This window comes from Acinetobacter sp. YH01010 (genome assembly GCF_013420775.1).
Classification (GTDB): domain Bacteria; phylum Pseudomonadota; class Gammaproteobacteria; order Pseudomonadales; family Moraxellaceae; genus Acinetobacter; species Acinetobacter amyesii.
Window position 1 is genome coordinate 173015 of sequence record NZ_VOYF01000005.1, and the last position, 40650, is coordinate 213664.

The 40650-nt window shown below is 41.7% G+C and carries 39 protein-coding genes and 2 pseudogenes (1 of these 41 running past the window's edge); 8 read left to right on the plus strand and 33 right to left on the minus strand.

The window, feature by feature from the left end; translation table 11 throughout:
* From FTT77_RS06610 to ndhC, 15 genes are all read right to left on the minus strand, one after another.
* Positions 1–236, minus strand: the 5' portion of a protein-coding gene (locus FTT77_RS06610; protein WP_168378567.1) for a cold shock domain-containing protein. The gene continues 58 nt to the left of window position 1, outside the view; 236 of the gene's 294 nt are visible here — the first part of the coding sequence; it begins with the start codon at positions 234–236; its stop codon lies beyond the left edge, outside the window.
* Between the two features lie 85 nt (positions 237–321).
* Positions 322–957 carry a uracil phosphoribosyltransferase gene (gene upp, locus FTT77_RS06615; protein ID WP_078191094.1) on the minus strand — a complete coding sequence of 212 codons (636 nt, stop codon included), beginning with the start codon at positions 955–957 and terminating at the stop codon, positions 322–324.
* 126 nt (positions 958–1083) lie between these two features.
* The gene (gene nuoN / locus FTT77_RS06620; protein WP_078191095.1) at positions 1084–2628 is read right to left on the minus strand and encodes an NADH-quinone oxidoreductase subunit NuoN; all 1545 of its coding nucleotides are present in this window, start codon (positions 2626–2628) and stop codon (positions 1084–1086) included.
* 3 nt (positions 2629–2631) lie between these two features.
* A complete protein-coding gene (nuoM, locus tag FTT77_RS06625; protein WP_180039662.1) occupies positions 2632–4245 on the minus strand; it encodes an NADH-quinone oxidoreductase subunit M in 1614 nt (537 codons plus the stop codon).
* A gap of 1 nt (position 4246) precedes the next feature.
* Entirely contained in the window at positions 4247–6136 is a 1890-nt protein-coding gene (gene nuoL, locus FTT77_RS06630; protein WP_180109093.1) for an NADH-quinone oxidoreductase subunit L, read from the minus strand.
* Positions 6133–6441, minus strand: coding sequence for an NADH-quinone oxidoreductase subunit NuoK (nuoK, locus tag FTT77_RS06635; protein ID WP_067665227.1), 309 nt, complete (start codon positions 6439–6441; stop codon positions 6133–6135). The genes nuoL and nuoK overlap by 4 nt, the downstream gene beginning before the upstream one ends.
* Positions 6441–6959, minus strand: a complete 519-nt coding sequence (gene nuoJ / locus FTT77_RS06640) for an NADH-quinone oxidoreductase subunit J (RefSeq protein ID WP_171262661.1) — start codon at positions 6957–6959, stop codon at positions 6441–6443. The genes nuoK and nuoJ overlap by 1 nt, the downstream gene beginning before the upstream one ends.
* Complete coding sequence (nuoI, locus tag FTT77_RS06645) at positions 6959–7501, minus strand: NADH-quinone oxidoreductase subunit NuoI (RefSeq protein ID WP_078191099.1); 543 nt, start codon at positions 7499–7501, stop codon at positions 6959–6961. The genes nuoJ and nuoI overlap by 1 nt, the downstream gene beginning before the upstream one ends.
* Before the next feature lie 18 nt (positions 7502–7519).
* Positions 7520–8536, minus strand: a complete 1017-nt coding sequence (gene nuoH / locus FTT77_RS06650) for an NADH-quinone oxidoreductase subunit NuoH (protein WP_180109094.1) — start codon at positions 8534–8536, stop codon at positions 7520–7522.
* A gap of 3 nt (positions 8537–8539) precedes the next feature.
* Positions 8540–11218, minus strand: coding sequence for an NADH-quinone oxidoreductase subunit NuoG (gene nuoG / locus FTT77_RS06655; protein WP_180109095.1), 2679 nt, complete (start codon positions 11216–11218; stop codon positions 8540–8542).
* Positions 11219–11229: 11 nt separating this feature from the next.
* Entirely contained in the window at positions 11230–12561 is a 1332-nt protein-coding gene (gene nuoF, locus FTT77_RS06660) for an NADH-quinone oxidoreductase subunit NuoF (protein ID WP_180009321.1), read from the minus strand.
* Positions 12558–13067, minus strand: coding sequence for an NADH-quinone oxidoreductase subunit NuoE (nuoE, locus tag FTT77_RS06665; RefSeq protein WP_078191103.1), 510 nt, complete (start codon positions 13065–13067; stop codon positions 12558–12560). The genes nuoF and nuoE overlap by 4 nt, the downstream gene beginning before the upstream one ends.
* Before the next feature lie 14 nt (positions 13068–13081).
* The gene (gene nuoC / locus FTT77_RS06670; protein WP_078191104.1) at positions 13082–14869 is read right to left on the minus strand and encodes an NADH-quinone oxidoreductase subunit C/D; all 1788 of its coding nucleotides are present in this window, start codon (positions 14867–14869) and stop codon (positions 13082–13084) included.
* A gap of 87 nt (positions 14870–14956) precedes the next feature.
* Positions 14957–15634: an NADH-quinone oxidoreductase subunit B family protein gene (locus FTT77_RS06675; RefSeq protein WP_078191105.1), complete on the minus strand. Its 678-nt coding sequence runs from the start codon at positions 15632–15634 to the stop codon at positions 14957–14959.
* 6 nt (positions 15635–15640) lie between these two features.
* Positions 15641–16189 carry an NADH-quinone oxidoreductase subunit A gene (gene ndhC / locus FTT77_RS06680; protein WP_078191106.1) on the minus strand — a complete coding sequence of 183 codons (549 nt, stop codon included), beginning with the start codon at positions 16187–16189 and terminating at the stop codon, positions 15641–15643.
* Positions 16190–16756: 567 nt separating this feature from the next.
* Here ndhC and FTT77_RS06685 point away from each other — a divergent pair.
* Positions 16757–17113, plus strand: a complete 357-nt coding sequence (locus tag FTT77_RS06685; RefSeq protein WP_180009319.1) for a hypothetical protein — start codon at positions 16757–16759, stop codon at positions 17111–17113.
* 91 nt (positions 17114–17204) lie between these two features.
* Here the strand turns inward: FTT77_RS06685 and bfmS are convergent, their stop codons facing one another.
* Together bfmS and bfmR are read right to left on the minus strand one after the other, a co-directional pair.
* The gene (gene bfmS, locus FTT77_RS06690; protein WP_180009317.1) at positions 17205–18866 is read right to left on the minus strand and encodes a sensor histidine kinase BfmS; all 1662 of its coding nucleotides are present in this window, start codon (positions 18864–18866) and stop codon (positions 17205–17207) included.
* Between the two features lie 44 nt (positions 18867–18910).
* Positions 18911–19627, minus strand: coding sequence for a response regulator transcription factor BfmR (bfmR, locus tag FTT77_RS06695; protein ID WP_067764711.1), 717 nt, complete (start codon positions 19625–19627; stop codon positions 18911–18913).
* Between the two features lie 588 nt (positions 19628–20215).
* On the opposite strand from bfmR, the gene FTT77_RS06700 reads away from it, so the two are divergent.
* From FTT77_RS06700 to FTT77_RS06720, 5 genes are all read left to right on the plus strand, one after another.
* The gene (locus FTT77_RS06700; protein WP_180048967.1) at positions 20216–23047 is read left to right on the plus strand and encodes a ribonucleoside-diphosphate reductase subunit alpha; all 2832 of its coding nucleotides are present in this window, start codon (positions 20216–20218) and stop codon (positions 23045–23047) included.
* Between the two features lie 598 nt (positions 23048–23645).
* Positions 23646–23882, plus strand: a complete 237-nt coding sequence (locus tag FTT77_RS06705; protein ID WP_180025856.1) for a CRISPR-associated protein Cas2 — start codon at positions 23646–23648, stop codon at positions 23880–23882.
* Positions 23883–23998: 116 nt separating this feature from the next.
* The gene (locus FTT77_RS06710; protein ID WP_078191110.1) at positions 23999–25282 is read left to right on the plus strand and encodes a ribonucleotide-diphosphate reductase subunit beta; all 1284 of its coding nucleotides are present in this window, start codon (positions 23999–24001) and stop codon (positions 25280–25282) included.
* A gap of 169 nt (positions 25283–25451) precedes the next feature.
* Positions 25452–26060 (plus strand): DUF805 domain-containing protein, encoded by a 609-nt coding sequence (locus FTT77_RS06715; RefSeq protein WP_168378561.1) that lies wholly within the window; start codon positions 25452–25454, stop codon positions 26058–26060.
* A 64-nt stretch (positions 26061–26124) separates the two neighbouring features.
* Positions 26125–26724, plus strand: coding sequence for a DUF805 domain-containing protein (locus tag FTT77_RS06720; RefSeq protein WP_180109096.1), 600 nt, complete (start codon positions 26125–26127; stop codon positions 26722–26724).
* 40 nt (positions 26725–26764) lie between these two features.
* On the opposite strand, the gene FTT77_RS17390 is transcribed toward FTT77_RS06720, so the two are convergent.
* Positions 26765–27178 (minus strand): TM2 domain-containing protein, encoded by a 414-nt coding sequence (locus FTT77_RS17390; RefSeq protein ID WP_257220987.1) that lies wholly within the window; start codon positions 27176–27178, stop codon positions 26765–26767.
* A 93-nt stretch (positions 27179–27271) separates the two neighbouring features.
* Positions 27272–28441, minus strand: a pseudogene (locus tag FTT77_RS06730) (low temperature requirement protein A).
* A 300-nt stretch (positions 28442–28741) separates the two neighbouring features.
* Here FTT77_RS06730 and FTT77_RS06735 point away from each other — a divergent pair.
* The gene (locus tag FTT77_RS06735) at positions 28742–29191 is read left to right on the plus strand and encodes a hypothetical protein (RefSeq protein ID WP_180004736.1); all 450 of its coding nucleotides are present in this window, start codon (positions 28742–28744) and stop codon (positions 29189–29191) included.
* A gap of 28 nt (positions 29192–29219) precedes the next feature.
* On the opposite strand, the gene FTT77_RS06740 is transcribed toward FTT77_RS06735, so the two are convergent.
* Positions 29220–29891 carry an HAD-IA family hydrolase gene (locus FTT77_RS06740; RefSeq protein ID WP_180009333.1) on the minus strand — a complete coding sequence of 224 codons (672 nt, stop codon included), beginning with the start codon at positions 29889–29891 and terminating at the stop codon, positions 29220–29222.
* Positions 29892–29989: 98 nt separating this feature from the next.
* Between FTT77_RS06740 and FTT77_RS06745 the strand changes: the two genes are divergently transcribed.
* On the plus strand, positions 29990–30757 hold the full coding sequence (locus FTT77_RS06745; protein ID WP_180109097.1) for a hydroxymethylpyrimidine/phosphomethylpyrimidine kinase: 768 nt from the start codon (positions 29990–29992) through the stop codon (positions 30755–30757).
* A 79-nt stretch (positions 30758–30836) separates the two neighbouring features.
* Here FTT77_RS06745 and FTT77_RS06750 read toward each other — a convergent pair whose 3' ends face one another.
* The 13 genes and pseudogenes from FTT77_RS06750 to FTT77_RS06805 all read right to left on the minus strand — a co-directional run.
* Entirely contained in the window at positions 30837–31889 is a 1053-nt protein-coding gene (locus tag FTT77_RS06750; protein ID WP_180073869.1) for a DUF1176 domain-containing protein, read from the minus strand.
* 90 nt (positions 31890–31979) lie between these two features.
* A complete protein-coding gene (locus FTT77_RS17395; RefSeq protein ID WP_373685413.1) occupies positions 31980–32948 on the minus strand; it encodes a GAF domain-containing protein in 969 nt (322 codons plus the stop codon).
* A 12-nt stretch (positions 32949–32960) separates the two neighbouring features.
* On the minus strand, positions 32961–34415 hold the full coding sequence (locus FTT77_RS17400) for an AI-2E family transporter (RefSeq protein WP_257224706.1): 1455 nt from the start codon (positions 34413–34415) through the stop codon (positions 32961–32963).
* Between the two features lie 135 nt (positions 34416–34550).
* The gene (locus tag FTT77_RS06760) at positions 34551–34997 is read right to left on the minus strand and encodes a nuclear transport factor 2 family protein (RefSeq protein WP_218948513.1); all 447 of its coding nucleotides are present in this window, start codon (positions 34995–34997) and stop codon (positions 34551–34553) included.
* Positions 34998–35022: 25 nt separating this feature from the next.
* A complete protein-coding gene (locus FTT77_RS06765; RefSeq protein WP_180004734.1) occupies positions 35023–35706 on the minus strand; it encodes a DUF2939 domain-containing protein in 684 nt (227 codons plus the stop codon).
* Between the two features lie 183 nt (positions 35707–35889).
* Positions 35890–36225 (minus strand): YegP family protein, encoded by a 336-nt coding sequence (locus FTT77_RS06770; RefSeq protein ID WP_180109098.1) that lies wholly within the window; start codon positions 36223–36225, stop codon positions 35890–35892.
* A gap of 265 nt (positions 36226–36490) precedes the next feature.
* Entirely contained in the window at positions 36491–36853 is a 363-nt protein-coding gene (locus tag FTT77_RS06775) for a 5-carboxymethyl-2-hydroxymuconate Delta-isomerase (RefSeq protein ID WP_180009304.1), read from the minus strand.
* A 162-nt stretch (positions 36854–37015) separates the two neighbouring features.
* Positions 37016–37357 (minus strand): zinc ribbon domain-containing protein YjdM, encoded by a 342-nt coding sequence (locus tag FTT77_RS06780; RefSeq protein WP_168378554.1) that lies wholly within the window; start codon positions 37355–37357, stop codon positions 37016–37018.
* A 156-nt stretch (positions 37358–37513) separates the two neighbouring features.
* Positions 37514–37882: a DUF488 domain-containing protein gene (locus tag FTT77_RS06785; protein ID WP_180009302.1), complete on the minus strand. Its 369-nt coding sequence runs from the start codon at positions 37880–37882 to the stop codon at positions 37514–37516.
* A gap of 45 nt (positions 37883–37927) precedes the next feature.
* Positions 37928–38374: an SRPBCC family protein gene (locus FTT77_RS06790; protein WP_078191122.1), complete on the minus strand. Its 447-nt coding sequence runs from the start codon at positions 38372–38374 to the stop codon at positions 37928–37930.
* A 329-nt stretch (positions 38375–38703) separates the two neighbouring features.
* Complete coding sequence (locus FTT77_RS06795; protein WP_168378552.1) at positions 38704–39090, minus strand: ribonuclease E inhibitor RraB; 387 nt, start codon at positions 39088–39090, stop codon at positions 38704–38706.
* 133 nt (positions 39091–39223) lie between these two features.
* A complete protein-coding gene (locus FTT77_RS06800) occupies positions 39224–40159 on the minus strand; it encodes a hypothetical protein (protein WP_180027254.1) in 936 nt (311 codons plus the stop codon).
* Between the two features lie 381 nt (positions 40160–40540).
* Positions 40541–40650: pseudogene (locus tag FTT77_RS06805) on the minus strand (IS5/IS1182 family transposase); the annotation flags it as partial.

Below are 40650 nucleotides of genomic sequence, written 5' to 3' on the forward strand. Positions count from 1 at the left end.
TTAGATTTTTTAGCTTTTGCAGATTTGTCTTCTTCACGCTCAATGTTAATGGCCTTATAACGATCTCCATTTTCCACCACATTAAATTTCACGCGATCATTACGTTTTGGTTCGACACCATCTGCGGGAAAGTCAGAGATATGGAAAAATACATCACCTTCTTCACATGAAAGAAAGCCAAAGCCCTTTTCAGGATTGTACTGCTTCACTTTACCTTTATATTGTTCGGACTTCATAAAGTACCCTATTCCATTTATGCCAATGTCTTTAGTATATAAAAAAGAGGCTATAAAAGCCCCTTTTCTGTTCATGATGCAAAAATTAGTCTTTTTGAACTGAACCGAAAATTTTATCGCCTGCATCGCCAAGACCAGGAACGATATAACCGTTTTCATTTAAACCTTGGTCTACAGATGCTGTGTAAATCGTTACGTCCGGATGAGCTTCATTTACACGTTTAATGCCTTCTGGAGCTGCAACAAGCACCATGACACGAATATCTTTACAACCACTGGCTTTTAGAACGTCAATAGCAGCAACGAGCGATGAACCCGTTGCAAGCATTGGGTCAATAATCATCGCTAAACGGTTTTGTACGTCTGGTACTAATTTTTTGTAGTAAGTACGCGCTTCTAAAGTTTCTTCATCACGCTCTAAACCCAATACAGATACTTTCGCACTTGGAATCAGGTTTAAGAAACCATCCAACATACCAATACCTGCACGTAAAATCGGTACGACTGTTATTTTTTTACCGGCAATACGATCTACAGTTACTTTACCATTCCAACCATCAATTTCATGATCGACCATTGGTAAATCTTTCGTTGCTTCATAAGTCAGAAGCATTGTCACTTCTTGAGCAAGCTCACGGAAGTTTTTAGTACTAATATCTGCACGACGAAGTAAGCCGAGTTTATGTCGAATAAGCGGATGACGGATTTCATGGATAGCCACGGGAGAACACCTAAAAGGTTAAGATAAAATTTCGACCATTATAAAGCTATTTAACAAATGATAAAAATAAAAAAGCCCCCTTTACAGGAGGCTTTTTTGTAATAAGCAAATTAATTACTTAATTCATTAGTTAAAACCACTTTGAATTAAGCTAAAAATGAACTGTTGTAATTCAGGTGAGATTGCAAAGTATGCCACTTGAGAAACTGCAATGATTGGATCTGGATATACACCGATCAACAACACAAGAGCAGCTGCACCAAGCACCATAATACCACCCACTTTTTGACCCCAATGATCGACAGCATCGATACGTGGGTTTTCCGGTGGAGTCATGTACATCACAATCATCACACGTAGGTAGTAGTACAAACCGATACCTGAACCAAGGATCACCATCGCAGCTAAGAACCATGAACCACCAGCAACCGCTGTTTTGATCACAAGGAACTTACCAATAAAGCCAGCTGTTAATGGGATACCTGCAAGAGATAACATCATGACAGTCAGTGTTGCAGTCAACACTGGACGACGCCAGAACAAACCACGGTACTCCGCAAGGCTACCTGCTTCGTCTTTGTTGTTGTAAGGGCTAGACATCAGTGTCACAACACCGAACGCACCAATCGTTGTTAATACATAAGTAATCACATAGACGTTGACGCTGCTGAATGTTGCAAAGCCTTGTACTTGAACAAAGTCAGTATTACGTGCACTGACAATCGCAACAAGTAAGTAACCAAAGTGAGCGATTGAAGAGTATGCAAGGATACGTTTCAAGTTCACTTGACGTACTGCTAGTAAGTTACCCGCAAGGATAGACAATACTGCAATGATGGTCACGATCGTGATGAAGCTGTCAGAAAGGATTAAGCCAGAAGCCAAGAAGTAACGAACGAATAGACCGATCATTGCCACTTTAGCCACAGTCGCTAAGAATGTCGCGATTGGCGCTGGCGCACCTGCATACACGTCTGGTGTCCATTTGTGGAATGGCGCAAGAGACAATTTAAATGCAACAGCAAAAACAATCAGTGCAAGACCAAGGACTACACCCGGTTGGCTGAATGTTGTGAACATTTTGCCTGGTTCAGCAACGAATGCCATTGTACCTGTGTACGCATATACATAAGCCATACCCATCAACAACATCGCAGAAGCAGTTGCTGAAAGCACCAAGTATTTCACACCCGCTTCAAGCGACTGTGAACGTTGGTGTGTATAAGCCAATAGGCCGTATACAGGAATCGACATTAGTTCAAGGCTGATAAAGAAAGACGCATAGTGCGAACTTGCAACCATTAACAATGCACCCGTTACAGAGCACAGCATCAAGATATAAAGTTCTTCACGGTTATCTTTATAGGTTTCGATATACGCATGTGACAATGTGCAGCAAGCAAGTGCTGCAATCAAAATCACGAATTGGTACAACATCGTAAATGGATCTACGATGAACAAATTCATTACGTTTGCAGGTGCATACTGCCCTGCAACGAAAACAAAAATAATATAAAAGGCTGCAAGGTTCAGACCGATAACGGAAGTCGTTGCAACTAAATTGTGGTTACGCTTGATTGCAATTAGCAACATCACGACGATCGCAGTTAAAGCCACGATCATCACAGGAGCTAATGGCATAAGCTCAGAAAATGACATTGTGAAGTCCATGGCTTATTGCATCTCCACATTTTCAGGTTGTACAGCAATCTGCTGCACAACATCAACGACTTCTTGAACTGGGATATAGCTATTTGCAATCCACGCCATGCTTGAATTTGAAATATCAAGGAAAGTTTGTGGGAATAGACCAAGCCATACTAGACCAAGAGCACAGATTAAAAGAATCACAACTTCACGCGCATTTAAGTCTTTCAACGGATTTGCGTAATGCTGTTTTTGTTCTTCGTTTGGTGTACCAAACAACGCTTTGTGGATCAGAATTAAACCGTAAAGACCGGCAAATACTAAGCTTACTGCAGCAAGGATTGTGTACACAGGGAACTTGTCATAAGAACCCATCAAGATCAGGAATTCACCGATGAAGTTACCTAGACCTGGAATACCTACAAGTGCCGCAACAAAGAACATTAAGAAGAATGAAAGGTATTGGAACTGACCACGGATACCGCCCATTAAACGCATGTCACGTGTATGCAGACGTTCGTAAACCTGACCACACATAATGAACAATGCAGCAGAAGATAGACCGTGAGCAAGCATCATAATCATCAAGCCTTGGAATGTCAGGATGTTACCTGCATACAAAGCAAGAAGTACGAAGCCCATGTGCGAAATAGATGTGTACGCAAGCAGACGTTTCATGTCTGTTTGTTGGAATGCACACCATGCACCGTAGAAAATACCGATTAGACCAAGAATGATCGCGATGTCAGCAAACTGAGCAGATGCTACTGGGAAGAATGGTATTACGAAACGTAAAAGACCATATGCCGCAGTTTTAATCAAGATACCTGCAAGGTCGACAGAACCCGCTGTAGGTGCTTGCGCATGTGCATCTGGTAACCAGCCGTGTAATGGGAAAACTGGTAGTTTTACCGCAAAACCAATAAACATACAGATCATGAATGCATACGCAAGTGCTGGAGCTTTTGCCTCAACAGTGTGTGCAACACTCATCAAGAAGTCATAGTTAAAGCTGATTTGACCGTGAAGTTGGAAGCCAACAACCACTAGACCCAAGATACCGATCAACATGATCAGACCCGCAACCTGAGTATAGATAAAGAATTTAGTTGCAGCGTAAACGCGTGACTTACCTTCTGCTCCTTTATGACCCCAAAGTGCGATCAAGAAGTAGATTGGTACCAGCATCATCTCCCAGAAGAAGAAGAAGAGGAACATGTCAATCGCTAAGAATACACCGATCACACCACCTAAAGACCAAAGTAGGTTTAAGTGGAAGAAACCAACGTTCTTTTGAATCTCACCCCATGAACAGCCGACCGCAAGTACACCCAGTAATGCAGTTAAACCCACCATAAGCAGTGAAAGACCATCCACAGCAAGGTGAATGTTAATCCCTAAAGTGGTAATCCACGGTAGGTTAAATTGAGCAGCCCACTGTGGAGCTTGTGTACCCAACTCGTAGTTATAACTACCGCTTTGCCATAAAACGACGGTTAACACCAACGTTAATAGCATACCAATTAAGGCAATATAGCGTGGTAAGTGCTTGTCGAGTTTATCGACAAGCCAGCATACAAAACCTGCAATGAACGGAATAAGGATCAGAGCGGGTAGAATTAAATTGTTTGGAGTTTCCATTTTATTTCCCCACGACCTGAATCACGACCAGGATCAATAGTAATGCAAACGTACCGAATGCCATACTAGATGCGTATTCACGCAATGAACCTGTTTGACGTGAACTTGTAAAGCTATTACCGCCTTTAACAAGTGCAGGCAATACAAGCCATAAGCCGTCAATTGGATCACGACCAAAGATTTTAGCCAGTAGTAAATAAGGCTTAACGAAAACAATGTTGTACAAAGCATCGAAACCAAGTGCATTACGACAGATATTTGCAAGACCCGCGCCCAGTGAAGTTTTCGCGAACGATTTCACTGCACCATAAGCAAAGGCAAATAACACCACACCCACTGCAAGACCTGCAAGTGCAATACCAACAGCTGTATATTCAGCGCTATGCATACCGTGTTCTAGTGCTTCTGGAATATTAAACGCTGGGATTTGTGCAGCATTTAAAATATTCGTTACTGGTGCTTTTAATACATAAGCTAAACCAGTTGAAAGCACTGCAAGAATCGCCAATGGACCCCAGTAAGTAACACCTTTGATTTCATGGTAAGGCGTGTTTTCTTTACCAAAGAATACAACCCAAATAAGACGGAATGTATAAATTGAAGTTAAGAACGCACCTGCTACACCAGTCCAGTACAAGCAGTCATAAACTGCTATTGCTTGACCTTTCACCCATACCGCACCAAGAATCGCATCTTTCGAGAAGAAGCCGATCGTGATGAATGGAATCGCTGCCAATGCACCACCACCAATCGCGAAACAAGCAAACAAGAATTTGTTTTTGTGGAATAGACCACCCATCTTGAAGATGTTTTGTTCGTGATGGTAAGCCAAAATCACTGCACCAGAAGACAAGAATAATAATGCCTTGAAGAATGCGTGAGTCAGCATGTGGAATAGACCAGCTTGGTAAGCTTCAGCACCTACAGCCATAAACATATAACCCAACTGACTCATAGTTGAGTAAGCAAGAATACGTTTGATGTCTGTTTGTACCAATGCAGCAAAGCCTGCAACTAACAATGTCACCGCACCTGTGATTGAGATGAACATCATCACTTCTGGCGCTTGTTCAAACACGCTGAACATACGGCTACATAGGTAAACACCTGCTGTTACCATTGTTGCTGCGTGGATCAATGCAGATACTGGTGTAGGACCAGCCATCGCATCTGCTAACCATGTTTGTAATGGGATCTGAGCAGATTTACCTGCAGCACCCAAGAACAACATCAATGCAGTCCAAATCGCAATTGAAGAACTCTGAACCAAAACTGTTGGCGCAGCAGCTACAACTTCTGCAATGTTTAAAGTGCCGAATTGTTGGTAGATCAAGAACAATGCGATCAGTAAGAATACGTCACCCACACGTGTCACAGTGAATGCTTTAATTGCAGCAAAACCGTTTGCAGGTGTTTGGTAGTAGTAACCAATCAATAGGTATGAACATAGACCTACACCTTCCCAACCGAGGAATAACAACGCTAAGTTGTCACCCAACACTAAAAGCAGCATGCTTGCTACGAATAGGTTGAAGTATGAGAAGAAACGTGCAAAGTCTTCTTCGCCACGCATGTACCATGTTGCAAAGATGTGAATTAAGAAACCCACACCTGTGATCATGCCCATCATCAATAATGATAAGCCATCTAAATGAAGCGTGAAGCCCGGTGCTAAGTTACCTGCACTGAACCAAGTCCAAAGATGCTGAGTTGTTGCAACTGAACCATTATTAACAAAGTCGATACCAGCAATTAATGCAAATAAAGATGAAAGACCAACTGAACCTGCACCAATAATTGCAGCAACTGATTCAGGAAGATTTTTACGACCTGCCGCCAACAGGATAAAACCAATTAGCGGGAAAAGTACTGTTAAATATAAATAACTCATCCGCGCATCTCACTAGCAGCATCCACATCCAGATGATGGAAGCGATGATAGAACTGAAGGACGATCGCAAGACCGATACAAGCCTCTGCTGCAGCAAGCGTTAAGATCAAGATAAACATCACTTGACCATCTGGCTGTGCCCATGCGCTTCCTGCCAAAACGAACGCTAAAGCAGCAGCGTTCATCATGATTTCAAGGCTCATTAAAATAAATAGTAGGTTGCGTCGAACCATCACACCGTAAAAACCCAGTGCAAAAAGAATGGTTGCAACGATCAAACCATGTTCTAAAGGGATGTTGCCCATTATTCTTTGTCCTCTTCTGCACCTGGCTCACGTTTGCCAAGATGGAATGCAGCGACAAGTGCGCCAAGCAATAACATCGCAGCAACTTCAACCAGCAATAAGTACTGAGTAAAGAGTGAAGTACCCACTTCTTTCGGACCGACAACTTGAGCACCCATGACAGTGCCAGCAGTTGTGTAGTCTGACTTCAACATCCAAACAAGGATTAGACCCATCAGGAAGCTCATCAACGCAGGATATGCCCACGCTGAAGAAGTCAGCCATTTGCTTTCTTGTTCAACAGTATTTTGACCAAGATTCAGCATCATCACGACGAATACGAATAGCACCATGATTGCGCCAGCGTAAACGATAATTTCGAGGGCACCGGCAAACGGCGCACCCACGATCATGAAGATACCTGCAACTGCAAGTAAAGAGATAATCAAGCTTAATAAAGCATGTACTGGGTTCGTGTTAGTTACAACACGAACGGTAGAGACGATGGCCACAAGCGCCATCAAATAAAATGGCCACATCATGGTAATAGACTCCGTACATCAACTGGTGTGCTTTCGCGTTGAGCCTGACCTTTATCTTTACCAGCAACAGCCATACCTGTTACGCGGTAGAAGTTATAGTCTGGGTATTTACCAGGACCTGAGATAAGAAGGTTTTCTTTCTCATAAACTAAGTCCTGACGAACATACTCACCTAACTCAAAGTCAGGTGTCATTTGAATCGCAGTTGTAGGACATGCTTCTTCACACATACCGCAGAAAATACAACGTGAGAAGTTAATACGGAAAAATTCCGGATACCAACGACCATCTTCTTTTTCAGCTTTTTGTAGTGAAATACAGCCGACTGGACATGCAACCGCACAAAGGTTACATGCTACACAGCGCTCTTCGCCATCAGGGTCACGCGTTAACACGATACGACCACGGAAACGTGGTGGTACGATGTCTTCCGCTTTAACCTCTGGATATAAAATGGTGTCACGTTTACGTGTCGCGTGTGAGAATACCATCCACAACGAACGTACAATTGACCCAAATCCAGCTAGAAATTTAAACATTTTATTCTCCCTGCTGTCTTAGGCCTGATTCATCAGAATCACAGCACCAGTTACCAGAAGGTTAACCAACGCCAATGGCAAGCAAATTTTCCAACCAAAGTTCATGACTTGGTCATAACGTGGACGCATTAAAGAACCACGAGCCAAGACAAACATCATTACAAAGAATGCTGTTTTAATAATGAACCAGAACGCAGCTGGAATGAATGGAATATCTAGGTTGAAAGGCGCTAACCAACCACCGAAGAATAAAGTCACGATTAATGCCGAGATCAATACTACGTTGACGTATTCCGCAACGAAGAACATCCCCCATTTCATACCGCCGTATTCAACATGGTAACCTTCCGCCAATTCTTGTTCTGCTTCTGGTTGGTCAAATGGATGACGGTGAGTTACCGCGACACCCGCAACCACGAAGATCAAGAAACCTAAGAACTGAGGAATAACAAACCAAACATCACGTTGAGCTTCAACAATTTCACGCATGTTGAATGAGCCTGCAATCGCAACCACACCCATCAGTGAAATACCCAAGAACACTTCATAAGAAATGGTTTGAGCAGCAGAACGTAAACCACCAAGTAATGCGTATTTGTTATTTGATGACCAACCACCGAACAATACTGCGTATACCGCAATACCAGCCATTGCCATAAAGAACAATAGACCGATGCTCATGTCTGAAACACCTAGATAAGGTGAAACAGGAATAACCATGAACGATAGCACCGCAGTTGCCATCGCAACTGCTGGAGCCATACGGAAAGTCAATTTGTCAGCAAATTTTGGTGTCCAGTCTTCTTTGAACATGATTTTCAGCATGTCGGCAACAATCTGGAACATACCGCCCGGACCTACACGGTTCGGACCGTAACGGTCTTGCCACAAGCCGAGTAAACGACGTTCAATAAAAGACATCAACGCAGCGATCAATACCACAATCAGTAAGATCACAATTGCTTGAAGAACTGAATAGGCGATTGGCCAGTTTTCAGCCCACAGCGGCGTTTGACGGATTAATTCTTGTTCCATGAATTACACTCCTACCGCGACTGAAACAGGTTCTGCAAGCGATACTGTAGGTGCTAGACCCACTGGATAACCGATATAACCTGTAGGTAAGTATTCAATCACTTGAACTGGAAGGACGATTTCAGCATCCCCTGCTTTCACAGCGATACGTTGACCATCTTGAACATTTAAGCGTGCTGCATCTTGTTCACCCACAGCAAACATTGCTTCAGGAATACGTGATTCCATCGCAGGTGTTTTCACTGTAAATTCACCAGAAGCGAAGATGTGATGCATCGGTACAAGACGGAAGCTTTCACCATTAACCGCAACAGGTGCAGGTGCAACGAAAGTACGTGCTGGACGTTTCGCTAAACGATCGAATAAACGAACGCCTGCATCACCACCTTTTAAGTGACCACCCACGTTGTCTTGGAATTTGTTCCAAGCTTGTGGAGAGTTCCAACCTGCAGACCAAGCAAATGGTACAAGTGAAGCTGGAGTTTGGTTACCTACATAACCTTCCATAGAGAACGTCAACGCAGAGTCTTTATCGACTGGTTGTTTTGGTTCGTGAATAGAAAGTGGTGCGCGCATCGCAGTACGACCTGAGTAACGACGTGGTTCACGTGCCACTTTCAGACCATGTACACGGAAGCCAGCATCTGGTGCGACGTCTTGAATCGCTTCAAGTGCAGGAACGTTTTTCGCTACTGACTCGATAACATCATCAAGAAGTGTCCAAGAAATCGCTTTGCCTTTCACGCCAGTTTCAATGGCATGTAACCAGCGCCAAGATTCTTTGATCGCAAGTTCAGGTTTGTAGTAGCTTGGGTCATACACTTGGTAGAAACGTTGTGCACGGCCTTCTTGAGAGACAACAGTACCGTCACCTTCAGCAAATGAAGCAGCAGAAAGTACGATGTTGGCTTTTTTCACAGTTTCAGTTTCAGAATGATCAAGTACGATCACTTCTTTACCAGAAAGTGCAGCATTCACCTGCGCGACTGGTAAGCGACGATAAAGGTCATTTTCCACCACGATCACGGTATCGTAATCTTGTGCAAATGCTTGTTCTAGACTTTGACCACCAAAGATCGCTAAGCCCATTGAGTTCACTTCAGGAACAGTCAATGTTAAGCCCGCATTACCAAGGTTCTGTGCAACTTGTGCAGCAGCTTCCATGATTGATGCGTCTTGTAAGCTTGTACCAGAGATGATTAATGGTTTTTTCGCAGCTTTTAAAGTGTCAGCAATGGTTTGTGCAAATGCTTTCGCATCGTCATCCAAACCTAAGATCACTTCACCTTTCACAGCAGCAGCGACCGCAAAACCTAAACGTGCAATGTCGTTAGGTGATGCAACAACTTCACCCGTTGCAACATCAGCTAAACGTGTTTGAGTTGCAGCAAGGATGTAAATCGGAGATTTGGCATCTTGAGCAATACGTTGTACAGGCTCAGCCAACCACTCTTGCGTACGGCGCTCTGCAGCCATTTCTTTGGCTTTATTTTTCGCAGCTTGGCGAACAGATAGAGCCATACGTGGCGCAGTTTGAGTCAGATCTTCACCCAAAATCAACACAGCATCGTAGCTTTCGATTTCACGCATACCTGGGTTATAAACACCTTCGGTTTGCATAATAGAAGCTGCAAGCTCAACAAGTTTTTGCTCTTTTTGAGACATACCTGTTGAGAAGTTGTCTTGACCTACAAGTTCGCGAAGCGCGAAGTTTGACTCAAGTGACGCACGTGGTGAACCGATACCCAATACTTTTTTGCCTTGGATATTTTCAATTACGGTATCCAATGCTTGGTCTACAGAAACTGTAGTCACATTTGCACCAGAGCGGAATTGTGGTTGACGTGGACGATCTTCACGGTTCACATAACCTGTACCAAAACGACCTTTATCGCAAAGGAAGTATTGGTTCACGTCACCGTTAAAGCGGTTTTCTACACGACGTAGTTCGCCATAACGTTCACCCGGAGAGATGTTACAACCTGAAGAACAGCCTTGGCATACGCTTGGCGCATACTGCATGTCCCATTTACGGTTATAGCGTTCAGAGTGAGTTTTATCTGTGAATACACCTGTTGGGCAAACTTCAGTCAAGTTACCAGAGAATTCAGATTCTAAAGTACCTGATTCTGGACGACCAAAGTAAACACGCGAAGCGTTTGCATACACACCAAAGTCCGTACCACCTGCATAATCTTTGTAGTAACGCACACAACGGTAGCACGCGATACAACGGTTCATTTCATGAGAAATGAAAGAGCCTAGCTCTTGGTTGTAATGCGTACGTTTTGTGAAGCGGTAACGACGACGGTCATGCTGAGTCATTACAGTCATATCTTGTAAATGACAGTGACCACCCTCTTCACAGACTGGACAGTCGTGTGGGTGGTTGGTCATCAAGAATTCAACAACAGAAGCACGGAAATTCTTTGCTTCGTTATCTTCAATCGAGATGTAGGTATTGTCAGATGCAGGCGTCATACATGACATAACTAAACGACCGCGAGTATCTTCAGGATTCGCGTATTGAGTCACAGCACATTGACGGCAAGAACCGACAGAACCTAAGGATGGATGCCAACAAAAGTATGGGATGTCGATGCCAAGGCTAAGACATGCTTGTAGCAAGTTCTCTGAGCCGTTGACTTCATACGATTTTCCATCGACATGAATTGTAGCCATAGTCGAATTCCTTAAGCTTGTTCAACGTTGCTAGTTTGAGCTGCCGCATTTACGACTTTAGCTTCAAATTCGCCACGGAAATGTTTGAGTGCGCCCATTAACGGTTCCATCGCACCTGGAGCATGCGCACAGAAAGTTTTACCAATCCAAAGCTTACGAGTAAGTTCTTGTAAGTGATCGATATCTTCTTTCTTACCTGTGCCATCTTCCAAGGCTTTAAGCGCTTTAACCGCCCAAGGTAAGCCATCACGGCATGGTGTACACCAACCGCAAGATTCACGCGCAAAGAATTCTTCTAAGTTACGTGTCGCAGAAACCATACACTGAGTTTCATCAACCACCATGAGCAAACACGTACCTAAACGTGAACCTGCTTTCATGATGCTTTCAGCATCCATAGGAAGGTCAATGTGTTCAGCAGCAAGGAAGTCTGTAGAAGCACCACCCGGTAACCATGCTTTGAGTTTTAAACCATCACGCATACCACCAGCATGATCGTCAATCACTTCACGCGCAGTTGTACCAAATGGAAGTTCCCAAAGACCTGGGAAAGTCACCTTACCTGATGCACCGTAGATTTTAGTACCTGGATCTTTCGACTTACCTTCTGATAAACCGATATACCATTCAGGGCCACGAAGCATAATTGCGGGTAAGTTGTTGTAAGTCTCTACGTTGTTAACAATCGTAGGACGACCCCAAGCACCTGCAACTTGTGGGAATGGCGGTTTAGTACGAGGGTTCGCACGGCGACCTTCAAGCGAGTTAATCAATGCAGTTTCTTCACCACAGATATAACGACCCGCACCGGTATGCACGTGTAACTCAAAGTTCCAACCTGTACCTAGGATGTTTTCACCCAAGTAGCCTTTGGCACGAATTTGGTCCAATGCTTCATTTAAGTATTGAGCCGCTTCAATGTATTCACCACGGATGAAGATATAACCTTGTGTTGCTTCTAATGTATAAGCAGCAATCAACATACCTTCAATCAACTGATGAGGAAGTTTTTCCATCAACAGACGGTCTTTAAAGGTACCTGGTTCCATTTCATCGGCATTACAGATGAGGTAACGAGGACCTGAGTTATCATTTGGTGCCATAAGCGACCATTTGATCCCTGCTGGGAAGCCCGCACCACCACGACCTTTTACAGTCGCAGCTTTGATCACTTCAAGCACTTCTTTCGGTTGCATGCCAACAGCTTTCTTAAAGCCGGCATAACCTTCAAGTGCTTCGTAATCATCTGCACTGCGAACGTGTTCCTGTTTGCTCAAACGCCAAGTTAATGGGTGAGTTTCTGGGTTACCGTCGCCATAAATTGGTTTTGGTTCAGTATTCATACATACTTCTCCAATAACTGTTTAATTGAAGTCACTTCAACTAAACCGTGAGTGTCTTCGTCAATCATTAACGTCGGACCTTTGTCACAGTTACCTAGGCAGCAAATTGGCAATAAAGTAAAGCGACCATCTGCAGTCGTTTGACCAAATGAAATGCCTAATTCACGCTGGAATGCTTCAGCAAGTGTTTCCGCACCCATCAAGAAACAAGCAATCGAGTCACATAATAAAATTACGTGGCGACCAACTGGTTGACGGTAAATACGGTTATAGAAAGTAGCAACACCTTCTAAGTCTGCAAGGCTCATGCTAAGCAATTGAGCAATAGCATTCATCTGTGCATCATCTACCCAGCCATTACGGCGTTGTACACACTTCAGCGCATCAAGACATGCTGCGCGTGGGTACGGATAGTGACCAATGTGATGTTCGATATCGTGGATTTCTTCCGCAGTTAAAATCCCTTCAACGTTCACACGTGGTTTTTTGTCAGTCAAAATCATCATAATGCGATTACCCCTTAGCGATCCACGTCAGCCATTACGACGTCAATTGTCGCTAAATAAATGATTAAGTCAGACATTAAGCTGCCGTTAATCACAGAAGGCATTTGCTGTAAGTGCGTGAAGGTTGGTGTACGGATACGTGTACGGTAACTCATCGTTGACTTGTCTGAAGTCAAGTAGTAGTTCGACGCACCTTTTACCACTTCCGCCATTACAGAGCTTTCGCCTGCTGGCATTACAGGACCCCATGACACGCTCAAGAAGTGCGTAATCAATGTTTCGATGTCTTGTAAAGTTTTATCTTTTGGTGGTGGAACAGCCAATGGATGGTCTGCTTTGTATGCACCAGAAGGCATGTTGTCTAAACATTGTTTGATGATTTTCAGTGATTCTTCAATTTCACGGAAGTGAACAAGAACACGTGCATAAGCATCGCCTTCGTACTCTAAAGGCACATCGAAGTCGTAGTTTTCGTAGCCGCTATAAGGACGGTATTTACGAACGTCGAAATCAATACCTGTAGCACGTAGACCTGTACCTGTTACACCCCAAGCCAATGCTGATTTTGCATCATACTGAGCAACATTACGGGTACGACCGATAAACACTGAGTTTTTCAGTGCCGCAGTGTAGTACTCGTTCATACGCTTCGGCATCCAATCTAGGATTTCGCGAATGAGGTGCTGCCAGTTGTTTGGCAAGTCGTGCGCTGTACCACCGATACGGAACCATGCTGGGTGCATACGGTAACCCGTGATCGCTTCGATCGCGTCATAGATTTTTTGACGGTCAGCGAACATATAGAATACTGGGGTCATACCGCCGGCATCCTGAATCGCAGTACCAATGAACAATAAGTGGTTATTGATACGGAACAATTCAGACATCATGACACGGATACATTGTGCACGATCAGGAACCGTAATCCCTGCCATTTGCTCTACGCCAAGAACGTAAGGCATGTTTTGCGCACAACCACCTAAGTAGTCAACACGGTCTGTATACGGAATGAATGAGTGCCATGTTTGACGCTCAGCCATTTTTTCCACACCACGGTGGTGATAGCCAATGTCAGGTACACAGTCTTTCACTTCTTCACCGTCCAACTGCAAGATCACACGGAAGGCACCGTGCGCAGATGGATGGTTGGGACCCAAGTTTAGGAACATGAAGTCTTCATCATCGTTCCCACGCTTCATACCCCAATCTTCAGGTACGAAACGAAGATGTTCTTGTTCGTAATCCTGTTTCGCTTGGTTTTGGCGATAAGGCGTGTATTCAGTCGCACGCGCAGAATATTCTTTACGTAACGGGTGACCTTCCCAATATGTTGGCAACAAGATACGACGGAGCATTGGATGCCCTTCGAAGTTGATACCGAACATGTCGTAAGCTTCACGTTCGTACCAGTTGGCATTAGGCCAAATATTCGTTGCCGTTGGAATGTTTACATCATTCTCAGCTAATGCAACCTTGATACGAATATCACTGTTACGCTCTAACGATAACAAGTGATAGAACACAGTGAAGTCAGATGCAGGCAGACCATCGCGGTGTGTACGTAAACGCTCATCAACCGCAGACAAGTCAAACAGCATCACGTATGGACGTGACACCGTACGCAAGAACATTAAAACTTCTTGTACACGTGCGCGCTCAACCCAGACTGTTGGAAAGTCTTCAAAAGTCGTTTGCACGTAGAAGTTCTCACCAAATTTGGTTTTGAGCTCTTCTACAATTGCAAATGCAGGGCGGGAATCAACTGGAGTTGATTCTGGCATAGCAATGTCAGTTTCAGCCATTGGCTTGGCTTCCTATTTAATACAAATTCAGTCAATCAAAACGACAATTACACCCAGTCCGGGTGTATCAATATTTCGTCGCAGTGATTATTTAATTTCATCCATTGAGCGTAAGTTTTTCACTGCAATACGCTGTGCGTTCTTACGGTCACGTTCTGGCATCATCTTTGGCTTATACACTGGCTTAAGATCATCACCAATCACGGCCGATAAAGGACGGCGCTCAAGTTGAATCTGGTCTTGCAATAACATCAATGCCTGAATTAAAGCTTCAGGACGTGGTGGGCAACCCGGGATATACACATCGACAGGGATGATTTTATCCACACCTTGTACAACTGAATAAATGTCGTACATACCACCAGAGTTTGCACATGCGCCCATTGAGATTACCCATTTAGGCTCAAGCATTTGCTCGTACAAACGTTGAATTACAGGCGCCATTTTCATGAAGCATGTACCTGCAACAATCATCAAGTCAGCCTGACGTGGTGAAGCACGAATAACCTCGGCACCGAAACGTGACAAGTCATGCACGCCTGTTAAAGTCGTTGCATACTCTACGTAGCAGCAAGATGTACCAAAGTTGAACGGCCAAACTGAGTTTTTACGACCCCAGTTTACTGCTGTATGTGCAACATCCTCTAAACGAGTCATGAACACATTTTTATTCACTTCTTCTTCAAGCGGATCGGTAACGATTTGACGCTCTTGAAGTGGATATTGATCAGCATCCGGATTCGCACGGGTTAATGTATATTTCATCCCGTCTTACTCCTTGTCAGATGATGCAGTCGGTGACTTAGATTTCACACGACCAGATGATTGCGCTGGAATTTGACCTGTAGGGTCCATAACCAACTCTTCAATAGAGTTAAAGCGTGTGATTTCTGCGATGTCCATATTTGGTGAACCAATTTTCAACGCTTTACCTGCAGCTTTACGCTTATCAGAAGGCGCCCAATCTAATGCACCTACTTTTACCGCGTAAATTAAAGCAATCAATAAATCGACCACAAAAATAACCACGGTTGTAAAACCAAACCAGCCTGCTTCACGAACAGAAGTAGACCATGCATAAAGATAAAGTGCTTCGATATCAAACACGACGAAGAAAATTGCAACTAAATAGAATTTCGCAGACAAGCGAATACGTGCACCACCAGCACCTACTACACCTGACTCAAACTGCTCTTGCTTAGCACGACCCCATGATTTACCCCCAAGGAGTAAAGGGACGGTCAGCATAAAGACGCAAAGGAATGTAACGCCGATCACGAAGGCAATAATTGCCCAATCGTATGGAGTAATGGCACTCATGCGGGGATAACTCCTGGCAGGCCTATTTATTAACAAAGAATGTATGTATTGGCCTTCAAATACACCAAACACAAAATTAATCCCGCCAATTGTACCTGATTGAGGAGGCTTCTTGCTAGCTTATCGGTATTCGTCTTTAGGATGATTTTTTAATCATTTCAGCATTTAAATTGGGTTTACTCCCTTAAAATTAGGATTAATCGCTTAATTAGATTAGATTGCATTTTTTTATTAATTATTACATTTATGTGATTTTATCAGAAAATTATGACTGTTCAGTTTCATCAACAAACCCTTCATTTCTCAGCATACACATTCAAATTGCCGTATTTTTATCAACTGCGTCATTTATTAAATAAATACTCCCCCACCTCAACTTTGTTGTTTCTTTATTCACTTCTTCTGATTTTGGTCTTTTCTTCAACTGAAAACTGAACCGTATTGAGTCTATGTAAAAAGACCTTTTTTTAGCTTCTTGTGGCTTTTTTGCAATTCTTTGACACGACCTATAAAGAGTGTGATATTTGTAGTTAAAACACAAAAAGCAATCACAACGGAGAGACAATAATGACTTTAGAATTTACGCATAAACCTGATTATTTTCTATCTGCGCAATTGGTGATTCACCATATTAAAAACTACTTAGATAAGCATCCTGATGCTCAAAATGCCATTTTTGATTTACGCGATATCTATGAGTTATTACGTCAAGATTTAGCTTCTGCAACCACCAACCTTAGCGGGATTATGAATATTGTAGATGAATATAAAATTGAGACCCTAAACGGCGACCAAAAACTCATTAGCAATTATTCTATCGATGCTAAAAACAACTCTTTACTCATCGATTTCAATGCAGATGCCCTTGCTGCTCTGAAAAATGGCAAACCCATTATTGAACCTGATGCAACGATTACCGAATAAGTAAAAACCTGATAAAAAAAGCCATTCAAATTGAATGGCTTTTTTTATGTATCATTCGCCAAATGCAGCTGAGGTAGATTTATTAGGCTGCTTAGCTTTCATTGGCACTCAGCTCTTTACCATCTAGCTTCGGTTTATTTTTCTTAAAACGTGTCGCAGGCCATGTCATGGTAAAACGCGCCCCGCCCAATGTTGGACTTTCATCAATCCCAACTGTTCCACCAAACCAGTAAGCAATACGGCTGACAATCGATAAACCTAAACCATAGCCCCCTGAAGCACGGGTACGACTATCATCTAAGCGTGCAAAGGCATCAAAAATACGCTTACGATCCTCTTCCGGAATACCAGGGCCATCATCTTCAACACAGATATAGGCCATGCCTTCATCATTCACACCACCACTGATCAGCACTTTATCATCACAATAACGCACTGCGTTGCCCACTAAGTTTTGTACAACGCGATGTAAATAGCGACGCTCGGTTTCCACAATCACCCCAATCGGTGGTGCTTGCAATTCCAAAGTTTTCCCAGTCTTTAAGGCTTCGGTTTCAATCAAGACCTGATCTAAAACTTCAAACAAGCTGACATCTTCAAACTCTAAAGATGGCATGCCTTGTTCGAGCTTGGCATAAGTCATGATTTCATCAATTAAGGTATTGAGGGCTTCGATATCTTTGTCGATTTGTTCAACTTGCTGCTGACGGTAGTCATAGTCATCTTCATCCGCCATCATTTCTACACCAAAGCGAATCCGCGCCACAGGTGTTCGCAGCTCATGCGATACCGCGCGCATCAACTCACGCTGTGCTTCAATTAAACGCTCAATATGATCTGACATCGAGTTATAACTCGATGCTAAAGTACCAAATTCATCGGTACTTTCGACAGGCAGACGTACAGATAAGTCCCCGCCCTTCATTTTATTTAACGCATAATTTACAGCACGTAACTTACGTTGCATCGGCACCAATAGACCATAAACACCCAAGCTCAAGACAAATAAGCTTAGTAGCGTAATACCGGCTGCCAACTGGAAAGGCATCCAATTAAATAATGGTACCGGCCCCATGACCAAGACTTCTGAAGTTGAACTTGGAATTGGCGATACAATCGAAATGGTCGTGCCGCGCTCCGTCGCACTGTCACGATACAAAATAATGCTGTGATCTAAGCGTAATCGGCCGATTTGCTCAGAATCTAAAGGTAAACTCTGAACATTTTGAATTGAAATTGGATATGAAAAATGATGCTGAATTTTTTCAAGATATTGTTTTTCTTGACCTGGGTAATAAACCAAATAATCCAGTATAAAGACAGGCAACGCCTTCATTTGGCGTTCTGAAATATTATCGGCTTTGATATACAGCAGATGCGCAGGGTCATCTTTTAAGCCAATAATAATATAGGCTGCCGTAGTTTGTGCATCCCAACGCACTACAGCTTTACGCTCTTCTATACGTTTTGTTTCCGCTCGGGTTAAATCAACCTGATTAGCTTTTACATAATAAATAGGCAACTCAAGTAGATCAGATGCATCTGACACCCAATCTGACTTTTGTTGTTCATTTGGCTGACGTGCAATACCTTCACTTATAATGAAAGCCAAACCGTCAGTAAGCGATTCACGATATTCTTGCGCGCGCTGGTAGTTTATGATTTGCACCAGCAAATAGCCAAATGTAGCGACTAAAAAGACTAAAATCAGTAGCCCCGCATAAACGCGCAAAAATATACTGTGTTTAAACACGTAAAAGTGTCCTACTTTGCCAAACTAAGGGACGGTATTTTACATTAAATGCCGTTGGTTTCTTTTACGAATAAATAACCTTTACTACGTACGGTCTTAATGCGTTTCGGGTTTTCTGGATCATCACCAATTTTTGGACGAATTCGCGAGATACGCACGTCAATTGAACGGTCTTGACCATCGTATTCAATACCACGCAGACGCTCAAAAATATCTTCACGAGAAAGAATGCGACCCGCATTAGATGCCAACAACCATAAAAGGTCATATTCTGCACTGGTAAAGTCAACCAACTCATTATTGAGTGTGACAGAACGACCACCATTATCAATTACAAGATCATCAAATTCGATGCGCTGTGCAACTTCATCTTCTGGTGCTTTGTCTGTACGACGTAATAATGCACGAATACGCGCAAGTAAAACGCGAGGTTGAACAGGTTTTGCAACATAATCATCTGCACCCATTTCTAGACCCAACACTTGGTCCATGTCTTCGGTACGTGCAGTCAACATTAAAATTGGTTGATGGTAGTGTGGACGAACTTCACGACAAATGGTTAAACCATCGGCACCCGGAAGCATCACGTCGAGTAATACCATATCTGGTTGTTCAGCGATAATACGGCGAATCGCACGATTACCGTCTGGTTCTACCCCAACTTCAAGTCCGTTACGGATTAAGTATTCTTGAGTTAAACGAGCAAGACGCTCATCGTCTTCAACAATTAAAATTTTAGGTAACTTTTCTTCTTGGCTCATTGATTGCCCCTTATTTGATTGGGCGTATCCTATTTGAAATCCGATAGATACGCTTAAACATAGTTTGCAATATACACACGTTTACATTGTAAACAAGATGGCATTCACCAAACTGATACATCAATATCGTATTTTGTAATAAATTTTAACCTGCTACATTTTTGCAGCCGTATTTACCAATCATTTCCATGCCCTATTGCTCACAATACCAACAATTATAAATTTGGATACATTTTCATCGAATAAAAACTGACTGATTAATTCACAACTTTTTAGGCTTTCTGAAGTTATCCACAATGTTATCTATAAGCACTCTTTTTCGAGTTTGCTATGCTATGCCCTTGTCGGATAAGGCATATATAACAAAGATAAAAAATAGGGATTTTTTGAGATGGATTTCTGCCAGAAATGTTCAAAGCATTTAGTAAAATGTCAATATTGATATACCCTGAATTTTCCCGTATCTTGTGTTCAATAAATTTTTAAACCACTAGGTCTTGTGTTTAAACCTCAAACACTGTGGCATAAAAATTGCCCAGTTCAAACGGTCCTAACATAAAAATAGATGACAAATGGAGCTATGCTAGCATGAGCGTAACGAATTCAACCCCTGGTCAAATTCAGGTGATTAAACGCACCGGTGACGTTGCACCTTTTGATGCAGAAAAAATCTCTGTGGCGATTGGTAAAGCGTTCTTGGCCGTTGAAGGCCAGCAAAGCGCTGACTCCAGTCGTATTCATGACCGTATCTCTCAATTAACTGAGATGGTACTGAATACCTTTAACCGTCGTTTACCTTCTGGCGGTACCATTCATATTGAAGAAATTCAGGATCAGGTTGAACTTGCGCTTATGCGTACAGGTGAGCAAAAAGTTGCTCGCTCTTACGTGATTTACCGCGAACAACGTGCTGAAGCTCGTAAACAAACTGGTGCTCACCACCACCCTACTTTACAAGTGACGGGTTCAAACGGTCAGCTTAAACCGCTTGATCTTGGCGCGCTTGAGGCAAATATTGTCAAAGCAGCTGAAGGTTTAGAAGGCATCGATGTTCAAGCGATTATCGATGAGACTGTGAAAAACCTATATAATGGCGTAAAAGAGTCAGACATCTCAACGACCATGATGATGGCTACTCGTACACGTATCGAACAAGAGCCAAACTATACATACGTGACTGCGCGTTTATTGCGTAACGACCTTGTTGCTACAGGGTTAGAGTTCTTAGGTTTAGATACTGACACGAACGAAGGCGACGCTTTAGAAACTTTCTTGAAGAAAGGTATCGAACTTGATCTTCTTTCTCCAGAACTTCTTAACTTTGACCTTGCAAAATTGGCTGCTGCGATTCAACCAGAACGCTCAAACCAATTTACTTATTTAGGTCTACAAACCTTATTTGACCGTTACTTCATCCACTCAGATGGCGTACGTTTCGAATTACCACAATTATTCTTCATGCGTGTTTCAATGGGTCTTTCATTGAACGAAGACAACCGTGAAGCACGTGCAATCGAATTCTATAACTTATTGTCTAGCTTCGATTACATGGCGTCTACGCCTACTCTATTTAACTCGGGTACTTTACGTCCACAGTTATCTAGCTGTTACTTAACAACGATTTCAGATGACCTTTACAACATTTATGGCGCAATGCGTGATAACGCAATGTTGTCTAAATGGGCGGGTGGTTTAGGTAATGACTGGACGCCAGTTCGTGCGCTTAACTCGTACATCAAAGGTACAAATGGTAAGTCACAAGGTGTTGTACCGTTCCTTAAAGTTGCCAACGATACTGCCGTTGCAGTCAACCAGGGTGGTAAACGTAAAGGTGCAGTATGTGCATACCTTGAAACATGGCACTTGGACATCGAAGAATTCCTAGAGCTTCGTAAGAACACAGGTGATGACCGTCGTCGTACACACGACATGAACACAGCGAACTGGGTTCCAGATTTGTTTATGCAACGTGTATTCGAAGATGCTGAATGGACTCTGTTCACACCATCTGAAACACCTGACTTGCATGACCTAACAGGTGCAGAATTTGCTGAACGCTATGCTTACTACGAAGGCATTGCGAAAGAAACCAACATGCTACATAAGAAAGTCCGTGCGAAAGACTTATGGCGCAAAATGTTGTCTATGTTGTTTGAAACTGGTCACCCTTGGATCACATTCAAAGACGTATGTAACTTACGTTCACCACAACAACACGTTGGTGTAGTTCACTCTTCTAACTTGTGTACAGAAATTACGCTGAACACTAACGAAGATGAAATCGCAGTATGTAACTTAGGTTCAATTAACCTTGTACAACACGTTCAAGGCGGTGTGTTAGATCGTGAAAAGCTTGCTCGTACAGTTAAAACTGCTGTTCGTATGCTCGACAACGTGATTGACATCAACTACTACGCTGTTCCTCAAGCTCGTAACTCGAACTTGAAACACCGTCCAGTGGGTATGGGTATCATGGGCTTCCAAGATGCTTTATACGAAATGAAATTGGCTTATGGTTCTGATGCTGCGGTTGAGTTCGCTGATGAATCTATGGAAGTGATTTCTTACTACGCGATTCAAACATCTAGCGACTTGGCACTTGAACGTGGTACTTACGAGACATTTAAAGGTTCACTTTGGGATCAAGGTATCTTGCCAATTGACTCTTTAGATATCGTACAAAAAGCACGTCCTGACCGTATGTTCGAAGTTGACCGTACAACACGTTTGGACTGGGATACTTTACGTACTAAAGTTCAAAAAGACGGTATGCGTAACTCAAACGTGATGGCGATTGCACCAACTGCAACCATTTCGAACATTTGTGGCGTATCACAGTCAATCGAACCAACATTCCAAAACCTGTATGTGAAATCTAACCTTTCTGGTGAATTCACAGTGATCAACCCGTACCTAGTGCGTGCGTTAAAAGATCGCGGTCTTTGGGATTCTGTAATGGTGAACGACCTGAAACACTTCGAAGGTTCGGTTCAAAAAATCGCACGTATTCCTGAAGAGCTTAAAGCAATCTTCGCGACTGCGTTCGAAGTTGAGCCACGTTGGATTGTTGATGCTGCATCACGTCGTCAAAAATGGATCGACCAAGCTCAGTCTCTTAACCTTTACATCTCTGGTGCAAACGGTAAGAAACTCGACATGACGTACAAAATGGCATGGTTACGTGGTCTAAAAACTACTTACTACCTACGTGCATTAGGTGCGACTTCTGCTGAGAAATCAACCATTAACACTGGCGCATTGAACGCGGTTAAGCCTGCTACTGTTGCAGCACCTGTAACTGCTGTTGCGAAAGAAGAACCTAAAGCTGAAGTTGCTGCTGAAGAAGAAGGTTTTGGTCAAGCAGCTCCAGTGCCAATGGCATGTTCAATTGACAACCCTGATTGTGAAGCTTGTCAATAATCTGACAGGTTTTAATCCCCCTAAATCCCCCTTTGTAAAGGGGGACTTCCTAAAACCCTTTTGGATTCAAGGAAGCCCCTCTTTTTTTAAAGAGGGGTTTGGGGAGATTTAAAAAATTAAAAATAAATAAAGGACACCACCATGCCACATATGACGCATAACTATCAGTTAGGGCTTATCGCCTTGGTGGTTTCCTTTATTTTGACTTTTTATGTCCCGATCGCCTATTTCTGGTTCAAGGCATATAAATCGCGTAATCAAAATAAGTAGTTTTATAGACAGAATTACTTCTTTTGATAATGTAGAAATACACAATCAAACCTAGATCAAAGATTATGAAAGATAGAAAGTAATTGGAGATTTAGAAAGGATTTGGGAAAAATGTTGGGGATACTGCAATATCCCCTCCATCAATCTCAGATAACCGAGAACTCGGTTGGCTGAAAACTTTCTTAGTAGAAAGTAACGAAATCTTCGTTCACTTTGAGTTTTGAGTCAACTGTTAATTTTCACCTTAAAACTAAAGCTTTGTTTTTAGGAGTTTTAAAAATGAAAGCAAACAAACAGTCCAACTCAATCATTGTGAAAGGAGCTTTATATGAGCCAATGGTGCTTAAGTTACGATTTAAAAAATAAACCACGTTCAAATTATTCTAAGATTTATCAAACTCTTGGACTATATGAACACCAAAGATTACAAAAGTCGATTTGGTTATTAAATACCACTAAATCTTCTGATGAAATCATGAATGATTTTAGGCATTGCGTTGATCATGATGACCGTTTTGCGGTTTTCCCAATTGACCAAAATTTATTAAACATATTAAAGGAGTAAATACCCCGCCCATTTATTAATCATAATAAATGGTTTTGAAATAGGGAGAGGTTTATAATCTCTTCTCTATTTCAAAATGGGGTTCATTGCTTTTTAAATAAAGTGAGGAGAATCCCATGTCTATCCTAAGTTGGGACGATTTCGAAGATGATGAACCGAAACAAGCTGCACAAGCTCACCAGCCTGCGCCCGTCGAACCGCAAAAAACGACTGATTCGCAAGTGGTATCTAATGCACAGCACTCATCGCCGAATTTGGCAGCTGCACAACCCGCTCGAACCAGTACAAATCGACCAACAGATCCAACCGATCCGTTGGCAAGAGCATCTAACGCTCTAGAAAATCTAGACGTTGCACCTGGCTTAGAAGAGCTAGAAATGGGTGCTCAGCGTGTTCAAGTTGACGATAAAGCGATGATCAACTGCCGCGCTGACTTAAACCAACTTGTACCGTTTAAATACGAATGGGCTTGGCAAAAATATCTAGACGGTTGTGCAAACCACTGGATGCCGCAAGAAGTGAACATGAACCATGACATCGCACTTTGGAAGTCTGAAAATGGCTTAACCGAAGATGAGCGTACCATTGTTATGCGTTCTTTAGGTTTCTTCTCGACTGCGGATTCTTTGGTTGCAAACAACTTGGTTCTTGCAATCTACCGTCACATTACCAACCCTGAATGCCGTCAGTACATTTTACGTCAATCATTTGAAGAAGCGATTCACACGCACGCTTACCAATACTGTATCGAATCTTTAGGCATGGACGAAGGCGAAGTCTTCAACATGTACCGTGAAATTCCTTCAGTGGCTCGTAAAGCGGCATGGGGCCTAAAATATACACAATCTTTAAGTGATCCTACTTTCAAAACAGGTACACCTGAAAACGACCAAATCTTGCTTCGCAACTTGATCGCGTTCTACTGCGTACTTGAAGGTATCTTCTTCTACTGTGGTTTCAGCCAAATCTTGTCTATGGGTCGTCGTAACAAGATGAATGGTGTTGCTGAGCAATTCCAATACATCTTACGTGATGAATCTATGCACTTGAACTTTGGTATCGACATGATCAACCAAATCAAGATCGAGAACCCTCACCTATGGACTGCTGAGTTCCAAGAAGAAATCATTCAAATGATTCTTGAAGGTACAATGCTTGAAATCGAATATGCACGTGACACTATGCCACGCGGTGTATTGGGTATGAATGCAGGCATGATGGAAGAATACTTGAAGTTCATCTGTAACCGTCGTTTGAGCCAATTAGGCTTACCTGAACAATTTGCTGGTGTGAATAACCCATTCCAGTGGATGTCAGAAATGATGGACTTACGTAAAGAGAAGAACTTCTTTGAAACTCGCGTAACGGATTACCAAACTGGTGGCGCGTTAAGCTGGTAATAAATTTTTCAGCAAAATATCAAAAGCGGAACCAAGTGTTCCGCTTTTTTTATGAAGAATTTCATTCACCCAAGCAAATCTATGCATTTAATTTAATTCATATTCTGCTAATATAAAACGGTATAAAAATACATCAATTAATAAAAATCACATAATAAAAGAGGACAGAATGAAAGGTCAGATTTTAGATTATTCAGTACAAACCAATTCAGGCATTATCAGTGGAGATGATCAAAACCGTTATGAGTTTACAGGTGCAGAATGGCGTGGCCAAAACTCACCTAAACGCGGCGATCATGTAGATTTCGATATCAGTCCAGAAGGTCAAGCTGTTCAAGTATTCAATGCACTTGGCAGCAGTAATCCTATTCAACAAATTTCACAGCAACTCGATAAAATTTCAAACCAAGACCAAGCTGAATCAAAATTCAACATGATTGATTGGTTTGTCAAATGTCTAAAAAATTATGCCAACTTTACTGGACGTGCACGCCGTAAAGAATATTGGTTTTTTGTATTGGTCTATCTTATCGCAATGATTATTACTCTGATTGTCGATTCAGTGCTTAGAACCAAAGGAATATTCACTGGTATTTTCATCTTAGCAATGGTTATTCCGTCCCTTTCCGTTGCAGTACGTCGTTTACATGATATTAATAAATCTGGTTGGTATTGGTTAATACAAATGATTCCGCTCGTTGGACCAATTCTGGTTCTAATTTGGCTTGCAACAGAAACCAAACCTGAAGTAAACCAATGGGGACAACCTGCCAAATAAATAAAAAATCGTGGCTACTATTTATGTAGCCACCCTATCTACAGCACATTAACTCAGGAAAAATATGAAAGGACAAATACTAGATTTTTCGATTCAAACTAATACTGGGGTGATTAGTGCTGAAGATGGAAAACACTATCAATTTGCTGGTCATGAATGGCGCGGTCAAAGACCACCTACACGTGGAGAACAGGTTGATTTTGCTTTGGATGAAAGTGGGCAAGCGATTCAAGTCTATATTGCATTACGCCAACAAAGTTTTTCCACGAATACGCGAGCAAACTACAGTGAAGAAGAGGAAAACTATGACTTTTTCGCGTGGTCATTCAAACCACTGAAAAAGTTTGCTGAATTTGAAGGACGTGCTCGACGTAAAGAGTTCTGGTTCTTTTGGCTATTTTGTATATTGGTCACTATACTTGCCTCTATTTGCGATTTCGTTATTGGCAGTGAACCTTGGCTAGAAAATATTACCAATATCGTTTTACTTATTCCTAGCTTAGCTGTTGGCGCACGTCGACTACATGACACGGGACGTTCAGGTTGGTGGCAACTTTTAATGCTCACAATCATTGGGATCATCCCACTGATTATATGGTGGGCTACAGACACCAAAGCCGAGAACAACCAATGGGGTCAACCCGCTAGAGATCTGCAACAATAAAATAAGGCGCACAATGCGCCTTATCTTTTAACAAAAAACTTTAGCCATATTTACGCGCAAAATCTTCATCTGAAGTGCATAGATAAATAATAAATTCAATAAAAGCAACAATGGATGGAATAAAGGTCCAACAGAATAGCAGATACACAATCCCCCATCCAATACGACCCAAATAGAATTTATGTATACCAAATCCACCAAGGAAGAATGCTAAGAGTGCAGCAACAATACGACTCTTTTGACCGTATTGCGTGCCTAAAGCATTCGGCACAGCGACTAAGTAAATATCGGTTGCGTAACCCAATCCACTTGTCTCAAAATCAACAAATTGTCCACGAGCAGGAACAGTTTGCCCTTTCCAATCGCTTCCAGAAAATTGATAACGATTCTGATCATCTCCGCTGATGATGCCTGTATTATTTTGAACAGAAAAATCTAGTATTTGCCCTTTCATATAATCCTCTATGTTTTATCTTTATTTGATGATTCTTGGACGTTATTTTCATCAGCAATATAACGAATTATTGATGAATATCATATCATTAACTTATCTTGCCAAATAGCATTTTGTAAACATCAATCTCAATGCATATACCACTGCCATCGCAAATATTGCATAACCCGCAGGAGTAATAAACAACGGAATACACAAAACAATCACCACGGTTAAAGGATATAAAAGTTTTCTAAAGCCACTTTGATGATGCAATTCATGGAGTAAATATAAACTTGTCGTATAAATCACGAGGCTGATCGCCACAAAGTAGCTTTCTTTTTCAGAACTAATCAGTACCTCATGCGAAACCACATCGACTGCGGCAGCTAAACTAGCACCAATCGCCGCAATACTAATAAAGACAAAGAAATGTCCATAACCCCAAGTAAATGTCATTTTTCGGCTATTTAAACGCTCTGCAATACTGGTATCAAAATAAGACCATCACATGGTGAACATCATCATCAGACCGCCTACCATCAAAAAGATCAGTTCAGTACTAAAACGCTGATTTGTTAATGCATCAGTCATCGCAATCGAACAGCCGACAATAGATTCGCCTAAAACGATAATGGTGAGCAGTGAATATCGCTCTGCAATATGATGCGCATGCCACGGTGTACGGCTTGCAGCTTCTGCAAAAACTGGCACAGACAGTTCAGCAATTGCGAGCAAAATGAAAAGATAAACGGTGAAATGCAGCGGTGAAAAATGAAAGAACAGCCACCCCACTTGCACCAGTATGATGCCAAAAGCATAGCGTAATGCTGTTTTCCGACGGGACAGATCATGCTTTGCAACGCGAAACCACTGCGTAACTAAGCCCAGACGCATAATGGCATAACCAATCACAATCACATCAAAATCTTGCTTTTGAAAAGCGCTTGGAATACCTGCAGCAATGACCAAAGAACCAATGATCTGTACGAAAGTTAAGATTCGATAGAGCGCATCATCATTATCATACGCCGAAGCAAACCAACTAAAGTTCATCCACGCCCACCACAAGGCAAAAAACACCATGCCATACAGCGTTAAACCCTGAGCCAAATGATTTTCAACAATGGCATGATGCAGTTGCTGCCCTGCTGTTGCGATCGCAACGACAAAGATCAAGTCAAAAAGCAATTCTAAAGAGGTCGCGACACGATGATGCTCATGTGGATCACGTGGGTGCAAAGGTTTGAGCCACTGACTAGGGAATAAAAATGATTTGGACATAGCATTCAGCTTTATTGTTTTCTGTCTGAATTTTTTCAAAAGCCTGAAACAGTTACAAGATCGATTACATAAATCAGATGAGAAACAGTTTTCTAGAAAAAGGATAATGGCTTTAAAAACACACTTAAGATTTAGATATTTCAATTGTAGAAGTTAAAAATTCAAAGTGACAAAACTGCGAAAGACGTTTTAAGATAAAAACTCGATAGATCGATGTGTTTTTTATATCTCAGCTATATTTTTCTCTAAATTTTAATGACATACTGCTATCCACTAAAATAATAATGAAACCTAAAAGTAATGTTAGAAGAAAAATTAGCGTCTTTTCCTGACGCAGTTTGGGTACAGATTCATTATGATCAAATGCAAGTTTTAACGCGTGATCATCAAATTGTAGCTGAACAAAACTGCCCTCTGGCTTTTATAGAACGTGGAAGTTTTGTCCGAAACTATCATGTTGCAGAACAGTGCTTCAACCAACTCATACAACAGATCCACTTCAAGTGGTATGAGTTTGGACAGCCGGTTATTTTTATTCAGTTAAAAGAACGCTTAAGTGAAGAAGTCAGCGCACTCGAGCTACAAGCCATTCAAGAAATGGCTCTAAGCGCAAATGCACATTTTGTATTTGTTTACGACAAACATGGTATCGCACTCGAAGCAGAAACCATCAAAAATGATGAGTCTCCTTTGCTCAAATGGCTTTTCTGTGGGGTGATCTTGCTCATTTTGCTGATTATCTTTAAATAATCAGCATCATTCATTAGGTTCGGTGCAACTACGACACTTTCTGCTGCTGCAATTGCTCAATACTCGAAATCAAATCGTTAAAACCGTCAATTACTAGCGCTGGTGCAGCCATTTGAATTTCTTCTGTACTACCATAACCATAGCTCACAGCAATACTCGGCACAGCATTACGGCGCGCGCCTAAAATATCGTACTCACGGTCTCCCACCATCACACATTCCTTCGCATCCAACTGTTCTTGCTGCAAAATGTATTCAATTAAATCGCCTTTGTTGGTTCGCTCACCGTTCAGTTCACTGCCATAGATCACAGTAAAATATTTTGCCAAATCAAAATGTTCTAAAATTTGGCGGGCATAGACCGTCGGCTTTGCTGTAGCGACGTACAAGTGAAAGCCTTGCTGTTGTAAAGTTGCTAGAGTGTCGGCAACCGCAGGATACACTTTATTTTCAAATAAGCCCGTAACGGCAAAGCGCTCGCGATAACCAAGTAAAGCCTGATCTGCAAGTACATTATGCATATCGACATTGAGGATTTTGGCCAAAGAGGCTTTCAAAGGTGGTCCAATGATCCAATCGATATTGGTCTCATCCGAAATAGGATGTCCAATTTTCGCCAGTCCATAGCGTGCTGAAGTGGTAATGCCAACTTTTGGATCTGTTAATGTTCCATCGAGATCGATCAATATATTCTTAATCACAGCTTTTACCTTATCCATTCACTTCTGCAAAAATACTATCGAGTGTTCGCTCAAAGTTGCCTATACTATCGCAAATTTTGTGTAATAAGGACATCATTGTGCGCCCTACTGTACTGTGCTTTTCAGGTCTTGACCCTTCAGGTGGTGCAGGACTGCAAGCGGACATTGAAGCCATTGGTCAAAGTGGCGCACATGCTGCCATTGCGTGTACAGCATTAACCGTTCAAAACTCACAACGAGTGTATTCGTTTGAAGCAACCTCTCGTGAGTTATTGCTGGCCCAAGCACATGCTGTCGTCGGTGACCTCCCTATTCGCTGTGTAAAATCAGGAATGCTAGGAACGACTGAAAATATCGCGGCTCTCGCTGAGTTTTTACGTGAACATCCCGAATATCATTATGTTCTCGACCCCGTTTTAGTTGCCAATAGTGGTGGCTCTTTGGGCGATCAAGCAACTTTGGTCAAAGCCTTTGCAGAACTAATTCCACTTGCCACTGTGCTTACACCCAATACCGTAGAATTACGTGCGCTCACAGGTGAAGAGGATATTTCTAAAGCAACTGCGCAACTTTTTGCGATGGGTGCTCAAGCGATATTAGTAAAAGGTGGGCATGAAAATACGCCTGACTATATTCAAAACTCGTTATATGTTCAGGGTGAATTAGTCTCTGAAACCCGTTGTCCACGACTGGATGGGGAATATCATGGTTCGGGCTGTTCATTGGCGAGTTTTATTGCAGGGCGTTTAGCCTTAGGTGATGAGCTCAAAACGGCTGTTCATCATGCCGAAACATGGTTATTTGGTGTGTTGAAAATCGCTGAATCACCGGTTGTCGGTGGACAAAAAATACCAAAACGTTTTTAAAGTACTCGGTTATTTATTTAAACCCCATAGAATAAACCGCTATATCATTTAAAGCCCTGAATATCAGGGCTTTTTCAAATTAAGAGTCGAGTTGAACGCGATAGACCAAGGTTGGAATTTCCCACGCACCACCAGCAAATCCTTTGCACTGTGTGGTTTTTGCCATATAGGTTTGGATAAAACGCTGACCATTCCATGACCACTCCCCCGTACTATGACAGTCGCCAATGCCTCGTCCACGTTGATTGGAGAAAATCTGCCCTTCGCTAAAACCACTTCCGGAAAAGGTCACGGATTGTTTGATTTGCTTTAAATTTCGATCCATCAGCCAATATCCATTACCACTGTTATATGCCCCACGCCAACATGGCACTTCGACCAAGGCATTTTTCCCATTGATTGGAAACACCACGACCCGATCATCCTCTAAGAAATTTGCATCAAAGAGTTGAGGACAATCTTCTACTGTCGTTTTCTTCTTTATCAATCCAAACAATTGTTTGGCTGTGGGCGCATTGACGGCATACCGTGTTTGTAAGCCCTTACTGTAATTTTGAATATTCACTTTCGGAATACTTTTCGGTTTGAGTACATTGGCCGAACTACTATTGGCTTTACGCAATAATGCCGAATTTGTCCCTATGCGCTTTTGAAAATCATCCATACGGAGTAAAACTGCACTAGCGCCCTGCACCGACAATAACCATGTTTTGTTGTTGCCTTTCCACACAATTGGTTGGTTGGCTTGTAAGGCTTGAATCAGTTTTTGAGTTTGAGCTGCACTTAACTGACCTTCCGCAGTTTTGGCATCAAGCTGCACAGTTCCCTGATTTTTACCTAAAATGTAAAGTTGAAGTGGTTGATTTGCCGCATTGAAGGTTTCAGGATCGAGTTTCACTCGTGCGCTGACTTGCGCTTGAGCTCCCGCAGCACGTTGTAATAACACAGAAATAGCGGGCTGATTGCCCTCCGCTTGATAACCTGCAACGCGACAAGTCCCCGTATTATCACAAGCGATTTCCCAATCCTTATGTGAAAAATAGTTTCCTTGAATTTGAGCTAAGCTCACACTACAACCCAATGCAGCAACGTAGCCTAATAGAAGTTGCCAGATGACATTATTTTTGTTCATGTCTTTGGCTCAAAATAATTATATTAGAACCATCTTAAAATGCTTTTCACTGAAACTCCAGTCTAAAAAGATCTGCTGCATCATTTGAAATTATGAAGACGAATCATTCAGTTGCTGTATCTCCTCACATTTTTTTCGCTTCACATTTTCATCACTGAGCGTATTCATCAAATCTGCCGCAAGGCCTTTTAACAGACTCATATCATCATCGGTCATTTGATTCGGCTGCCGATCTAAAACACAAAAACTTCCCAACGCGACCCCATTACGGTCTCTAAGTGCAACGCCTGCATAAAAGCGAATGCGGTTATGCATCAATTCAGGTAAATGCGCAAAGCGTGGGTCACGTTGTAGGTCTTCAATAATCAAGCGTTCATTTTGATACACCAAATGGCTGCAGATCGAGTCTTGCTTGGACTGGCGCACCTGCATCGGTTGCTCGGTAGCCTGAGCCAAAGGGCTACCTGGGGTATAGACCCAGTCTTGCTTGACCCAAGAGATTTGTGCATATTTCACATCGAAGGCTTGTCGGGCTTCTTCAATATATTGTTCATAGATCGGCAAATTCCGCTCATCCAAAACATCCAGTTCTTCTAATGCTTTTAAGCGCTGCACTTCAACGCTAGGATCAGGCTCATCCAACCAAGATTCCCCCTGCTTCAATTGAAAAGCTTCAATGGTTAATAACAAGTCATTCATATTATTGACCACAGCATCGACGGTGAAATTTTCTTTGATCGCATCTAATTGGGATATCTCATCACAGCTCCAAAGTGCAAAAATCAGTTTTTTATCCGGAAACTGTGCCTTAAAAACATGGCTTAGTAGGCGAATTTGAGCTTCTGGTGCCGTATGGAAAATCGAAATACATACGATCTGAATATCCTCTTGGATATCATCCATACTTTGATGCTGATTTTGAATCAATACGTCGCTAAATGCCTGAGCCTGAATACCACTTAAACTTAGCCCATGCGCCAACATAGCCGATACTTGAACATCAATTTCCCAACGTGCGCCGATACATAAAACCTCAGTTTTCTGATCCTCTTGTGCCACTGGATATGCCCGTTAAAAACTATGATTAAACAGCTTTAAGCCTTGATGTAAGCGTAGTCGATGCTCTGCACTAGCCTCGGTGTTGTGTCCGCTCGAAAAAATCCGTATGGCTGGAATCGCCACTTTGGCATAAAACGCATTGACCCGACGTGCCTTAATTTCATCCATGGCATCTTTCGGTAACTTTTCAGCAATAAAAGTCTGTGCAACATCCATGGCATCTTGCACATCATCAGCGACCAATCGCTGATAAAAGCGCTCATGCGGCGCCAATGCAGGTGTACTACCGATCAGGGTTTTAATTAAACCTAAGGATGGCACATAGCTCGAAAGCACCAATAAACACGCGGTTAAAGGCGTCGATAAAATTAAACCAATTGGCCCCCACACCGCCGTCCAAAACATGGCGGCAATAATAATGACTAAGGTCGAAAGTCCAGTACTTCCCCCATATAACCAAGGCTCAATAATATTATTACTGACCAATTCCAAGAGCAGGATTAAGCCGACTGTCCACAGCACCATATTCCATGTGGGATCTACCGCAAAAGCCAATGCAATGGGGAAAATCGCGGAAATCATCGGGCCGACATAGGGAACGAAGCGCATCACAATCGCCACCATTCCCCACATAATTGCTGCCGGAACCCCAATAAACCATAGTCCCAAGGCCATCGGAATACCGTAGGTCACATCGACCATCAGCTGCATACGTAAATATTTACCTATACGATTGGCCGCTTCATCTAAGGCGTCTGTTCCGATATTTAAATTTCCGCCCAGCAGCTTAAGGAACCGATCATGCAAATCTTTCCGATTAACCAAAATCAGAATCACAAACAAAAAAACAATACCCGCAGTTGCCAAAGGATTGAGTACCCGCTCACTCCAAGCCATGACTGCTTCAGCCGTGGTTTGTTGTTGCCCCACCACTTTCACTTGCTGCACTTTAGGATTTTTCTCTTCAGGCACCACATCATCTATCGAGTTTTCAACGGTATCTATGGTGGTTTTTGCGCCATCCCAAACACTTGGGCCGCGTGCAAATTGACGAATAGAATCCATTTTCTTTTGAATTGTGCCCTGATATTGCGGTAATTCTTGGCTTAATTGCCCCAGTTGATAACCCAAATATGAGGCTGCGCCGGACAAAATCGCCAAAGCCAAACCGACCACAATAAATATAGATGGCATCTGTGGTAGTCCCCAACCACGGAGTTTCATCACCAAAGGATCAACTAAAAAAGCCAATAAAATTGCGAGTGCCAATGGAATAAAAATATCTTTGCCAAGATATAAGGCGGCAATCAGCAAACTACCGATGATAAATCCTGCCGTGATTCGAATCACTTTATGTAAATCTGCAGGGGGCATTTGCTTCGATGCGTTCAGATCTTGCAAGCCTTGCTTTTGACCTGATGGTGATGATTCAAAATCTTGCGCTAATTTATTATTTTTATGATCCATTTTCTTATCCTGAACGATGGTCATTATTTTTTAATTTAGGCTGAAGTTTTAGAACTGCATACGAATTTCATGTAATGATTTGCAAAAAAAAACAGAGCGACATGGCTCTGTTTTCATACTGTGTTTTCAGATGAATTAAAAGATAATTACTTTACTTTGATGAGTCACAATATCCACGGGAACAGAAATATGTTGATGAACGATCTTCCATTGAGACTGCGTTTTTTTCATCCCAATGGTATTACGACACCACGAGATCCCCGGCGTCGGTATCCCGCTCTGATCATCAATTTTGGAATAACAGTGCAGAAAGGCAATATCAGGATCTGCATGGATGACCAATTCCCGCCTAAATACCTTTAAGCCTTCACGAAAATACTCCCGATAAAATTCCCACATTTTTTGATATGCCATTAAGCCACGCATTTCACAACTGGCATCAAAAAAGTACACATCTGCTGCGCAGGATTCAGCAATATTTTCAATTTTCAATTGGCAGATGACCTCATCCCAATTGGCTAAAAATTGCAGAATTTCGTCAGCGGCCTGTTGGTCACCAACTATTTTGATTTTATCTTGCATCTCTGGCACCTATTTATTTTATTTTTTATGAAGCATTGTTCTGGGCGGCGTTTGGAAGTTGAATTTTAACGATCTTCCAGCTCCAACCGCGGCGTTGCATACTAAATACGGTATATTTTTCTTCGCTTAGGCCTTGGAGCGGCACATACAGATCAAATCGATTCCAAGCGCTATAGCTGGCTTTGGGTTCAAGTGGCTGGCTTTGCTTTAAAGCAACAGCGGTTGCAGTTTCGTCATTTTTGGATAGTGTTGACGCATAAGGTTGTTCTGCGACCTTATTTTCAGCATGCGTGAATAGTTCAATCCCTGGGCTAATCATGCTCGGATTGGTCAGTTTGGTTATTTCTGGTAGTTGGATCGACTCTTTTAATGCTTTGCCTTGTAAAAGCAGCATGATACTGGTTGGATTGACCAGACTGTCGACTAGCGTTGCACTGAGGACTGTGCTGAGCTGCCCACCCCAAGACTGGGCAAATTCGGGTAAATGCTGTAGCCCAGTTTTCTGTTGAATGAGGTCTTCAACTTGTGGTTTTAGACTCGATTTGACTGCCGCAAAATCGATATATTGAGCAATTTTTTCAGGTTGATTGTGCTCATAGGCTTGACGTATTTGATACAACACCCAATACGGAGACGCAATCATCCAACCCATGACGATGATCAAAATCGTAATGAGCCCATAATACAAAATATGATTCTGCTTATTCATCGTTCACCACTCTAGCCAGTGAAGTTGTGGTACTTCCTTGTACCGTCAAATAAGCCTGATCTGATTGAATAGCGTCCAACCCAACAGCACTTATCTGAGAACCATATTGCTTTTGACCTAGTGATTTTGATGAGCCATCAGGGTTTATTCCCTTTCAACTATCTCTATCAGGTTATTGCAAATTTAAACTGTTAGATCTTTAATTTGGGTACTTGCACCATTGGTTTTAACTGATTCAATGCCTTTATCTCGCGATTGCTCACTGGCATAAAATTGGCTAGTTCCAATAATTTGATGGTTTGCCGCTTTCAAATTGAAATAAGGTTTGCCATTTTTGGCTGTCAGTCGTTCAAAACGGCTGTCATCTCCACTGTTCTTTTGTACAGACTCAATCCCGTTTTGTGCTGATGCTTTCGCTTTGTATAATTCACTCGTTAAAATGATTTCACCGTTACCCGCTTTTAAAACAAAACGGAACTGCTGATCATTAGAGTGACTGATCTCGTACCATCCCGACATAGGTTACCCCTTCATTTTCATTGTTTTATCTATTATTCGATCAGGATTTGTTGTTGGAAATTCAACCTGATCTACAGAATATAAATGAACTCGGTCACATTTTTCAATGTCTTTTTTGATCAGTATAAAGCTCAAAATTTAATCAAAAAGGGATTTTTTAATAAATAATTCCAATAAAAAATAATCCGACCGAAGTCAGATTTCATCATTTTTACAGCATGATGTATTTCAAAATATATGCGCGTTTCTGCATGTAATGAATGTCTTAAGAACTCACGATCTGCTTTGAATACGTCGCTTTATTCATTTCTAAAATTTCCACACAAAGTTGCACTTCTACTACTGAAGCTGTGACATGTTGTTTCAGCACGTCCAATAACAACAATGAAATTTGCTTTTGCACTTCGACCGTTCGACCCGTCAATAATGAAACTTTGGCATGCATATACGCATGTTGAGCGTGTTCATCCAAGCCCACAACAAAATCTTGTTGAGCGACAGCACGGCTCTTAATATCATTGATGGCACTCACATGACCCGATTCAAATAAGGCAGCGTTTAGCGCTTTAAGTAAAGGTCGAGCTTCGACGTCAAGGTTATTGGAATATTCCAAATGAATATGCGGCATAGTAAAGACATTTCAAACCTGTAATGCGTCTATTATGCAGGCTGAAAAGTAAAATCTATAGCGGATTAGATATCAATTTCATGTTTAAGTAGACATCCTAAGCCAAGTGTTGACTTCGCTTAGGATGCTTGAAGGTTGCTTTAGAGCGAACAAAAACGAAACTTAAACTTTTTTCACGTATTCAGATTTGAGTTTCATAGCCCCGATACCATCAATTTTACAGTCAATGTCATGACCATCTGTTGCATCAGCTAAAAGTCGAATATTTTTAACTTTGGTACCAACTTTCACCACTGACGATGAGCCTTTAATTTTAAGATCTTTCACCACAGTAACCGTGTCGCCATCGGCCAATACATTGCCATTGGCATCTTTAATCAGCACCTGTTCATCTGCAGCGCTTTCGCCTTCACGCCATTCGTGTGAGCATTCAGGACAAATCAGTAAGTCACCATCATTATAGGTATATTCAGAATTACATTGGGGACAATTGGGTAAAGACATAAAAGACCTCAAAAAAGATGGATGTAAAAATCCATAAAAACTTAATATAACATTTTTATGTATTTCATGAACTTAAAAACCATAAATATCGTATGGTTTAATCACCTTGTGAAGGTCGTAAATTTCACAACGCTACAGCACTTGAAGGTTTAAATTTTAGATATCTAATGAGGTGTTTAATATTAACGCTTTTAAGATATGCGCATGATTTTTATCCGTATGTTTAGCCGCTGTGAGTAAGGTTAGTGGCTCCTCTTTTTCCCATGCCCGTAGTTGTTCCAACTCGGCTTGATGTGGCTGTATTTCTTGCAAATAGCGCTGTTTAAACTCGTCCCATCGAGAAGCCATTGCCTCATCTTGATGATACCAACGACGTAAATCTGTAGATGGCGTCAATGCCTTCGGCCACAAATCTAGCTCTGCGCTCACTTTACTGATACCACGCGGCCACAAGCGATCGACCAAAATGCGTTTACCGTCGTCTGGGCTTATCTCATCATAAATACGTTTAATGTGTACAGTCATTAAGCCCTCCTTCGCCTATTTATAGTTTTTCGATCATTCTTCAGATTATTCATCGGGGATCGCTGGATTCACTAAAAAAGCCAGCAACTGTAAAGACTCCTGCCACCCCAAATAACAGGCATCAGGTGGAATAACGCTCGGCAACCCTGCCTGTACAATCGTCACTTCGGTTCCTACGGAGACCGCTTTAAACTCAACAGTGACTTCGATTTCACCAGCTAACTCTGGCATATCAAATTGGTCTGTATAGCGCAGTAAATGATTCGGCACGACTTCATGATAATCACCATGAAAAGCGTGTGTGGTTCCCGTTGAAAAATTTTGAAACGACATGCGGTACGAGCCACCTACACGCACATCCGAATGCTCCACATGGGCCGTAAATCCATGCGGTGCCATCCATTTCACCAAAGCATCTGGCTCCACAAAGGCACGATAAACGCGCTCTACAGGCGCACTAAAAACACGATGTAATCGAACAGTATTGCTCATGATGATGTCCTTGTGTCATTGTTTTCACTGAATCATCCACATGCATTCACCCTCGCTTTATCGTCCATTTTTATCACACTGAAACGTTCTAAATGAAACAGCTTTGAGACATGCGAGAAAGGTCATTGCTGTTCAATACTATAGTGAATCCTACAGATTGATCCCATCACTTTAACGCAATGCCGTGTTATGTTTTGTGAGCTGCATTTATATTGATTTTTATAAAAATATTGAAAAATCAAAATTTTACACAATTTCTCTAAAATTTAAATAATAAAAAACCCAGTTGAAAGACTGGGTTCTTATTGCTAAAGATGCAATAGTGAGACTTAGCTCAATTGTGCTTCATCTTCTTCCAGATCATCATCTTCATAGATATAAGCCATACAACCCCAGCCATCATATTCGCCCGAATGTTGTTCCGCAATTTTAATAAACCACTGCTCTAAATCAACGATATCTTCATAATCAGGTTCCATATAGACATAGACCGTGATAATCCATTCCACGCGATCTGATTCTTCATCTTGGAACAACGAAATTTTTTGCTCTTCTTTCAATAAATACAATGCACACTGTTCAGCCTGCGCTTCGTTCGAAAAGGCAATTGAATATTCGATTTCGTGCGGCACAGATAAATCATCACCATCTTGCTGCATCTGCCACAGCACATTGCCATTATCATCATCTGGAAATTGTTTAAAATCACGAGTCATTGTACTTTCCCTTATCGTTTATGAATTTTATTCTGTTGACTTAGATTAACGGATAATTGTTGCAATTTGCATTAGCGAAATCTCTTTAATCAGAAATAGACCGCCGAAGTGATCTTTCTGATAACAATTCAAATTAAACCACAACATCCATGTGGGCCTGAGTTTCTTTAAGATGTAAAACCAAAGCTGCCATTTTCAATTCTTCTAAGCGTAATTGTAGATAACTGTCGAGTACCCGTGCCTGACTAAAATGTACACCATGCGCATTGAGCAAGGTGAAATCATCCGCCAAAGCCTGCAATAGCTCACCTAAGTTTTTGGTATTTAATTGGGCTAAATACAAATCAGCACGACTATTAAACACCAATGTAAATAATTGCATCGCAGCCAAACGACGTTCTTCATCAACATAATTACAGTTTGCAGTCGATTGCTGCTCCATTGCATCAATCATTTTGCAACGTACCGCAGTCAAATTTTGCTTTGCCGCAGATTCATTCATACCATCCATCAGCTGATCTAAAATACTCTGTAAAGGCAAAAAGAACGCTGACTGATAGCCCCGTATTTTGTTGTCCAAAGCACGGTTGATGTTTTCCAAATGCTGCTGATCCAGCGCTTGGCTATATAAACCTTTTAACTCGGCACGGGCTTGTTCCTGCGTTTGTAATTTGGCTTTTTCTTGATATTTGCTCAAATACTGACGCACTTGTTCGATCTTGGCGCGAATATCATTCAACATGATATCTGCATTGGCTTTGGTGACTTCTAACAAGCCATCTGCCTGTAAAGTTCGATACTCAACATATTGTTCAATATCCACAATATGTTGATATTTCGCTACTTTATCGACTTGGATTTTTAAGCCACTGTTTTGAATGCGTAATTGACTGATTTCATAATTCAGTTCATCTTGTTGCGACTCTGTTTCAGCCAGTTTTAACCGCGCACGATCGAAGTTTTCCTGCAGTGAACGTAGGGTTTTATCATTTTTCAATTTGCGGTTATAAACAAAAAGGAGAGCCACAATTAATAGGATGATAAGGACGATTAAAGCAATATTGATCATTTGCCAATCCTCAAAATAAGCTTCAATAATTTAAGTTTATTCCCCAAAACAAACCTAATTTATAAAAATTAAAATCAATAATTTATTTCATATTAGCAGAATAAATGCAAAAAACTGTATTTATCTGACCAAATACACACTTGCACATAATTTAACTAAAATGCTGTTTTAAATCATTTTAATAAAATATTTTTATATTAAAAAAGTAATCATTCAATATTCATTAGAAAATATAATAAAACCTTAAAAATGGCGTTTATTTACTAAAAGCTACAAAGAAATTTAATATCAATCTTTCTAAATTTTTCACATACTTTATAGAGATATTTAAATTATTTATATATCCCCAGAATTGGGGATATAGTAGATTTCTTTCATAAGTCATTTTTCACTCAGCTCCAAGTTATAAATTCCAGCAATTAGATTGAATCTTAATGCTAGTCTTTTGCCTCGATTGCGATATCGCTCAGCAAGAATTTTGAAGGTTTTCA

Coding starts and splice junctions, on each gene's coding strand:
- nuoI (WP_078191099.1), bottom strand. CDS start 7,501: ATGTTTAAATTTCTAGCTGGATTTGGGTCAATTGTACGTTCGTTGTGG.
- FTT77_RS17400 (WP_257224706.1), bottom strand. CDS start 34,415: ATGGATCATAAAAATAATAAATTAGCGCAAGATTTTGAATCATCACCA.
- nuoM (WP_180039662.1), bottom strand. CDS start 4,245: ATGGAAACTCCAAACAATTTAATTCTACCCGCTCTGATCCTTATTCCG.
- nuoK (WP_067665227.1), bottom strand. CDS start 6,441: ATGGGCAACATCCCTTTAGAACATGGTTTGATCGTTGCAACCATTCTT.
- FTT77_RS06700 (WP_180048967.1), top strand. CDS start 20,216: ATGAGCGTAACGAATTCAACCCCTGGTCAAATTCAGGTGATTAAACGC.
- nuoH (WP_180109094.1), bottom strand. CDS start 8,536: ATGGAACAAGAATTAATCCGTCAAACGCCGCTGTGGGCTGAAAACTGG.
- FTT77_RS17390 (WP_257220987.1), bottom strand. CDS start 27,178: ATGAAAGGGCAAATACTAGATTTTTCTGTTCAAAATAATACAGGCATC.
- FTT77_RS06715 (WP_168378561.1), top strand. CDS start 25,452: ATGAAAGGTCAGATTTTAGATTATTCAGTACAAACCAATTCAGGCATT.
- FTT77_RS06720 (WP_180109096.1), top strand. CDS start 26,125: ATGAAAGGACAAATACTAGATTTTTCGATTCAAACTAATACTGGGGTG.
- FTT77_RS06770 (WP_180109098.1), bottom strand. CDS start 36,225: ATGTCGGGATGGTACGAGATCAGTCACTCTAATGATCAGCAGTTCCGT.
- FTT77_RS06685 (WP_180009319.1), top strand. CDS start 16,757: ATGACTTTAGAATTTACGCATAAACCTGATTATTTTCTATCTGCGCAA.
- nuoC (WP_078191104.1), bottom strand. CDS start 14,869: ATGGCTGAAACTGACATTGCTATGCCAGAATCAACTCCAGTTGATTCC.
- FTT77_RS06675 (WP_078191105.1), bottom strand. CDS start 15,634: ATGAAATATACATTAACCCGTGCGAATCCGGATGCTGATCAATATCCA.
- FTT77_RS06705 (WP_180025856.1), top strand. CDS start 23,646: ATGAGCCAATGGTGCTTAAGTTACGATTTAAAAAATAAACCACGTTCA.
- FTT77_RS06785 (WP_180009302.1), bottom strand. CDS start 37,882: ATGACTGTACACATTAAACGTATTTATGATGAGATAAGCCCAGACGAC.
- FTT77_RS06780 (WP_168378554.1), bottom strand. CDS start 37,357: ATGTCTTTACCCAATTGTCCCCAATGTAATTCTGAATATACCTATAAT.
- FTT77_RS06790 (WP_078191122.1), bottom strand. CDS start 38,374: ATGAGCAATACTGTTCGATTACATCGTGTTTTTAGTGCGCCTGTAGAG.
- FTT77_RS06795 (WP_168378552.1), bottom strand. CDS start 39,090: ATGACTCGTGATTTTAAACAATTTCCAGATGATGATAATGGCAATGTG.
- bfmR (WP_067764711.1), bottom strand. CDS start 19,627: ATGAGCCAAGAAGAAAAGTTACCTAAAATTTTAATTGTTGAAGACGAT.
- nuoJ (WP_171262661.1), bottom strand. CDS start 6,959: ATGTGGCCATTTTATTTGATGGCGCTTGTGGCCATCGTCTCTACCGTT.
- FTT77_RS06765 (WP_180004734.1), bottom strand. CDS start 35,706: ATGAATAAGCAGAATCATATTTTGTATTATGGGCTCATTACGATTTTG.
- FTT77_RS06775 (WP_180009304.1), bottom strand. CDS start 36,853: ATGCCGCATATTCATTTGGAATATTCCAATAACCTTGACGTCGAAGCT.
- FTT77_RS06735 (WP_180004736.1), top strand. CDS start 28,742: ATGTTAGAAGAAAAATTAGCGTCTTTTCCTGACGCAGTTTGGGTACAG.
- ndhC (WP_078191106.1), bottom strand. CDS start 16,189: ATGAGTGCCATTACTCCATACGATTGGGCAATTATTGCCTTCGTGATC.
- FTT77_RS06710 (WP_078191110.1), top strand. CDS start 23,999: ATGTCTATCCTAAGTTGGGACGATTTCGAAGATGATGAACCGAAACAA.
- nuoG (WP_180109095.1), bottom strand. CDS start 11,218: ATGGCTACAATTCATGTCGATGGAAAATCGTATGAAGTCAACGGCTCA.
- FTT77_RS06760 (WP_218948513.1), bottom strand. CDS start 34,997: ATGCAAGATAAAATCAAAATAGTTGGTGACCAACAGGCCGCTGACGAA.
- FTT77_RS06800 (WP_180027254.1), bottom strand. CDS start 40,159: ATGATCAATATTGCTTTAATCGTCCTTATCATCCTATTAATTGTGGCT.
- nuoN (WP_078191095.1), bottom strand. CDS start 2,628: ATGGACTTCACAATGTCATTTTCTGAGCTTATGCCATTAGCTCCTGTG.
- nuoL (WP_180109093.1), bottom strand. CDS start 6,136: ATGAGTTATTTATATTTAACAGTACTTTTCCCGCTAATTGGTTTTATC.
- nuoE (WP_078191103.1), bottom strand. CDS start 13,067: ATGATGATTTTGACTGACAAAAAACCACGTGTGAACGTTGAAGGGATT.
- nuoF (WP_180009321.1), bottom strand. CDS start 12,561: ATGAATACTGAACCAAAACCAATTTATGGCGACGGTAACCCAGAAACT.
- FTT77_RS06750 (WP_180073869.1), bottom strand. CDS start 31,889: ATGAACAAAAATAATGTCATCTGGCAACTTCTATTAGGCTACGTTGCT.